Raw genomic sequence first — 45,009 nt, 5'->3', positions numbered from 1 at the left:
ATTTGGCTACGTAGCTCAGCTGGTTAGAGCACAGCACTCATAATGCTGGGGTCACAGGTTCGATTCCCGTCGTAGCCACCATCTTAAAATTGGGGTATCGCCAAGCGGTAAGGCAGCGGATTCTGATTCCGCCATCCCGAGGTTCGAATCCTCGTACCCCAGCCATACAGAAAAGCCCGTGAAAACGGGCTTTTTCTTTTTTACCAGTCATTCAGTCTGTTATCGCGCATCCAGCATTTGCATCAATAACCGGTACAGCGCTGGCGTCAGTACCGGATTCACAATTTAGTGCGCTACGGAATTGGAAAACAGATTAATCACCGCCACGCCGGCAATAATTAGTGCCATTCCCAATACCGCCGGCCAGTCCAATCGTTGATCGTAAAAAATCCAGCTTATCGCCGCGATCAACACAATCCCGGCTCCCGACCAAATGGCGTAAATCACGCCGGTCGGCAACACCCGCATGGAAATAGTCAGACAGTAAAATGCGATAGCGTAGAACACCAGTGTCACGATACTTGGCACCGGCCGGGTAAAACTCTCCGACAATTTCAGCGCCGTTGTCGCCACCACCTCTGACACAATCGCCAGACAAAGAAATAAATAGGTCATCAGTTTCACTACTCAAAGATAAAAAATCGCGGTGCCGCAGGATAACGCCTTAATGCAGGCCGTCTCTTCACCGACAGAGCGGTATCAATGTAGCGACACGGCATGAAAACGGTATGACGGCGAAGAAATAATCATCACGCCCCGCAGCGGTCACAGGCAGCGGGGTTTACAATCCCAACGCGTAGCGCAGCGCCTGCTGTTTCAGTTTTCCGGCGCGTTGCGCCGCCATCAACGCCAGATTGCGGGCAAACTCAAGCGGCGGCAGCCGGTTACTGAATGCACCGTAAAACAGATCCATGCCGCTTTGCATCAGCAGATTGTCAGGCTTGCGCTGCCGCTGATAACGCCGCAGCACCGGCTCGCCGTACCAGACCGCGCCTTCATCACGCGCCCGGATTACCACGTCAAGCAGCGTGGAAACATCGCGATACCCAAGGTTAACGCCCTGCCCCGCCAGCGGATTGATGGTATGCGCAGCGTCACCAATCAGGGCCAGCCCCGGTAACACATACTGCTGCGCATGGCGCCGCACCAGCGGAAACGCGCCGGCCGCCACCGCATTGACCGCACCCAGCCGCGCAGGAAACGTCTCGGCGATGGCCTTGTTCAGTTGGGGAAGCGACATCGCCTGCAACTGGCGGATACGCGACGGGCTGTCGTACCACACCAGCGAGCACCAGCCGTCAAACAGCGGCAAAAACGCGCGCGGCCCGGACGGCGTAAAGCGCTGCCAGGTCACATCCTGTTGCGGGCCGGTCATTTCGGCGCTGATCAGCATGCAGGACTGACGATATTGCCAGCCCGTAATACCAATGCCCGCCCACTGGCGAATTTTCGAATTAGCGCCATCAGCGCCAATCACCAGCGACGCGGACAGGCTGTCGCCCCGCTCGCTAATCAGCACCCATTGCTCGCCCTCGCGACGCATGCCCTGCAATTGCCATGGGCACAGCAGCGTCACGCCGGGCGCCCTCTCCAGCACCTGCCATAACGCCAGTTGCAGAATACGGTTCTCCACCATAAACCCCAGTTCGGATAACCCAAGGTCGGCCGCATCAAACACCACATGCGCATTGTCCCATTCCCAGGTTTCGAGTCGTCGGTAAGGCGCGCTGCGCATCAGCCCGACGCCCTGCCAGGCTCCCAACCGTTCCAGCAGCCTGACCGACGCCTGACCAATCGCCGATACCCGCACGTCCGGCGCGCTGTCCGCAACAAACGGCAACGGCGTTTCCTGCTCCAACACCGCCACCTGAAAACCGCTCTGCGCCAGCCCCAACGCAGCGGCGGCGCCCACCATGCCTCCGCCTACAATCACCGCATCATAGTGCATACCTGCCCCACTGTTTCTATTGCGCATATCAAAAGACTCATGCGCCAGAAAGACAAAAGATGGCGATAGTTTACTGGATTTCGGCAACGTTTTTCAGAAAAGCGACGAGCCGCTCGCTCTGGTCACAACGACGGCAAAAGATTACAATACGCGCCCGCATGTACGCGCCCCATTGAAGGTAAGCGTGTTTACCCGCACTGAGTAATGGCTAGTCGATGACGATGACAAAGAAACTGCATATCAAAACCTGGGGCTGTCAGATGAATGAATACGATTCATCGAAGATAGCCGACCTCCTGGAAAGTACGCACGGTTACCAGCTGACCGAGGTCGCGGAAGAAGCCGACATTCTGCTGCTGAATACCTGTTCGATCCGTGAAAAGGCGCAGGAAAAAGTGTTTCATCAGCTCGGCCGCTGGAAAACGCTCAAAGACGTCAACCCGAATCTGATTATCGGCGTGGGCGGCTGCGTGGCGTCGCAGGAAGGTGAACACATTCGCGACCGCGCGCACTACGTGGACGTCATCTTCGGGCCGCAGACTTTGCATCGCCTGCCGGAAATGATTAACCACGTGCAGGGTACCCGCAGCCCGATCGTGGACATCAGTTTCCCGGAAGTGGAAAAATTTGACCGCCTGCCGGAACCGCGCGCCGAAGGGCCGACCGCATTCGTGTCCATCATGGAAGGCTGCAACAAGTATTGCACCTTCTGCGTGGTGCCTTATACCCGCGGCGAAGAAGTCAGCCGCCCGGTTGACGACGTTCTGTTTGAAATCGCCCAACTGGCGGCTCAGGGCGTACGCGAAGTCAACCTGCTGGGCCAGAACGTAAACGCTTACCGCGGTGCCATGCACAATGACGACATCTGCAGTTTTGCCGAACTGCTGCGTCTGGTGGCGACGATTGACGGTATCGACCGCATCCGCTTCATCACCAGCCATCCTATCGAATTCACCGACGATATCATCAGCGTGTACGAAGATACGCCGGAGTTGGTGAGCTTCCTGCACCTGCCGGTTCAGAGCGGTTCCGACCGCGTACTGACCATGATGAAGCGCCGCCACACCGCGCTGGAATACAAGGCCATCATCCGCAAACTGCGTAAAGCGCGCCCGGCGATTCAGATCAGTTCCGACTTTATCGTCGGTTTCCCGGGCGAAACGCAGGAGGATTTCGAGCAGACCATGAAGCTGATCGCCGATGTCGATTTCGACATGAGTTTCAGCTTTATCTACTCGCCTCGCCCCGGTACTCCGGCCGCCGACATGGTGGACGACGTGACCGAAGCAGAGAAGAAGCAGCGCCTGTACATTCTGCAGGAACGCATCAATCAGCAGGCCATGCAGTACAGCCGCCGAATGATGGGCTCGGTGCAGCGTATTCTGGTGGAGGGCACCTCGCGTAAAAGCGTGATGGAGCTGTCCGGCCGTACTGAAAATAACCGTGTAGTGAACTTCGAAGGAACGCCCGACATGATCGGCAAATTCGTCGACGTGGAAATTGTCGACGTTTATCCGAACTCGCTGCGTGGCGTGGTTGTCCGTACCGAAGATCAAATGGATCTGCGCGTTAGCGAGTCGCCGACGTCGGTTATCGCTCGTACCCGCAAAGAGAACGAACTCGGCGTTGGTATCTATCAGCCGTAATACGCGGATGATCGTTTTCAGGCGGGCCGTCAAACGGCCCGCTTTTTCTTTGCAGCGACACCCGGAGCGGATTCATATCCCCTGCCGCCTTTATGCCGAATGTGACTTGCGCCCTGCGGGGTTCACGATAAATAATCAGGGTAATCTCTGCGCCGCATTCGGGCAGACATCACTGCCTGCGGCACAGCGTCATTGCTCATTCTGCTTAAACCCAAGAGGAATAGTTTGAACGTAACGATAAAAGAAATTGCCCTCGAACCTGCGGACAACAAACGCCTGCTCAGTCTGTGCGGCCCGTTTGACGACAACATCAAACAGCTGGAACGCCGCCTCGGCATAGAGATCAATCATCGCGACAATAACTTCAAGCTGGTGGGTAAAGACCTCTGCATCGACGCCGCAGCCGACATCTTGCGTCATCTTTATGTGGATACCGCTCCGGTGCGCGGCGTTATTCCGGATATCGAGCCGGAACAGATTCATCTGGCCATCAAGGAATCCCGGGTACTGGAGCAGACCGCCGATAGCGTGCCGGAATACGGCAAAGCGGTGAATATCCGCACCAAACGCGGCGTGATCAAACCGCGTACGCCCAATCAGGCGCAGTACATCGCTCATATCCTCGATCACGACATCACCTTCGGTATCGGCCCAGCCGGCACCGGGAAAACTTACCTGGCGGTGGCAGCCGCGGTGGATGCGCTGGAGCGTCAGGAGATCCGCCGCATTCTGCTGACCCGTCCGGCGGTGGAGGCCGGCGAAAAACTGGGCTTCCTGCCGGGCGATCTGAGCCAGAAGGTGGACCCGTACCTGCGCCCGCTCTACGACGCGCTGTTTGAAATGCTGGGCTTCGAGCGGGTGGAAAAGCTGATCGAGCGTAACGTGATTGAAGTCGCGCCGCTGGCCTACATGCGCGGCCGCACGCTTAACGACGCCTTCATCATTCTGGACGAAAGCCAGAACACCACTATCGAACAGATGAAGATGTTCCTGACCCGTATCGGGTTTAACTCGAAAGCGGTCATCACCGGCGACGTCACCCAGATCGACCTGCCGCGCAATCAAAAATCCGGTTTGCGTCATGCCATTGAGGTGCTGTCGGAGGTCGAAGAAATCAGTTTCAACTTCTTCCACAGCGAAGACGTGGTGCGCCACCCGGTGGTCGCCCGCATCGTCAACGCCTATGAAGCGTGGGAAAGCGCCGATCAGAAACGCCGGGACGAACTGGCGGAGCAACGTAAACGCGAAGCGCAGGCCGCCGCGCAGGAGCAGAAATGAGTCAGGTTATTCTTGATTTGCAAATCGCCAGCGAAAATAACAGCGGGCTGCCGTCGGAAACCGACTTTCAGCGCTGGCTGGAAGCGGTGTTGCCGCAGTTTCAGGAGGTGGCGGAAGTCACCATCCGGGTGGTGGATGAAGAGGAAAGCCACCACCTGAACCTGACCTATCGCGGCAAAGACAAACCGACCAACGTGCTGTCGTTCCCGTTCGAGGCGCCGCCGGAAGTGGAACTGCCGCTACTGGGTGACCTCATCATCTGCCGGCAGGTGGTCGAGCAGGAAGCGGTCGAACAGGGGAAAAGCGCGGAGGAACATTGGGCGCACATGGTTGTCCATGGCAGCCTGCATCTGTTAGGTTATGATCATATCGAAGACAGTGAAGCCGAAGAAATGGAAGCACTGGAAACGGAAATCATGCAAAGTATGGGTTATGCCGACCCGTATCTGGCAGAGAAAGAAGATTTTACCGACAAGCCTTAAATTCGATATTGTAAGGACCAGACGCCAGCGGCGATACGCCACCGACGACATTCACCGCTGGTCATCATTTCTTAACAAGAGTGATATTAACTGACGCCATGAGCGACGACCATTCTCCCAACAGCGATACCCCCAGTCCCAAAAAGGGATTTTTTTCTCTTTTTCTCAATCAGATTTTTCACGGCGAATCCAAAGATCACGACGATCTGCTGGCATTAATCCGTGATTCGGAACAAATTGATCCGGAAATCCGCGACATGCTGGAAGGGGTGATGGATATCGCCGAACAGCGGGTGCGCGACATCATGATCCCGCGTTCGCAGATGATTACGCTCAAGCATAACCAGACGCTGGAAGAGTGCCTGGACGTGATCATCGAATCGGCCCATTCCCGTTTCCCGGTCATCAGCGAAGACAAGGACCACATCGAAGGCATCCTGATGGCCAAGGATCTGCTGCCGTTCATGCGCAGCAACTCCGAACCGTTCAGCATGGATAAAGTGCTGCGGCCTGCCGTGGTGGTGCCGGAAAGCAAGCGGGTGGACCGCATGCTCAACGAATTCCGCTCCCTGCGTTACCACATGGCCATCGTCATCGACGAATTCGGCGGCGTCTCCGGGCTGGTGACGATTGAAGACATTCTGGAGCTGATCGTCGGCGAAATCGAAGATGAATACGATGACGAGGAAGACCGCGACATCCGCCAGCTAAACCGCCAGACTTATACGGTGCGCGCCCTTACGCCTATCGAGGACTTCAACGAGACCTTCTCCACCCGATTCAGCGACGAGGAAGTGGACACCATCGGCGGTCTGGTGATGCAATCTTTCGGTCACCTGCCGGCACGCGGTGAAACCATCGACATCAACGGTTACCTGTTCAAAGTTGCCATGGCAGACAGCCGCCGTATTATTCAGGTCCATGTCAGAATTCCTGACGACGTTCCGCAACCGCAACTGGAAGACTAATTCATTCATGGCTGTCGCTTCGTTATTGCAACGCCAGCAGGTTCGCCTCCTGCTGGCGCTTTTATTCGGTGCCTGCGGCACACTGGCGTTCTCTCCTTATGATTTCTGGCCTGCCGCCATTCTCTCATTGATGGGGCTGCAAGGCCTGACGCTGAACCGCCGGACTCGTCAGGCGGCGGCGATCGGTTTCAGTTGGGGGTTCGGTCTGTTCGGCACCGGCATCCACTGGGTTTACTACAGCATCGCCGATTTCGGCGGTATGCCTGGCCCGGTGAATGTCGGGCTGGTGGTGCTGCTGGCACTTTATTTGTCGCTCTATCCGATGCTGTTCGCCGGGCTGCTGGCACGCCTGTGGCCGCAGACGACCGTATGGCGCGTGGCGCTGGCAGCACCGGCGCTGTGGCAAGTCACCGAGCTGCTGCGCGGTTGGGTGCTGACCGGCTTTCCCTGGTTGCAGTTCGGCTACAGCCAGCTTGATGGCCCGTTGAAAGGCATTGCGCCGATCGCGGGGGTCGACACCCTCACCTTCCTGTTGATGATTATCAGCGGGCTGCTGATGCTGGGGCTGACGCGGCGACGCTGGCAGCCCGTGCTGATCGCCGCTGCGCTATTGGTATTGCCGTGGCCGCTGCGCTCGCTCGACTGGTACAAATTGCAGCCGGAGCGCGCGGTCAACGTGGCGATAGTACAAGGCAACATTCCGCAGGCGTTGAAGTGGGACCCGAACGAATTGCTCAACACGCTGAAGGTCTATTTCGACAACACCTTGCCCGTGATGGACAAAGCGCCGCTGGTAATTTGGCCGGAATCCGCCATTCCGGATGTCGAAACCCGTCAGCAGGATTACCTGACGCAACTGGACGCCATCCTGCGTGAGCACCACAGTAGCCTGATCACCGGCATCGTCGACGCGCGCCGGGAAAACAACCGCACCGATTTCTATAACAGCATCATCGTTCTGGGCGATCAGCAACCGTATCGCTACCCTACCGCCAACCGCTACAGCAAGCATCATCTGGTGCCGTTTGGCGAATTTGTACCACTGGAGACGCTGCTGCGCCCGCTGGCGCCGTTCTTCGATCTGCCGATGTCCGCGTTTAGCCGCGGCGACTATCGCCAGCCGCAACTGATCGTCAACGGTTACCGCCTCACCGCCACCATCTGTTATGAGGTCATTCTGGGGCAACAGGTACGCGATAATTTCCGTGCCGACACCGACATGCTGCTGACCATTTCCAACGATGCCTGGTTCGGCAACTCCATCGGTCCCTGGCAGCATTTCCAGATGGCGCGGATGCGGGCGCTGGAGCTGGGCCGCCCGCTGTTGCGCTCTACCAACAATGGCGTAACGGCCGTTATCGCGCCTGACGGCAGCATCAGCGCCAGCCTCCCGCAATTCACCCGCAACGTGCTGGAAACGCGTGTAACACCAGCAACCGGCCTGACGCCTTACGCCCGTTTTGGTTCCTGGCCGCTGTGGCTGCTGGAAGCGTTACTGGGCCTCGCCGCACTGGCTTATCGCTTCCGTTCGCGTTAATTTCGCCTTCCCCGCATAACAAGACATGTCCGGACATGTCTTGTTTCATTTTTGGCACATTACTTGCTACTCATTGATATGAAACGTCATGCGTTGCACGTTTGCGGCCATCCTCGCCCTGCGATAGCACAATATCAGGGCATCAACTGCACCAAATTAGTGCCATAAGTTTTTATTGCAGCAGTTTGGTGCGTAGCGCCTCGCAAAAAACAAACATTCTCGTTTCAATATGTTTACAATCCGCTATTTTTAAACATGACAGCGTTTTATTCGCTCTTTAGCGGTGCACAACATGTGGCCGGCATATACCCAACAGAATTTGCACCACCACAACAGCAAAGGAGTTAGAGCATGCAATTGCGTAAACTGGCACTGTCAGTAATGCTGATCAGCACAACAGCCACTATGGCTTATGCAGAAGAACAGGCAGCCTCGGCCCCAAAAGAAGACAAATCGGTCCCCACGCTGAAAAAAGTCAAAGACAGTGGGGTTATCGTCATTGGCCATCGCGAATCTTCCGTGCCGTTTTCCTACTACGACAATCAGCAAAAAGTCGTAGGCTATTCACAGGCTTACTCCGACAAGATTGTTGAGGCCGTCAAAAAAGCGGTCGGCGCGCCCAATCTGCAGGTGAAATTGCTCCCGATCACCTCTCAGAACCGTATCCCGCTACTGCAAAACGGTACGTTCGACCTGGAGTGCGGCTCCACCACCAACAACCTGGAACGCCAGCAGCAGGCGGCTTTCTCCAATACCATCTTTGTGATCGGCACGCGTCTGCTGACCAAAAAAGATTCCGGTATCAAGGACTTCACCGATCTGAACGGCAAAGCGGTGGTCGTTACCTCCGGCACCACGTCCGAAGTGTTGCTGAATAAGATGAATGAAGAGAAGAAAATGAACCTGCGCATCATCAGCGCCAAGGATCACGGCGACTCCTTCCGTACTCTGGAGAGCGGCCGCGCGGTAGCCTTCATGATGGACGATGCCCTGCTGGCGGGCGAACGCGCCAAAGCCAAAAATCCGGATGAGTGGGTTATCGTCGGTACGCCGCAATCTCACGAAGCCTACGGCTGTATGCTGCGTAAGAACGACCCTGAATTCAAGAAACTGGTGGACGACACCATCGCTCAGGTACAAACCTCCGGCGAAGCCGTCAAATGGTACGAGCGCTGGTTTACCCAACCAATCCCGCCCAAAGATCTTAACCTGAACTATGTCCTGTCCGACGACATGAAGGCACTGTTCAAGGCACCGAATGATAAGGCGCTGTAACCGAATTAATAATGACAATAAAGGGCAGTAATTCTGCCTTCCGATTGCTGATTCGTGGCAAGACAGACAGGCGCAGGGCGGTCGTTCCCCATCCTGCGAATCCACAAGCCACTCATCAATCTTCGGGGTAGCGAACGCTACCCCTTTTTTACCGGAGTTCGTTATGTCAATAGATTGGAACTGGGGCATTTTCCTGCAATCCGCTCCGTTCGGAAATACGACCTATTTAGGGTGGATTATTTCCGGCCTGCAGGTCACCGTAACACTTTCCTTGTGCGCCTGGGTCATCGCCTTCCTGCTGGGCTCACTGCTGGGTATTCTGCGTACCGTCCCTAACCGCCTGTTAGCCGGTATCGGCACCTGCTATGTGGAACTGTTTCGCAACGTGCCGCTGATTGTTCAGTTCTTCAGTTGGTATCTGGTGGTGCCAGAGTTACTGCCAACTAAAATCGGCATGTGGTTTAAAGCCGAGCTGGACCCCAATATCCAGTTCTTCTTATCTTCCATGTTTTGTCTGGGGATGTTCACCGCCGCGCGCGTATGCGAACAGGTGCGGGCGGGCATTCAGTCGCTGCCGCGTGGACAGAAGGCCGCCGGTCTGGCCATCGGCCTGACTCTTCCCCAGACCTACCGCTATGTATTGCTGCCCAACGCCTACCGGGTGGTGGTGCCGCCGCTGACCTCGGAAATGCTCAATCTGGTGAAAAACTCCGCCATCGCTTCCACTATCGGTCTGGTGGATATGGCGGCGCAGGCCGGCAAGCTGTTGGATTATTCTGCTCACGCCTATGAATCTTTCAGCGCGATCACGCTGGCTTATATCGGCATCAACGCCATCATCATGCTGATCATGCAGATTGTGGAGCATAAGACCCGTCTGCCGGGCAATCTGGGGAGCAAATAAATGTACAACTTTGACTGGAGTTCCATTCCACCCAGCCTGCCTTATCTCATCAAGGGGATGGGCGTCACGCTGGAAATCACCCTGACCGCGGTGGTGGTGGGAATTGTCTGGGGTACCGTGCTGGCGGTGATGCGCTTGTCGCCCATCAAACCCATCAGTTGGTTTGCGAAGCTGTACGTCAACCTGTTCCGCTCGGTGCCGCTGGTGATGGTGCTGCTGTGGTTCTATCTGATCGTGCCGAGCTTATTACAAAATGTGCTTGGCCTTTCTCCGAAAACCGATATTCGGCTGGTATCAGCTATGGTAGCCTTTTCGCTGTTTGAGGCGGCCTATTATTCCGAGATTATTCGCGCCGGTATCCAAAGTATTTCCCGCGGGCAGGCCTCCGCCGCGCTGGCGCTGGGGATGACCCACTGGCAATCCATGCGGCTGGTGATTCTGCCTCAGGCGTTCCGGGCCATGATTCCCCTACTGCTGACTCAGGGTATCGTGCTGTTTCAGGATACCTCGCTGGTGTATGTGCTCAGTCTGGCGGACTTCTTCCGTACCGCATCCACCATCGGCGAACGTGACGGCACCCAGGTGGAAATGATCCTGTTCGCCGGGTTTGTGTATTTTGTTATCAGCCTCTCGGCGTCGATGCTGGTCAATTATTTGAAGAGAAGGACGGTTTGATGATTTTCCTGAAAAATGTTTCTAAATGGTATGGTCAATTTCAGGTGCTGACCGACTGCTCCACCGAAGTGAAAAAAGGTGAAGTGGTGGTGGTTTGCGGACCTTCCGGCTCCGGGAAATCGACCCTAATCAAAACCGTTAACGGCCTGGAGCCGATCCAGCAAGGTCAGATCGATGTTAACGGCATCACTGTCAGTGACAAACGCACCAATCTGGCGCAATTACGCGCCAAAGTCGGGATGGTGTTCCAGCACTTTGAGCTGTTTCCTCACTTGTCCATCGTCGACAACCTGACGCTGGCGCAGGTCAAAGTACTCAAACGCGATAAAGAAACCGCCCGCGAAAAAGGGCTGAAGCTGCTGGCGCGCGTCGGTCTGTCGGCCCATGCCAACAAGTTCCCCGGCCAGCTGTCCGGCGGCCAGCAACAGCGTGTGGCCATCGCCCGCGCCCTGTGTATGGATCCGGTGGCGATGCTGTTTGACGAACCGACTTCGGCGCTCGACCCGGAAATGATCAATGAAGTGCTGGACGTGATGGTGGAGCTGGCGCAAGAAGGCATGACCATGATGGTGGTAACCCACGAGATGGGATTCGCCCGCAAGGTGGCGCACCGCGTTATCTTCATGGATGAAGGCAAGATCATTGAAGACACTCGCAAAGAGGACTTCTTCAGCAATCCGCAATCCGACCGCGCTAAAGACTTTCTGGCGAAAATCCTGCATTAATCCGCGGCGTACCGTCCTATCGCAAGGGTGCTTCGGCACCCTTGTTTTTTTCCGCACGCTTCAGGTCAGGGCGAAAACGGCTGGCGATGAAACTGGTCGTGGCCGCATTTCGGGCACAGCGGCAAGACTTCCGGGGTATAAAACGCAATGTGATGATGGCACTGTTCACACACCAGATTGCCTAGCCCCACCACCTCGCCGCTGTGATACACGCCGTGATGGCTGACATCCTTAAACACTTCGCGCCATTCCAGTTGCGTCTTATCGGTGATGTCAGCCAGGTTTTGCCATAGACTTTCGCGGATCACGCGGACGAACACGCTGTCGGCAAAGGCATTCTGGCTCTCCTCATAGCTGAGGGAGAAGGCTTCCAGATCACGCTGGAGCGCCAGTATTACCTGTTCAATCTCCTTTTGCGTCAGTTCATTGGTTTCCTGCAACTGGCGCCGGGCATCCGACATCAGCTTATCCATGTCCCGCTCGCCGCGGCTTAGCCACTCGGTAACGGCGGACATCAGTTCCCGGTAATACTGAACGACTTTGCTCATCGTGACTCCTTAGCGTGAAACCGCTTATCGACGGGCCTACACAGCCTAGTGTAGATGATTTTTCCGACACAACCGGGAGCCGCTTCCCAATCCGCGGGTTTAACCTTCGTCTTCGCTACCAGCACCGCATAAATCAGCCCCGGACCGCCTCAAGCGGTTGTTGAGCCAGTCGCTTATCAGCTATGCTATGCGGATCTTTTGAAATGAAACAGAACATGCTACCGAGGTAGCGATTTTCACTAAGGACCACTGGCAGCCATGCAAGAGCAATACCGCCCAGAAGAGATCGAAGCGCACGTCCAGCTTCACTGGCAAGAGAAACAAACTTTCAAAGTGACCGAAGAACCCGGCAAGGAAAAATACTATTGCCTTTCCATGCTGCCTTATCCTTCTGGCCGTCTACACATGGGTCATGTCCGCAACTACACCATCGGCGACGTGATCTCCCGCTATCAGCGCATGTTGGGCAAGAACGTGCTGCAGCCGATCGGCTGGGACGCCTTTGGCCTGCCGGCGGAAGGTGCGGCGGTAAAAAACAATACCGCGCCGGCCCCCTGGACCTACGCCAATATTGAATACATGAAAAACCAGCTGAAACTGCTGGGTTTCGGCTACGACTGGGATCGCGAAGTGGCGACCTGCAAGCCGGATTACTACCGCTGGGAACAGTGGTTCTTCACCAAACTGTACGAGAAAGGCCTGGTTTATAAAAAAACCTCAGCGGTGAACTGGTGCCCGAACGACCAGACCGTACTGGCCAACGAGCAGGTGATCGACGGGTGCTGCTGGCGTTGCGATACCAAGGTGGAACGCAAAGAAATCCCACAGTGGTTCATCAAAATCACCGCTTACGCCGACGAACTGCTCAACGATCTGGATACGCTGGAAAGCTGGCCTGAGCAGGTCAAAACCATGCAGCGCAACTGGATCGGCCGTTCCGAAGGGGTGGAAATCACCTTTGACGTGGCAGACAGTGAAGAGAAGCTGAGTGTTTATACCACCCGCCCGGACACCTTCATGGGCGTGACCTACGTCGCCGTGGCGGCCGGTCACCCGCTGGCGCAGAAAGCGGCGGAAAATAATCCGGCGCTGCAGGACTTTATCGCCGAATGTGGCAACACTAAAATGGCGGAAGCCGACATGGCGACCATGGAGAAAAAAGGCATCGCCACCGGTTTGTTCGCCATTCACCCGCTGACTGGCGAAAATGTGCCGGTGTGGGCCGCCAACTTCGTGCTGATGGAATACGGCACCGGCGCTGTGATGGCGGTACCGGGCCATGACCAGCGCGACTGGGAATTCGCCCACAAATACAACCTGCCGGTGAAACCGGTTATTCTGATGGCTGACGGCAGCGAGCCGGATCTGTCCGCGCAGGCGCAGACGGAAAAAGGCCGTCTGTTCAACTCCGGCGAGTTCAATGGGCTGGATTTCGACGCCGCGTTCAATGCCATTGCCGATAAACTGGTATCGCAGGGCGTCGGTCAGCGTAAGGTCAATTACCGCCTGCGCGACTGGGGCGTATCCCGCCAGCGTTACTGGGGCGCGCCGATTCCGATGATGACGCTGGAAGACGGCACCGTAGTCCCCATCCCGGAAGACCAACTGCCGGTAATTCTGCCGGAAGACGTGGTGATGGACGGCATTACCAGCCCGATCAAAGCCGATCCCGAGTGGGCCAAAACCACGTTCAACGGCCAGCCGGCGCTGCGTGAAACCGACACCTTCGATACCTTCATGGAGTCGTCCTGGTACTACGCGCGTTATACCTGCCCACAGTACGATCAGGGTATGCTGGATCCCGCCGCCGCCAACTACTGGCTGCCGGTAGACCAGTATGTCGGCGGCATCGAACATGCCATCCTGCACCTGATGTACTTCCGCTTTTTCCACAAACTGATGCGCGACGCCGGTTTGGTGAACTCTAACGAGCCGGCCAAACGTCTGCTGTGTCAGGGGATGGTGCTGGCCGACGCCTTCTACCATGCCGGCAACAACGGCGAGCGAATCTGGGTATCGCCGAGCGACGTGACGCTGGAACGCGACGACAAAGGCCGCATCACCAAGGCGTTCGATAAAGACGGTCGCGAGCTGGTTTACGCCGGCATGAGCAAAATGTCGAAATCGAAAAACAACGGTATCGACCCGCAGGTCATGGTTGAACGCTACGGTGCCGACACCGTACGTCTGTTTATGATGTTCGCATCCCCGGCGGAAATGACGCTGGAATGGCAGGAATCCGGCGTGGAAGGGGCGAACCGTTTCCTGAAACGCGTGTGGAAACAGGTTTACGACCACACCGGAAAAGGCGCTGCCCAGCCGCTGGATACCGCGGCATTGACAGAAGACCAGAAGGTGCTGCGCCGCGACCTGCACAAAACCATCGCCAAAGTAACGGATGATATCGGCCGTCGTCAGACCTTCAACACCGCCATCGCGGCGATCATGGAGCTGATGAACAAGCTGGCCAAAGCGTCGCAGGAGTCGGAACAGGATCGCGCGCTGACACAGGAAACGCTGCTGGCAGTGGTGCGGATGCTCTACCCGTTCACCCCGCATGCCTGTTTCGTGCTGTGGCGCGAGCTGCAAGGCGAAGGCGACATCGATCTGGCGCCGTGGCCGGTAGCGGACGAACAGGCGATGGTGGAAGACTCCCGTCTGGTGGTGGTGCAGGTCAACGGTAAAGTTCGCGGCAAGATCACCGTGGCGGCCGATGCCACCGAGCAACAAGTTCGCGATCGTGCGGCACAGGAGCCGCTGGTAGCCAAATATCTGGATGGCGTGACCGTTCGCAAAGTGATTTTCGTTCCGGGCAAACTGCTTAACCTGGTTGTGGGTTAAGGCAAGGAGGTACTGTGCGACACCCGTTTTTAACGCTGGTGCTGGGGCTGGTGGTCTTGATGACCGCCGGCTGCGGCTTTCATCTGCGCGGCACCACTCAGATGCCGGAGCAACTGCATAATCTGATTCTGGACAGCGGCGACCCCTACGGCCCGATGACGCGAGCCATCCGTGAACAGTTGCGTCTCAATAACGTCAACATCATGGAAAACACCGAACGGAAGGATCTGCCGTCCTTCCGCTTTATGGGAGACCATCTGGTCCGCAACACCGTATCGATTTTCCAGGATGGGAAAACAGCCGAATACCAGTTGGTACTGGAAGTGAAGGCGCAGGTGCTGATTCCGGGTGATGACATTTATCCGCTCAGCGTGACGATTTTCCGCTCCTTCTTCGATAACCCGCTTGCCGCTCTGGCTAAAGACGCCGAGCAGGATCTCGTGTTGCGTGAAATGCGTGACCAGGCAGCCCAGCAGTTGGTACGAAAACTACTGACGATCAAAGGAAGTCAGAACGCGAAAATCAAGCAGAAGGCGCAGGCCGCTACATCCGCACCGGCACGCCCATGATTCGGATCTATCCGGAACAACTGACCGCGCAGCTCCATGAGGGGCTGCGCGGCTGTTATCTGCTGTTCGGCAATGAACCCTTATTGCTGCAGGAGAGTCAGGATCAGATCCGCACTATCGCCCGTCAGCAGGATTTTCTGGAACATTTCAGTTTCACGCTGGATAACAACACCGACTGGGACACCATTTTTTCCACCTGTCAGGCGCTCAGCCTGTTCGCCTCCCGTCAAACCCTGCTGCTGATTCTGCCGGACGCCGGTCCCGGCGCCCCCGGCGGCGAGCAACTGGTCAAACTCTCCACCTTGCTGCATCCCGACATTTTGTTGATGGTCAGGGGCAACAAACTCACCAAAGCGCAGGAAAACAGCGCCTGGTTCAAAGCGTTGTCGCAACAGGGCGTGTACGTTCCCTGCATGACGCCCGAACAGGAACAACTCCCCCGCTGGGTAGCGCACCGGGCTAAAAACATGAAGCTGGAACTGGATGACGCCGCCAGCCAGTTGATTTGCTATTGCTATGAAGGGAATCTGCTGGCGTTGGTGCAAGCGCTGGAACGGCTGTCGCTGCTGTATCCGGACGGCAAGCTGACGCTGCCGCGGGTCGAGCAGGCGGTCAACGATGCCGCGCATTTCACGCCGTTCCACTGGCTGGATGCGCTGCTGGGCGGCAAAAGCAAACGCGCGTGGCACATTTTGCAGCAGTTGCGGCTGGAAGAGTGCGAGCCGGTCATCCTGCTGCGCACCGTACAGCGGGAATTGCTGCTGCTGCTACAGTTAAAACGACGTATGGCGACCACGCCGCTGCGCACCCTGCTTGACCAGCACAAAGTGTGGCAAAACCGGCGCCCGCTGTTGACGCAGGCGTTGCAACGCCTGTCGCTGACGCAGTTGCAGCAGGCTATTACCCTGCTGAGCCGGTTGGAGATCACCCTGAAACAGAATTACGGACAACCGGTCTGGGCCGAACTGGAAACGCTGTCGATGATTCTGTGCGGTAAAGCGCTGCCTGACGGCCTGCTTGAGGTATAGCGATTTGTCGACACCCCCGGTCACCCAGCCCCTGACCGCCTACTTTGGCGGCACCTTTGACCCGATTCACTACGGGCATTTGCGCCCGGTCGCCGCGCTGGCGCAGGACATCGGGCTGCAACGGGTCATTCTGCTGCCCAACAACGTCCCGCCGCACCGTGAGCAGCCGGAAGCCAGCGCCAGCCAGCGCAAGACCATGGTTGAGCTGGCGGTACGCGACAATCCGCTGTTTCACATCGACGATCGTGAGCTGCAGCGCGCCACGCCGTCCTACACCATTGAAACGCTGGAAGCGCTACGTGCCGAGAAAGGCGCCGACGCGCCGCTGGCGTTCATTATCGGGCAAGACTCGCTGTTGACGCTGCATCGCTGGCATCGCTGGCAGGAAATTCTGGATTACTGCCATCTGCTGGTCTGCGCTCGCCCCGGTTACCATCAGCAGTTGGATACCGCCGAGCTGGAAGCCTGGCTGACGGCGCACCAGACCCACGATGTCGCCACGTTGCACCGCCGCTGTCACGGGCTGATTTACCTCGCCCATACCCCTCTGCTGCCGATTTCCGCCACCGATATCCGCCATCGCCGGCAACAAGGCCTCGATTGTCACGATCTGCTGCCCGAAAGTGTGCTGAAGTATATTGACACACACGGACTCTATCGATAGTCATGCGTTGATACCACTCATTATAAGGCCGTGATATACTCCGCCGCTGGTTTCGGCTACGGGAAAACCACTTGCCGTCACGGTGAAACGGCGAATTCACCGACGCCAGCCCAGCCCACATAACCGACAGATTAACCATTCATCAAAGGGGGAACCTTTGCAAGGCCAAGCACTCCAAGATTTCGTTATTGATAAACTTGACGATTTGAAAGGTCAGGATATCGTTGCCCTCAATGTAAAAGGGAAATCCAGTATCACTGACTGCATGATTATTTGTACCGGCACATCCAGCCGTCATGTCACCTCCATCGCCGATCACGTTGTGCAGGAATCCCGCGCCGCCGGGCTGATGCCGTTGGGCGTTGAAGGGGAAAACGACGCCGACTGGGTCGTGGTCGATCTCGGCGACGTGATCGTCCATGTGATGCAGGAAGAGAGCCGTCACCTGTACGAACTGGAAAAACTCTGGGGCTGATATGAAGCTGCAACTGGTCGCCGTTGGCACCAAAATGCCCGACTGGGTGCAGACCGGCTTTACCGACTACCTTCGCCGTTTCCCCAAAGATATGCCGTTTGAACTGGTGGAAATTCCGGCGGGTAAGCGCGGCAAGAACGCCGATATCAAACGGATTTTGGAACGAGAAGGCGAACTGATGCTGGCCGCCGTAGGCAAAGGCAACCGGATCGTGACGCTGGATATTCCCGGTTCGCGTTGGGAAACGCCGCAGCTGGCGCAGCAACTGGAACGCTGGAAACAGGACGGACGCGATATCAGCCTGCTGATTGGCGGCCCGGAAGGGCTGGCGCCGCAATGCAAAGCCGCGGCGGAGCAAAGCTGGTCGCTGTCGCCGCTGACGCTGCCGCACCCGCTGGTGCGCGTGCTGGTGGCGGAGAGTCTGTACCGTGCCTGGAGTATTACCACCAATCATCCTTACCATCGGGAGTAAGGCGAACGATGAACCCTGTGAAGTAGCAATCGCTGGATGAATATAGAACGTAAACCCTTTCGTGACTATACGGCTGAGGCAGCCCTGTTCGTACGCCGGGCGCTGGTCGCGTTCCTGGGCATTTTGCTGCTGAGCGGTATTCTGGTGGCCAATCTATACCACCTGCAGGTTTCACGTTTTGACGATTATCGTACCCGTTCGAATGAAAACCGCATCAAACTGGTGCCGATTGCCCCGAGCCGCGGCATCATTTATGACCGCAACGGCACCCCGCTGGCGCTCAACCGCACGATTTACCAGTTGGAACTGATTCCCGAAAAGGTCAACAATCTGGAAGAGACGCTGCAGGCTCTCAAATCGATCATTGACCTGACCGATGAAGACATTGATAACTTCAGAAAAGAGCGTAAGCGCTCGCGTCGCTTCACGTCCATCCCGGTCAAAACCGGCTTGAACGAAGTACAGGTAGCCAGCTTCGCCGTCAATCAGTACCGTTTTCCCGGCGTGGAAGTCAAAGGCTACCAGCGCCGTTACTATCCGTATGGCGCCGCGCTGACCCACGTCATTGGCTATGTCTCCAAAATCAACGACAAAGATCTGGAAAGACTGGACCAGGAAGGCAAGCTGCCGGACTACGCGGCAACCCACGATATCGGCAAGCTCGGCATTGAGCGCTATTACGAAGATGTGCTGCACGGCAAACCGGGCTACGAGGAAGTGGAAGTCAATAACCGCGGGCGCGTGATTCGCCAATTGCATGAACAACCGCCGCAAGCCGGCAAAGATATCTATCTGACGCTGGACCTCAACCTCCAGCTCTATATCGAAAAACTGCTGGCCGGCAGCCGCGCCGCCGTGGTGGTGACCGACCCGAAAGACGCCTCCATTCTGGCGATGGTTTCCACCCCCAGCTACGACCCGAACCTGTTTGTGGACGGCATTTCCAGTAAGACGTACCACGCTTTGCTGAATGACCCCAATCGGCCGTTAATCAACCGCGCGACGCAAGGGGTTTACCCGCCTGCGTCCACCGTCAAACCTTATATTGCGGTTTCCGCGCTGAGTGCCAATGTCATTACTCCTTATACCTCGCTGTTCGACCCTGGCTGGTGGCAGTTGCCCGGTTCGGAGAAACGCTTTCGCGACTGGAAAAAATGGGGACATGGCCGCCTGAATCTAACCAAATCGCTGGAAGAATCCGCGGATACCTTCTTCTATCAGGTCGCCTATGATATGGGGATTGACCGCCTGTCTGAGTGGATGGGTAAGTTCGGTTACGGGCACCGGACAGGCATCGATTTGTCCGACAAGGAAGAGAGTCCGGGCATCATGCCGACGCGGGAATGGAAAATGAAGCGCTATAAAAAGCCGTGGTATCAGGGGGATACCATTCCTGTCGGCATCGGTCAGGGTTACTGGACCGCCACGCCGATTCAGATGCTGAAAGCGCTGACCACCTTGATCAACGATGGTCAGGTAAAAGCACCTCACCTGCTGAGCAGTACGCAGGAAAACAATACTCAGGTGCCGTACCGCCAGCAGGAACACCAGCAGATCGGCGATATTCGCTCCGGTTACTGGGGGATCGTCAAAGACGGTATGTACGGCGTCGCCAACCGCCAGAACGGTACCGCCCACAAATTCTTTGCCGACGCGCCGTATAAGATTGCGGCCAAGTCAGGGACGGCACAGGTATTCGGCCTGAAGGAAAACGAAACCTATAACGCCAACCGGATTGCCGAACGGCTGCGCGACCACAAACTGATGACCGCCTTCGCGCCTTATAACAACCCGAAAGTCGCCATGTCCATCATTCTGGAAAACGGCGGCGCCGGGCCGGCCGTCGGGAGCATTGTGCGGCAGATACTCGACCACATCATACTGGGCGACAATAATACCAACCTGCCGGACGCGCCGCCGTCGCCGCCGGGCAGTGAAACCGAGTAGAGGCACCATGACAGACAGTCAACAAAAAGGCTCAATCTGGACCAAGATGCACATTGATCTGCCTTTCCTTCTGTGTGTAATGGCGTTACTGGGCTATAGCATGTTCGTCATGTGGAGCGCCAGCGGACAGGACACGGGCATGATGGAGCGCAAAATCGCTCAATGCGTGCTGGGATTGATCGTCATGATCGGCATGGCGCAAATCCCGCCGCGGGTCTATGAAGGCTGGGCGCCGTATCTGTACATTTTCTGTTTTATCCTGCTGGTCATGGTGGATGTATTCGGCCAGATCAGTAAAGGCGCGCAGCGCTGGCTCGATTTGGGCGTGGTGCGCTTCCAGCCGTCGGAAATCGCCAAAATCGCGGTGCCGCTGATGGTGGCCCGCTATATCAACCGCGATATGTGCCCGCCATCGCTGAAAAACACCGGCATCGCGCTGGTGCTGACGTTCGCCCCCACCCTACTGGTGGCTGCTCAGCCGGACCTTGGCACCGCCATCCTGATTTGCGCTTCCGGCCTGTTCGTGCTGTTCCTCGCCGGTATGAGCTGGCGGCTGATCGCCATTGCCGCCATTCTGCTAGCGGCGTTCATTCCCGTCTTGTGGTTCTTCCTGATGCATGACTACCAGCGCGACAGGGTAATGATGCTGCTCGACCCGGAAACCGATCCGCTCGGCGCCGGTTATCATATTATCCAGTCGAAAATCGCCATCGGCTCCGGCGGCCTGACTGGCAAAGGCTGGTTACAGGGCACGCAGTCTCAATTGGAGTTCCTGCCGGAACGCCATACCGACTTTATCTTCGCGGTGCTGGCTGAAGAACTGGGGCTGATCGGCGTGCTGATCCTGCTGGCGCTATACCTGTTCCTGATCATGCGCGGCCTGGTGATCGCCGCCAATGCGCAAACCTCGTTCGGTCGGGTGATGGTCGGCGGCTTGATGCTAATCTTTTTCGTGTATGTGTTTGTTAACATCGGCATGGTGAGTGGTATCCTGCCGGTGGTCGGGGTGCCGCTGCCGTTGGTCAGCTATGGCGGCTCGGCGCTGGTCGTCTTGATGGCGGGATTCGGTATCGTCATGTCGATACACACTCACCGCAAAATGTTATCCAAGAATTTATAGGGGTAGGCAATGCGTAAGGATTGGGTTTGGATTGGCGCGATCGGCCTGGCGCTGGCAGGCTGCGCGGTTACGGAACAGCCTCAGTCGCCCTCACCGCAGGCCACGGCATACAATGGCCCGGTGGAAGAAATCGGCGGCGCGGAACCGCGCTACGAACCGTACAAACCCGCCAACATGCAGGATTACAGCATGAACGGCAAAACCTACCGTATTGTCAAAAACCCGGAGAATTTCAGTGAAAGCGGGTTTGCCGCCTGGCACGATCGGGAATCGGTCGGTAACCGCACGGCGACGGGTGAAGAATTCGACGTCAACGCCATGGCCGCCGCCCACCCCGCGCTGCCGATTCCCAGCTATGTGCGGGTCACCAACCTCAGCAACGGTCGCCGTCTGGTGGTGCGCGTCAACGATCGCGGGCCTTATACGCCGGGCAGAATCATCGATCTGACCAAAGGCGCGGCAGACCGCCTTAATCTGTCCAACAATACCAAGGTGAAGGTGGACTTTATCAGCGTGGCGCCGGATGGCTCGCTCTCCGGCCCCGGCACCATCGGCACCCGTGTCGCCAAACAGAGCTTTGCCCTGCCGTCGCGCCCGACGCTGGGCTCCAGCGGGCTGGGAACGCCGGTGATGGAAAGCGCACCGGCGACTGCCGCCGCGGTGCGGCCGATCAGCAATGCCACGTTGACGCCGACGGCAGGTGATGGTGCCGGCAATATCGTTAGCGGCAACCCATCTGTCGGCAATGCCGGCACCCCGAGCGGAGGCAGCTTCCTCGGCGCGCCCAAGCCACTGCCCAGCGGAGTGCTGGAAGGCTCGGAACCAACGCCTGCCGCTGCGCCAGTCAGAGCCACCGCGATTGCACCTGCGGTCGCGGCTGCGCCAGGCGCCGTACAGCCATCGCGCACGCTGTCGCAACCGGCTGTGCCTGCCGGTTCCGGCAACATCGTGGTGCAGGTCGGCGCGCTGAGCGATCAGCAGCGAGCACAAACCTGGCTGAAAAGCCTGAACGAGCGCTTCCGCGTGCCTGGCAAAGTCACCCTGAATAACGGTTTATATCGCATCCAGTTGGGGCCGTTCCAGAGCCGTCAGCAAGCTGCCGACCTGCAACAACGCCTTTCCAGCGAAGCGCAACAGCCGTCATTTATCACCACGGTGTCCGGCGCGCAGTAACGTATTCGCTCTCGAAAGAGGGATAAATTCCCTCTTTCCTTATTTGTACGAGCGATAACGATACCGCCCCGGCGATCGGCAAAATCGCGTAACGTATTGTCTGGTGCCGCCCCGATTTTCATCTGTTATAGTGTGGCTCGTTTTTTAACTTATACCCACGGATGTTGTTGTTCCAATCATGAAAACAGTAATCACGTCTTGTTTTACCAAACGTATTGCGCTCGGCACGTTGCTCGCCATCAGTGCATCCACTTTCGCCTACGCAGACGACATTAATCTGAAAACCATGATTCCTGCCGTCCCGGATATTGATGCCGAAGCGTACATCCTGATTGATTACAACTCGGGTAAAGTACTGGCGGAAAAGAACGCCGACGCCCGTCGCAACCCAGCCAGTCTGACCAAGATGATGACCAGTTACGTCATCGGTCAGGCGATTAAATCCGGGAAAATCAGCCCGAACGATGTCGTGACTATCGGCAAAGATGCCTGGGCTACCGGCAACCCCGATTTTCAGGGTTCTTCGCTGATGTTCCTCAAACCGGGCGATCGCGTGCCGGTTTATCTGCTGAATAAAGGGATTATTCTGCAGTCCGGTAACGATGCCTGCGTAGCGATGGCTGACTACGTAGCAGGAAGTCAGGATTCGTTCGTCAACCTGATGAATGGTTACGTTAAAGCGTTGGGATTACAGAACACCAACTTCAAAACGGTTCACGGTCTGGATGCTGACGGGCAATACAGTTCAGCCCGCGATATGGCGCTGATTGGTCAGGCGCTGATTCGCGACGTACCGGACGAGTACGCGACCTACAAAGAAAAAGAATTTACCTTCAACAATATTCGCCAGATGAACCGCAACGGCCTGTTGTGGGATAGCAGCCTGGCCGTTGACGGCATCAAAACCGGCCACACCGCGTCTGCCGGCTATAATTTGGTGGCCTCCGCCACCGAAGGTCAGATGCGCCTGATCTCCGCCGTAATGGGCGGGCGCACCTTCAAAGGCCGTGAAACCGAAAGCAAGAAACTGCTGACCTGGGGCTTCCGCTTCTTTGAAACGGTAGCGCCGTTGAAAACCGGTAAAGAATTCGCATCCGAGCCGGTGTGGTTCGGCGACAACGACCGGGTATCGCTGGGCGTGGATAAAGATGTCTACATCACCATCCCGCGTGGCCGCATGAAAGACCTGAAAGCCAGCTATGTGCTGACCAATACGGAACTGCATGCGCCGCTGGCCAAAAATCAGGTGGTGGGCAGCATCAACTTCCAGTTGGATGGCAAAGTGATCGATCAGCGCCCGCTGGTAGTAATGAACGAAGTCAAAGAAGGCGGTATTTTCGGACGTCTGTTCGACTACATCAAACTGATGTTCCACCGCTGGTTCAGTTGATCCCCCTTGAATCCTGAGCAATAGCCCTCATGTTGCTCACTTAAGGATCGAACGACAGGATTTCGGTCATACTTAACACTCCCGCTACGGCGGGAGTGATAATTTTGTACTAATGAATGACTCTGGAGTCGCCATGAAAACCAAACTCAACGAATTGCTTGAATTCCCCTGCTCATTTACCTACAAAGTCATGGGGTTGGCAAAACCGGAGCTGGTGGATCGGGTTGTGGAAGTGGTTCAGCGCCATGCTCCCGGCGACTATAACCCGCAAATCAAGCCCAGTACCAAAGGCAACTACCATTCGGTATCGATTACCATTATCGCCACCCATATCGAACAGGTGGAAACGCTGTACGAAGAACTGGGTAACATCGATATTGTGCGTGTGGTGTTGTAACGCCCGCCGCTCTCTGACCTTGTCTCCCTAATGCGGAGACAAGCGAGGAAACCGCTATTCGCTGTAGCATCACCCCGCTATAATTGCGCTCATTCCTTCTTCACCCGACGATGACACTCTTGCAACAGGATACGATCATAGTTCGTGATACGATCAGAGTACGTGACACGATCATAGTACGCCAGTTGGGCGTGCAGCCTTACGAGCCGGTGTCGCAGGCTATGCACACCTTCACCGAACAGCGGGACGGCCACAGTTTCGACGAATTGTGGCTGGTGCAGCACCCGCCGGTCTTCACCCAGGGTCAGGCAGGCAAAGCCGAACATGTCCTGATGCCCGGTGACATCCCGGTAATTCAGAGCGATCGCGGCGGTCAGGTGACCTATCATGGCCCCGGCCAGCAGGTGATGTATGTGCTGATCGATATCAAGCGTCGCAAAGTTGGCGTACGTCAGTTGGTGACCGCTATCGAAAATACCGTCGTCAATACGCTGGCGCATTATGCCGTTGACGCTCATGCCCGCCCCGACGCTCCTGGCGTTTACGTCGGCGAACGGAAAATCTGCTCACTGGGTCTGCGCATCCGTCATGGCTGCTCATTTCACGGGCTGGCGCTAAACATTGCCATGGATCTGTCCCCTTTTCTGCGTATCAACCCTTGCGGCTATGCCGGTATGGCGATGACTCAGCTCAGCGAACAGGCTCCTGGCACAACGGTAGCCGAAACCGCGCCAGTAATGGTGAAAGCGTTTATGGATCTGTTGGATTACCAGCAGCAAGAGTGGCTGGAGTGGAACTGGTCGCAACAAGGGGTGCCACACCCGCTGAGCACGGCTGACAAGGCCTGACGTCATTAAATTACATTTTATTTACATTATTTCCGTATTTTGTCCCTCAATGGCTGCTCGCCGACGGGCAAAGATGATATAATTTTGTGAGCTTTTTAAAAAAAAGTTTAACAACTCACGTAATCCAATGAATTTTATATAAATTCATAACAGCGATTCAGAACTGGAAATTACGCAAACATGAGTAAACCGATTCAGATCGAACGTGGCGTCAAATACCGCGATGCAGACAAAATGGCCCTGATCCCGGTACGTACCGTCGTCACTGAGCGTCAGGAAATGCTCCGCAAACCGGAATGGATGAAAATCAAATTACCTGCGGACTCCAGCCGAATTCAGGGCATCAAGGACGCCATGCGCCGTAATGGTCTGCACTCGGTTTGCGAAGAGGCATCCTGCCCTAACCTGGCGGAGTGTTTCAATCATGGCACCGCTACGTTCATGATCCTCGGCGCCATCTGTACCCGCCGCTGCCCATTCTGCGATGTCGCCCACGGCCGCCCGCTGACCCCGGATGCCAACGAGCCGGAAAAACTGGCTCAGACCATTCACGATATGGGGCTGCGCTATGTGGTGATCACCTCGGTTGACCGCGACGACTTGCGCGACGGCGGCGCTCAGCATTTTGCCGACTGCATCAGCGCCATTCGCCGCAAAAGCCCGAACATCCGCATTGAAACACTGGTGCCGGATTTCCGTGGTCGTATGGATCGGGCGTTGGATATTCTGACCGTCACGCCGCCAGACGTATTTAACCATAACCTGGAAAACGTGCCGCGCCTCTACCGTCAGGTACGTCCGGGCGCCAATTACGAATGGTCGCTGAAGCTGCTGGAAAATTTCAAAGACTCGCATCCTAATATCCCGACCAAGTCCGGTCTGATGGTGGGTCTGGGCGAGACCAATGATGAAATTCTGGATGTGATGCGCGATCTGCGCCGCCACGGCGTGACCATGCTGACGCTGGGCCAATATCTGCAACCAAGCCGTCACCATCTGCCGGTGCAACGTTATGTGCCGCCGGAAGAGTTCGAGGAAATGAAGGCGGAAGCGCTGGCAATGGGCTTTACCCACGCCGCCTGTGGTCCGTTCGTCCGTTCATCCTACCACGCCGACCTGCAGGCCAAAGGGATTGAGGTGAAATAACGGGCTACTACCCGCAACATCTCCTTACATAATGACACAGGTAAGACAAAAAGCGGATGGCAAAGCCCTCCGCTTTTTTATTTTGGAGTCTTTCAGCGCTTATGCTTATTCTTTAGGACGATTTTCGCTGATAGCGGCTGGGTGTTCATCCTGAGCGGAAGATTTTGCCGCCGGCTGCTCATCGCTCATGGATTTCTTGAAGCCTTTGATAGCGGCGCCCAGATCGCTGCCCAGACTGCGCAGTTTATTGGTGCCGAACAGCAGAACAATCAAGGCGCCAATCACTAAGAGCTTGGCAATACTGATACCTTCCATACATACCTACCTGATGATGTGAGCTGGAAAAGCCAGCGCGCTTTACATCGCTCTTTTTTAAATCGATACACCGGATAAGGCAATGGTCATCTGTAACAAAGTAAGACGTCCATCGTCAGTCGCTGTTTTTTATCCGGCATGTGATGCCTTGCTGTTATCGTAGTACAGGCGGCTTAAAACGATTGTGATGCAGAACAGGTAACTGGCGACGAACGGCTTGAATACGCTCCAGCTTCAGCTCCGCCAGCAGCAATTCCGGTTGTTCAGCGGCCTGAGCGATGACCACGCCCATCGGGTCCACCACCATGCTATTGCCGATATTCCTGTCGCTACACTCCCCTGTCGCCACCAGATAACAGGTATTCTCCAGCGCTCTGGCTCGGGCCAGCAATTCCCAGTGCGCTTCCTTCTGCGGGCCTTTTACCCAGGCAGCCGGCACCACTAGCACATCGGCGCCGTTCACCGCCAGTTGGCGCGCCATCTCGGCGAAACGGATGTCGTAGCACACCATCAGCCCAACGCGCATTCCCGCCACCTCCACCACCGGCGGCAGCGACGTTCCCGGCGTCACCCGTCGGGACTCCTGTACCGTAAAGGCGTCATACAAGTGCAGCTTGTGATAATGAACCAACACTTCGCCCCGCCGGATAACCAGCAGCGTATTATGCACACGCCCATCCGCCGCCGGCGTATGCAGGGTAAACACCACGCAAATATCCAGCGACTGGCTGGCAATCAGCAACTGGCTGACAAACGGGCCGGTGATCGGCTGGGCGCACCCAACGCCCCATTCCGGATCCGTATTATCTCGCGCCAACACCGCCTCCGGCAGCACCAGCAGGTCAGCTCCGGCCGAGACCGCCTGGGCCATTAATGTTATGCAGATTTGGGCGTTATCCTGCCACAGTCGTTGCACGGCAAACTGACCGAGCGCCACTTTCATATCAGGCTCCTTCATTCCTAACGGGCGGATACATTTGGTAAAACTGCCACGGCTACAAAAAACATCGGCATGCAGGTAAACTTTACTAGCCAGTAACGGAGATGACATTCCTCCATAACCGCCCTTCCGGCTGATGATGTCTGCGAGTCCCTCAATCGGGCGTGCCCTTTCGAGATTAGCCCAACTTACCCTTGAATGAAAAGGTGACTATGTATAGTACGTTACTTGCTGTTTTTATCGGCGGTGGGATTGGCAGTGTCGCACGCTGGCAACTCAGCGTGCGCTTTAATAAGTTATTTCCTCAGATTCCCGCCGGCACACTGCTGGCCAACCTGATCGGTGCCTTCATTATCGGTGCGGCCATGAGTTATTTCATGCGTCAGCCCGACCTCCCGCCACACTGGAAACTGTTGCTCACGACCGGTTTTTGCGGTGGTTTGACGACGTTCTCTACCTTTTCCTACGAAATGGTTGCCTTGCTGCAGAGCGGTGAATGGGCAGCGGCACTGTTTAATTTGCTGCTCAATCTGCTTGGTTCGCTGATTATGACGGCGCTGGCGTTTGCGCTGGTGAGTTGGCTGAGCGCCCACTGAAAGCTGGGAAAGATACAAAATAAAAACCCGCCATCAGGCGGGTTTTTCAGGAAATCGGTATAATTAAATAGCGATAACGTTAGCAGCAGAAGGTCCTTTAGCGCCGCTGGTGATTTCAAACTCTACGCGCTGACCTTCAGCCAGGGTTTTGAAACCGTTGCTCTGGATAGCAGAGAAGTGAACGAATACGTCCTTGCTGCCATCTTCCGGAGTAATGAAACCGAATCCTTTGGACTCATTAAACCACTTAACGCTACCTTTAATCTTAGACATCAAACTTACCTTTACATGAATGAACGACACAAAATCTGTGTCAAATACAGTACAGCAAGTAGCAGCGCATTTGTCCAGCCGAACATCACCAAAAAGTGATAAAACATGATAAAAAAGCGAACTGACTCCATTCACCCCGCATATTTATAAGCCACAACCACATTCTTTGGCATCTTACACGCAGTTAGCCACTTTTTTTGGTTATCCGAAACAACAATGCAGAAATGCCTGGGGTTATCTGGCGGCATGGGCTGGGAATCAAGCCTGCCTTACCCACTGCAGTATCAATCAATGAAGTATCAATCAATAGTGTGAAAGAACCCCTGGCGGACCGTGACGAAATCCCGTCAGGCTTTCTGCCGCATCATTGCCGAGCCACGGCAAACAGTACACAGGGAGTACAGATATAGAGAAGGCAAATAATAGCCTCTTTTATTTACTCAGGCTTCCCCATTTAGTCACCGCCATCCCCGGCAGCGGACCGAAAAACATGAGCGAAAAATTGAGAGACTCATCACAAAAATGAGAAGAAAAAAACGCGGTAAAACGGGGGAGTTTATGAATAACACACGCACCTTAAGCGAAAATTAATTTTTAAAAATCAGTCCATTAAAACCCGCACCAATCACATAAAAAAAGCAGCAACCCGTGGGTTGCTGCTTTGGTGACACTCAATAAGGTACCTGGTGACTAATGACAGTAAATAAAATTGTACTAGTCTAAATACATCAGCAATTACTTACGCAGCATTGCGTCGATGAAGCTTTTCCAGTTGTTGAGTTCGACTTCGATCATGATGGTAGCTCCTTAGGGATTTTGTTGTCTTACGGGGTTATTATACGCTTCTTTTTTGACCTAGATAAAGACTTTGGGGCGCAAAAATGTGCTCTCTTTCGCATTTCCGCAACATAGTCACCCAACTCAACCCCATGATTTCTTAAGATAATTTTAATACTCTGCCGCATCCAGTGTTTATGCGGTATGCTTTTTCCCTTATGACATGAAAAATAACGGATTTTAAACATATGGCCATCATCCTGTACGGCATTAAGAACTGCGACACCATAAAAAAGGCCCGTCGTTGGCTGGAAAACCATCAGATTGACTACCGTTTTCATGACTACCGGGTCGACGGGCTGGAAGGGGAACGCCTGCAATTCTTTATCGACCGCATGGGCTGGCAACCGCTGCTGAATACCCGTGGCACCACCTGGCGTAAGCTGGAAGAAGCGTACCGTAACACCCTCGTCAACGAAGCGGCGGCAAAAGCTGTTATGCTGGAACAACCCGCGTTGATCAAACGCCCGTTGCTGGTAGCCGATGACGGAAAAATCCTGCTCGGTTTCAGCGAAGACAGCTATCAGTACTTTTTTACGGAGAACACCTCACATGTCTTGCCCGGTAATTGAACTGGCCCAGCAGCTCATCAAACGCCCGTCCCTCAGCCCGGATGACGCCGGCTGCCAGGCGCTCATGATCGAACGCCTGCAGGCCATCGGCTTCATCGTCGAAAAGCTGGATGTCGACGATACCCAAAATTTCTGGGCCTGCCGCGGTCAGGGAAAGACACTGGCGTTTGCCGGTCACACCGATGTCGTTCCTGTTGGTAATGAAAGCCAATGGCAGACCCCGCCGTTCGAACCTGCGATTCGAGACGGTATGTTGTACGGCCGCGGCGCGGCGGACATGAAAGGCTCGCTGGCGGCGATGGTGGTGGCGGCGGAGCGTTTTGTCGCCGCGCACCCCAATCATCAAGGACGACTGGCGTTTCTAATCACCTCCGACGAAGAGTCCAGCGCCGTCAACGGCACCGTCAAAGTGGTGGAAACACTGATGGCGCGCCAGGAACGACTGGACTACTGTCTGGTCGGCGAACCGTCCAGTACCGATCGGGTCGGTGATGTAGTGAAAAACGGCCGGCGCGGTTCTATCACCGCTAATTTGCGGATTCACGGCGTTCAGGGTCACGTTGCTTACCCGCATCTGGCGGACAACCCGGTGCATCGGGCCATACCGGCGCTGAATGAACTGGTGGCGACCGTCTGGGACCAGGGCAATGAATTCTTCCCACCCACCAGCATGCAGATAGCCAACATCAATGCCGGTACCGGCAGCAACAACGTCATACCCGGCGATCTGGACGTGCAATTCAATTTCCGCTTCAGCACTGAGTTGACCGATGAGCTAATTAAACAGCAAGTCAAAGCTCTGCTTGATCGCCACCAGCTTAACTACACGCTGGAATGGCGGCTGTCCGGTCATCCGTTCCTGACCAGCCGCGGCGAACTGGTGGACGCGGTGGTCAACGCCGTTGAACACTACAGTGAAATCACGCCACAGCTCCTGACTACCGGTGGAACCTCGGATGGCCGCTTTATTGCCCGCATGGGCGCACAGGTGGTGGAACTGGGGCCGGTTAACGCGACTATCCATAAAGTGAACGAGTGCGTCAGCGCCGCCGACCTGCAACTGCTGAGCCGTATGTATCAACGCATTATGGAGCAATTGATCGCATGATCGCTTCCGCCTGTCTGACCGGCAAAAGCGACCGCCATCTGGTGACGCTCAGCGGGTCGCACCGCCTGCAACCCGAGGCAGTTGAGGCGTTTACAGCCATGCAGCAGGCGGCACGGCAGCATGGATTCAATCTGCAACCGGCCAGTACATTTCGGGATTTTGAGCGCCAACGGCAAATCTGGAACGGCAAGTTTACCGGCCAGCGCCCGCTGCTAGATCAACACAGCCAGCCGCTAGACGCGCTCGCGCTGGATGAAGGCGCTCGTTGCGAGGCGATCCTACGCTGGTCGGCGCTGCCGGGCGGTAGCCGTCATCACTGGGGCAGCGATCTGGATATTTACGATCCCGACCGCTTACCCGCCGGCCAAAAACTGCAACTAGAGCCGTGGGAATATCAGCCAGGCGGCTACTTTGCCGACCTCAGCGACTGGCTGGCGCAACACATGGCCGCCTTCGGCTTTTACCGGCCGTTTGCACAGGATAGTGGCGGTGTGGCTATTGAACCCTGGCATCTCAGCTATGCGCCGCTGGCCCGTCTCGCTATGGCTCAGCTAACGCCGGAACACATTCTGCAAGCCTGGCAGGGTGAAGACATAGCCGGCCGGAGCTGGCTGGAGTCGAATCTGCCGATGTTGTTCCAGCGCTTTATACTGTCTGTTGAGGCACAATAACCCCGTTGACATGGGACATCTATATTATGAGGAACAACCATGGGATGGCTGGCTGATTACTGGTGGGTAATACTGCTGGTGTTGCTGGGAATGTTGATCAACGGCATCAAGGAACTGAGCCGCCTTGACCATAAACGTTTTCTGCATGACAAACCGCCGTTGCCGCCGCACCGCGACAATAATGCGCAGTGGGACGACGAAGACGACTGGCCGCAGAAAAAGCCCTGACCCCGCACACGCTGAAAACCATGAGGCCGGGCCACCCAATGGCGACCCGGCCTTCTTGTTATAGCGACCTTCTCTGACGACGGTAAACGCACTAAATCGGCTAGCGCAATGCCAGCCGGTTAACGAAATGCCACCAGTTCGCCGCGCGCGCCCATCACAGCCTCATCCCAGAAGCGTTTCGGGATGTAATGATGCAGCCGATCCAGCGCGTTATCCATCATGCGATCGTCAATGGCATGCCCCAATTGCGGCACCAGATCCAACGTGAAATCCGATCCCTGGGCACGCAGACTCTGCGCGGCCTGACGAGCGTGATCCGCCGTAATCACCGGGTCTTCCTCGCCATGAATCAGGTGAACGACGACATCATGCAGCGGCTGCTCCGGCAAAGCGGCAAAGCGACCACTAAACGCTACAGCCCGCCCGGCCAGATTTTTCTCCGCTTTCAATGCCTCAAGGATCATAATCGACCCTTGAGAGAAACCGATCAGTGCGGTGTGGGAATAATCGATTCCGGTGGTTTCCTGCCAGTAACGAACGGTTTCGACAAACCGCGGCATAATGGCGTTCACGCGACGGACGCGATTCTCCTCAGTGACGCCTTGTACCGAAAACCACTGGCGCCCTTCGCCCAGACTAATCGCTTCCGGACCGCCAATGCTGATAACCTGCGCCATGGGGAACGCCTCGGCAAAATAACGGCCGATCTGCCCCATGGAAACCGGATTGTCGCCCACGCCATGAAATAGCAAAAACAACTGCTTAGGTGAAGGTGGATTTTGCACCACAAAATAGTCATGCTTCATATCGCCTCTCCTGCGGTTACCTTCAGGGGAAACCGTCTGTTCAAAAAATTTCAGTTGTCACTATACGCCCCTCGATAGCGGGTCAATATTGAGGTTTATTGAACAAGTCATTCCATTATCCTGTATCAGGATCAGTGTATATGAACGCAGGAAACCGGCTGGCTGGATCGCCATGCAAGTTGCAAAATTGTGATCGCTACCACTTGAAATGAATTTGGAAAAGGAAACCACTTCTTTCGATATGACGCATTCTCGTTGTAAAACGATTCTCGACCAAAAAACTCTCAATATAAAACAATATCATGCCAGCGCTGCCATTCGGCTTCGTCCAGTTGGCGCAGCGCCTGAGCTGTTTCCGCCCGCCAGCGCTGAATCAGCGCCTTTCTGCCCGCCAGTTGAAGCAGATGAACGCACTCCGCCACGCTCCGCCCTTGCTCAAGCCATAGCCTCAAGGCGGTTAATGCCATCGGCGAACGTATCATCAGGCGTGACAGCGCTCCCTGGCAGGCTTCTGGTGGACGGTGAGCTCTGGCAAACCCAATCAGATTACGCCAGTCCTCCGTCGTAAGCGTCTGATCCTCCACCAGCGGCAAATTCAGCGCCAGTGGGATATCACGCCGCAGCCAGAACCAGTCCCGCAGTAGTTCATGGTGTGCTGACGCCGTCAGCGCGCTACCCGCTTCGCTGAGAGGAAGCAACGCCATCGCGCTGTAACACCCGCTGCTGGCGTCGATATGGCTACCGATACGCACCAGTTGAAACCCGCAACGCTGCCAGAACCGCCACAACGCCGGCTGGAAACCAAAGCTGACCGACAGAAAATCCAGCTGTTCCTGTTGCGCCCGTTGCTGTTGTTCCCGAACCAGCGTCTGCCCGATCCCTTGACCACGCTGCGCCGCCAGTACCGCAATGCGGCTGATGCGTCGTGACCACAATACCGGTGCCTGCCACTGGTTGCCGTGCGCCGCCAGCGACTGCGCCACCAGATTTCCTCGCGGCCGACGTCGCCCGGCCCAGACGTCCCGCGCCAGTGTTTGCGGCAGCCCGCCTTCATCCACCAGCCAGATAACGCCGCCAACCTGCTCTTCGACACAGGCGCTGGCGATATGCATGCCGGGCGCATCCAGCAGACGGCGTAAATCCAGCGGCGAGGTGCGATAATGGGCGCTGCATAACAACCCATAGCATCCGGCAAGGCGTTCAGGCTGACTCAGCCAGTCGTCGCGCCGTTCCAGCCGAATCGCCGGTGACCCCGGCAGCCGTTCCGGCACCTGTTTTTCGGCGTCAAACAGCATCATCCGATCGACGATATTCTCCAGCGGGTCCTGCTCTGCCCAGCGCAGCGGCGCCGTCAGTTCAATAGACTGCCAGTCCGGCAGCGACGCACAAAATTTCAGTAGAAAACCGCGCCCCGTCCCTTCATATCCTTGTACCGTGGTCGTCATTACTACCCGGCGGAAAAACGGCAACAGCGCCTGCAGTACCGGAGCCGGAATCGCCGCCGCCTCATCGATTAATAGCCATTCAACCGGCGGTGCGCCATGCTGCCGGCAGAACGCCAACAGTGCGTCCGGCGCCCAGAACGTTGCCACGTTCCCGGCCTGACGCAGCAGGATTTCGCTGGCGTCGCGTGATGGCGCGCTCACCCAGCAGGCGCCCTGACACTGACGCGCCAACATGCCGGCCAGCGTCGACTTGCCGCGACCACGCGGCGCGGTAATCACCGACACCGCACAGGAAGTGTGCAGCAATTGCTGCAAAATAGCCTGCTGACAGGGGGTTGCTTCGCCGGTGGCGGGCTGCCAGTCCGAACGTCGATGGGGAAGCGCTATCACCGGCTCGGCGTCCTGCTGGCGCCACAGGACAACCTCGTCATCGCTCAACAGCTGATGCTGCACGTGCCGGATAAATCGGGGGGTGGCAATCGGCTCCGATTGTTCGCTCCAGCGCAGGCTGTCCGTATCCGGACAATCGGGCCAGCGATCCCACTCCGGAACCAACAGCAGTAGCCAGCTACCGGCCCTGAGCGCGCCAGCCAGCATCGCCAGCGCTTCCGCATCCAGACCGTCGCGGGCATCAAACACCGCGTGCAGAAACTCCCTGCCCAGCACGCCGCGCACGTTGCGGGGCGGTATCGCCGTAACCTCCTCAGGCGCTGACGCGCTGACCCACAGCCAGTCGCCGGGCAACAAAGCGCTCAGACGCCGCGCCTGAGTGCAACACCAATCAGACCGGCCGCTCAGTACCAATAGGCGGCGAATGCCGTAACGCTGCTGGTACTGCTGACTGACAACAAAAGACTCCACGACACGCCCCGCAGAAAACTTAGCCTTTACCGACCAACAGCGACAGCAACCCCGCCGCAATCAACGGCCCTACCGGCACGCCGCGAAATAACGCCACACCCATCACGGTACCGACCAACAGGCCGGCCACCACCGACGGCTGGTTGCTCATCAGCGTCACCCCTCGCCCACCCAGCCAGGATACGGCCACGCCGATCGCCACGGCCAGCAGCGACTTCCAGTGCAAAAAAGAGTAGAACACGTCGCTGGCGGAAATCTTACCGCTGGCAATCGGCGCCATCACCCCGATGGTCAGCACCAGCACCCCGAACGACAGGCCATATTTTTCCACCCACGGAAAATAGTGATTCAGCGGCGTAATGCGCACCACGACCAGAAACAGAATAGCCAGCGTAACGGTCATGTTCTGGCTGATAATGCCGAGAGCGGCCAGCGCCAGTAAAATAAGCAGAGTCGGGTCAAAAAAGGCCATGAAACATCCTTGCCGGAATCAGTCAATACGTAGGCGGGAGATAATAACACTCATTGAACAGCGACAGCATAAAGACTGTGGCCAACCGGGGAGAGGCCGCTGACGGATGCGGGGGAAATGCGTGGCCTGACGTCATCAGAACACAGGCTCGTTCTGGCAACCGGAAACAACGGCCGCCTGCCAGAACGTAAACGATTGCGCTGTTAGTCCAGCTTAACGCCCAAACGGTGTGCGACTTCCTCGTAGGCTTCAATCAGGCCGCCCAGGCTCTGACGGAAACGGTCTTTATCCATCTTGTTGAGGGTTTCTTTATCCCACAGACGGCTGCCATCCGGCGAGAACTCATCACCCAGCACCACTTCGCCCTTGAACAGGCCGAACTCCAGCTTGAAGTCCACCAGAATCAGACCGGCGTCGCCAAACAGCTTGCTCAGCACTTCATTGGCTTTGTAGCTGAGTTCTTTCATCCGTGCCAGATTCTCTTCGTTTACCCAACCGAAGGTCTTGCAGTAGGACTCATTCACCATCGGATCGTGCATGGCGTCGTTTTTCAGGAACAAATCGAACAACGGCGGATTGAGGATTTCACCTTCCGTGATGCCCAGACGTTTAACCAGCGAACCTGCCGCACGGTTACGCACCACGCACTCGACCGGCACCATCTCCAGCTTCTTCACCAGCACTTCGGTGTCAGACAGCAGGCTCACCATCTGGGTCGGGATCCCGGCCTCTTCCAGCTTGGTCATGATGAAGTGGTTGAACTTGTTGTTCACCATCCCTTTACGATCAAACTGCTCAATGCGAGCACCATCCCCTGCTGACGTATCATTGCGGAACTCCAGCACCAGCAGATCCGGATCTTCCGTGGTGTAGACCGTTTTCGCTTTTCCGCGATACAACTCAGCTAGCTTTTGCATCTTTCATTACTCCACACAAGTAAGGGCCATCCGCACCGGGCCCGTTAATTGAACGTGTTGATAAATCCATCACGTTGATGACCAAATGAAGAAGGGCCGGAGAACCCGACCCTTATACCCGTCATACTTCAAGTTGCATGTGCGTTGGCTTTCCTCGCTCACCCCAGTCACTTACTTAAGTAAGCTCCTGGGGATTCGCTGCGTCGCCGCCTTCCTGCAACTCGAATTATTTAGGGTATATATTCTTGCGTTTTACGACTTACTGAACGCGGCCTGGAACACGGCGACCAGCGCGTCATTTTGCGACTGGCTTAGCGTATGCCCTTTCGAATCGATGAATTGCAGCGTGCTGCGGTTACCCAAATCGCCGACCTGCAGTTTGTAATCCCCGTTCGACAATTCCGGGTCATGCGCGCCCAGTTCATTCCACGTGCCGCTGCCCGGCGCCTTGTAACTGACAGACACCGAACCCTGCGGACGGCTGCGATCGTTGACGGTCATACCAACCTTCTCCAACGCCTTCGGCAGACGGTCCCATACCTGATTGTAGGAACCGCGCACCACCAGCAACGGTAGGCCGGAATCATCGGCGCCGCTCTGGACATTCAACTGCTGGCTGTTACGGTTGGCTTGCGCGCTGTCGTTATCGTTCAGACGCTTGTCTAGTTCGTCGGACAGCGTGTTGAGCATCAGCGCGGTATAACGCTGAATTTCGCTGCGCTCCGTCACCGGGCTGGTGTTCTGCTGCAGATCCAGCAGTTTCACGGTCAGCGCCAGCTGATAGCCCTGCGTCTGCAGGCTTATCTGATAACGCGCCTGATGCGCCACATCCTCGTCTTCACGCTTCCAGTTGACCCAATCGGTCGTCAGCGTCCGGCTGGCGTCCTGACGGCTGGCAATCGTGTAGCCTTTCGACTGGAGAACCTGCGTCAGCACCGCCCACAGGCTGCTGTTGCGCGCATTGTTTTCCAGCAGCAGCGTGGCGCTATTGCCGGAAACCTGACCGCGGGAACCATTCAACAAAGCCAATGGCTGCATCGGCGGACGAATATCCAGCGCCTTGCCTACCAGCCCATTCTGGTTGACCGGAGGAACCTCGTAATCCCCATTCTGCACCGGCAGAATCAGACCGGACGGCACATCCAGCGCCCGGTGCTCGGGGGTTTTCAGATAGGATTCATCGCCGTTGACCTGACGCTTATAGCGTTGATCGCTGGTACAGGCGGCCAGCAACATGATCAGCGAAACACCGACAACTTTTGCCACCATCGACTTTTGCAATGAAGAACTCATCAAATCTCCCTAACGGTTACAGCAGACCCGCCTGCTTCATGGCCTGCTCCATCACGTCGCGACCGGCATCGGTCAGCGGCGTCATCGGCAGACGAAGCGTGTCGGTCGCCATCAATCCCAATGCCTTACAGGCCCATTTCACCGGAATCGGATTGGGTTCAACAAACAGTTTCTGATGCAGCGGCATCAGACGCTGATTCAGACGGCGGGCTTCAACGAAATTCCCTTGCGCCGCCAGCTCGCACAGCACCGCCATTTCGCGGGCCGCGATGTTGGCTGTCACGGAAATCACGCCGTCGCCACCCAGTTGCATGAAGTCCAGCGAGCTGGCGTCGTCGCCGCTCAGCAAAATGAAATCTTCATGAACCAGCTCTTGGATCTGACTGACCCGGCTTAAGTTCCCGGTCGCTTCCTTGATTGCGACAATATTTTTGATTTCCGACAGACGGGCGACGGTTTCCGGCAACATGTCGCAACCGGTACGGGACGGCACGTTGTAGAGGATTTGCGGCAGGTCGGTGTGCTCGGCAATCGCCTTGAAGTGCAGGAACAAGCCGTTCTGGGTCGGCTTATTGTAATACGGCGTCACGGTCAGGCACCCGGCCACGCCCGTGCCGTTGAAACGCTGGGTGAGGGAAATCGCCTCAGCGGTCGAATTGGCGCCGGTGCCGGCGATGACCGGGATGCGGCCATCACTCAATTCCAGCGTCAGCATCACCACGTCGCCATGCTCATCGTGACTCAAGGTGGCGGATTCGCCGGTGGTGCCCACCGACACAATCGCGGAAGTTCCACTAGCGACATGATAATCAATCAGTTTTTTCAAGCTCGCGCGATCAACGGCACCTTTGTCGTCCATCGGCGTAACCAGAGCAACAATACTACCCGTAAACATTGGCCATCCCCTCCACAAACAAGTGCTTCATGGTACTTTTGACTTCTATGCAAAAGCAAGCTTGCAACCGCGGTTGTCAGCGCTTGGCAGGTGGTTTTTTTTATGTTTACCATGTTACTCCCAACATTTTGTACAGGAAGCACTATTTTGCCGCGCCCACAAGAACACTATCTGGTCATTACCGCGTTGGGGACCGACCGTCCCGGTATCGTCAATACGATTACCCGCCACGTCAGCAGTTGTGGCTGCAACATCGAAGATAGCCGACTTGCGATGCTGGGCACGGAGTTCACCTTTATCATGCTGCTGTCCGGCAGTTGGAACGCGATTACGCTGATTGAATCCACCCTGCCGCTCAAGGGCGCCGAGCTGGAGTTGCTGATCGTGATGAAACGCACCGAATCACAGTCCCGCCCGCCGATGCCGGCCACCGTATGGGTCAAGGTGGATGTCGCTGACTCACCACACATCATTGAACGCTTTACCGATCTGTTCGATTCGCATCAAATGAATATCGCTGAGCTGGTGTCCAAAACCCGCCCCGCCGACGGCGATATGCCGCCGCAACTGTACATCCAGATTACGGCGCACAGCCCGGCCGCGTTGGCCGGTTCAATTATTGAGCCGGCCTTTCATCAGCTATGTACAGAACTGCACGCGCAAGGCAGTATTAGCGTTGTGAACTATCCACAGCACGAAGAGAAAGATGGAGAGTAGTGATGACCACACTGAAAGCCGGTGATATCGCACCGAAATTTAGCTTGCCCGATCAGGATGGCGAACAAGTTAATTTGGCCGACTTCCAGGGACAGCGGGTATTGGTGTATTTCTATCCCAAGGCCATGACGCCAGGTTGCACCGTGCAAGCCTGTGGGCTTCGCGATAACATGGACGAACTGAAAACGTTCGGCGTTGAAGTTCTTGGCATCAGCACCGACAAACCGGAAAAATTGTCCCGTTTTACTGAAAAAGAGCTGCTGAACTTTACCCTGCTGGCCGATGAGGATCACCAGGTAGCGGAGCAGTTCGGCGTCTGGGGTGAAAAAACCTTCATGGGGAAAACCTATGACGGTATTCACCGGGTCAGTTTTCTGATCAATGCCGAGGGCAACATCGAAAAAGTATTCAATGATTTCAAAACCAGTAACCACCACGACATCGTGCTGGATTACCTGAAAGGCGCCTGAGCCTTTTCCTTCCCGATTATTGCCGGTGCAGCGTCTGATGCGCCGGCAAACTGACTCCCGCGCCGCATTTTCCGTTTTTACCCCCGTCTTTTTCCCCTGCCCGTGTTTCATTGTCTGTCGCCGCTGGCTAAGATAATGACAATTCTTTCAGGCTGTTCAGAAGGTTGTATCCGTTATGTCCTATCGGCTCAAACAGACGGTCATCGCCATGCTGGCAGGTGTGTTGCTGAGCGCAAGCCCGCAGGGTTTCCCGGCCGGCACGCAGGAAAACCTGCCGGACATCGGCACCACCGCCGGCGGAACGCTCAGCATCAATCAGGAACTGGTGATGGGGGACTTTTACCTGCGCCAGTTGCGCGCCGGCGCGCCGCTGATTAACGACCCGCTACTGATGCAGTACATCAACCAACTGGGCGGGCGGCTGGTCAAATCAGCCGATTCCGTGCGTACGCCGTTCCATTTCTTTCTGGTCAATAACGACGAAATCAACGCCTTCGCCTTTTTCGGCGGCAATGTGGTGCTGCACTCCGGGCTGTTCCGCTACGTAGAGAATGAAAGCGAGCTGGCCTCGGTGCTGGCGCACGAAATCTCCCACGTGACTCAGCGTCATCTGGCGCGCGCGATGGAAGCCCAGAAAGCCAACGCGCCGCTGGCCTGGGCCGGCGCTTTCGGTTCGCTGCTGCTGGCGATGGCGAATCCGCAGGCCGGGTTCGCCGCGCTGAGCGGCACGCTAGCCGGCGCGCAGCAAAGCGTCATCAGCTTTACCCAGTCCAACGAACAGGAAGCGGACCGCATCGGGATTCAGGTGCTGCAACGCGCCGGATTTGACCCGCAGGCGATGCCCAATTTCCTGCAACGGCTGGCGGATACCTCCCGCTACGCCACCAAACCGCCGGAAATGCTGCTGACGCACCCGTTGCCGGAAAGCCGGTTGTCGGACGCCCGTAACCGCGCCAACCAGATGAAATCGGTCCCGATGCACTCCTCGCAGGATTTCCTGTTCGCCAAGGCTCGCGTGCTGGGCATGTACGGCTCGCAGGACAACCCGTATGGCGCCGCGTTGCTGGACAACTGGGCCAAAGGCAACGCGCGCGAGCAGCAGGCCGCCCAATATGGCCGCGCGATCCGCGCCTATCAAACCAAGAAATACGATGATGCGCGCGCCACGCTGCAACCGCTGCTGGACAAGTCGCCGTCAAACCCCTGGTTTCTTGATCTGATGACCGATATTGATATCGGCCAGCAGCGAGCCGATCAGGCAGTCGTCCGCCTGCAGAAAGTGCCGGATGTGCAAGACAACCCGGTGCTGCAACTCAACCTGGCCAACGCGATGGTGGAAAGCCGCAAATCTGCCGACGCCATCCGCATTCTGCGCAAATACACTTACGCCCACCCGGACGATCCGAACGGCTGGGACTTACTGGCGCAAGCTTCCGCCGCGCAAAACATGCGTGGAGAAGAATTGTCATCCCGGGCGGAAAGTCTGGCGCTGAACGGCAAGCTGGACCAGGCTATCCGCCTGCTGAGCAACGCCAGCTCACAAAGCAAACTCGGCAGCCTGGATCAGGCGCGCTACGACGCGCGCATCGATCAGTTGCGCGCGTTGCAGCAACGCTTCCGCCCTTACGAGAAATCCTGAAAAAGGTGAGTTAAATGAGTAAACCGGTGACCATTTATCATAATCCGCGCTGCTCCAAAAGCCGCGAAACCCTGGCCTTGTTGCAGCAACAAGGCATCGAACCGGAAGTGGTGCTGTATCTGGAGACGCCGCCGGATGCCGCCACGCTGGGTAAGCTTCTCAAACAACTGGGATTCGCCAGCGCGCGCGAACTGATGCGCCGTAAAGAAGATCTGTACCGAGAACTGAATCTGGCCGGCGACAGCCTGACGGAAGCGCAACTGATTCAGGCGATGGTAACCCACCCAAAGCTGATTGAACGCCCGATTGTGATCGCCAACGGCAAGGCTAAGCTCGGCCGCCCGCCGGAGCAGGTGTTGGATATTCTGTGACGGGCAGCGTCACAACCCGAGGATCTCTTTGACGAAAGGAATCGTCAGCTTACGCTGGGCGGTGATGGAAGCGTGATCCAACTGATCCAGCGTCATGAACAGAGTACGCATTTCCCGATCCAGCCGTTTAAGCAGAAAACGGCTGACATCTTCCGGCAGTTCAAAACCACGCAGTCGGGCGCGCAACTGCAACGCTTCGCCTTTCTCTTCATCCGACAGCGGCTGCAGCCGGTAAATCTGCCCCCAGTCGAGACGTGACGCCAGATCCGCCAGTTGCAGATTGATTTGACGCGGCGGCCGATCGCCGGTGATCAGCAGCCGGGTGCGCCCGCCTTCCTGAATACGGTTGTACAGATTGAACAGCGCCATTTCCCACGCTTCATCGCCGGCAATCGACTCGATATTGTCGATGCACACCAGCGCCAGTTGCTCCATTCCTTCCAGCACCTCCGGGACAAAGTAGGCGCGTTTATCCAGCGGCACATAGCCGACCGCACTGCCGAGACGAGATAGTTCAGCGCAGGCGGCATGCAGCAAGTGGCTACGCCCGCCGCCTTCGCGCGACCAAAAATAGATGTAGCTGCCATGTTCCTGATTCAGCGTCGTGTGGATAGCGGCCAGCAGAGACGTGTTTTCTCCCGGATAGAAACTGGCAAAGGTTTCGTCATCGGGTAAATAGAGTGGCAATGATAACTGTGCCGGAGTGTTCAGAAGCACCTCAAACCAAACGGGCAGGAAAACGGATCAAGTTTAGCATAGAAACCTTTTGCGATTGAACCGTCAACCGGCCGCTTCGCCGCATGGCCCGCCAGCGCACCGGCGGGCCATAAGATTACCGAGCGGAAGCCTGATCGTCCGCCTCGTCAATCACCTCTTCTTCTTTACGGAACAGGCTGATGACACGGAACAGCAGGCTCAGGAACACACCGACCACCGTCGCCAGCGCCATGCCTTTCAGCTCCACGGCGCCCAGATGGATTTTCGCGCCGCTGACGCCGATGATCAGGATAACCGAGGTCAGGATCAGATTCTGCGCCTTGTTATAATCCACTTTGGATTCGATCAGCACCCGGATACCGGACGCGCCGATAACCCCGTACAGCAGCAGCGACACGCCGCCCATCACCGGCACCGGCACCGCCTGAATCGCGGCGGCCAGTTTACCCACGCAGGAAAGCAGAATCGCCAGCACCGCCGCCCCGCCGATCACCCAGGTGCTGTAAACCTTGGTGATCGCCAGCACGCCGATGTTCTCGCCATAGGTGGTATTCGGGGTGGAGCCAAAGAAACCAGACAGTATGGTGGACACGCCGTTGGCGAACAGAGAACGGTGCAGACCTGGATCGCGCATCAGATCTTTTTTCACGATATTGGCGGTCACCACCAGATGACCAATGTGCTCGGCAATCACCACCAGCGCGGCAGGCAGCACCGTCAGCATCGCCACCCACTCAAAACGCGGCGTGTAGAACGTCGGCAGTGCGAACCAGGACGCCTGGGCGATCGGCGCCAGATCCACCACGCCCATGACGAAGGAGAGCGCATACCCCGCCAGTACGCCGATCAGGATCGGGATAATGGCCAGAAAACCGCGAAACAACACGGAACCCAGTATCGTTACCGCCAGCGTCACCAGCGAAATGGTGACGGTTTTACCGTCCACGTCCGTGCCGGCGGCAGGCAACAAGCCCGCCATGTTCGCCGCCACACCCGCCAGTTCCAGGCCGATCACCGCGACGATCGCGCCCATCGCCGCCGGTGGGAAAATCACATTCAGCCAGCCGATTCCGGCCTTTTTCACCAGCAGCGCCACCAGGCAAAACAGCACGCCGCACAGAATGAAACCGCCCAACGCCACTTCATAGCCCAGCGGCAACAGCAACAATACCGGAGAAATAAACGCAAAGCTGGAACCGAGATAGGCCGGAATCTTGCCTCGACAGATAAACAGATAAAGCAGCGTGCCGATGCCATTGAACAGCAGTACGGTCGCCGGGTTGACCTTGAACAGAATCGGCACCAGCACGGTGGCGCCAAACATGGCGAACAGATGCTGGAAACTCAACGGTATGGTTTGCAGGAGCGGGGGGCGTTCACTGACGCCGATGGCGCGACGAGTCATCTTGTTTTCCTCTGTGTCTCAGACTGAAAAATACCGGGGAACCCGGCAGAAAGTTCAGCGCCGGCACACACCGGCGCAGAAAAAATGTCGCCATCCGTGGTATGCGCAGAACCACCCCGTCACGTCAGGAGCGGGCTGTGTCGTACGCAAAAAAAAGCCGACTCTGCAGTCGGCTGGCTATCATTTGGTACCAAACAGTTTATCGCCCGCATCGCCCAGGCCCGGCATGATGTAGCCGTGTTCGTTGAGGCCTTTGTCTATCGAGGCGGTGTAGAGTTCTACATCTGGGTGCGCTTTCTCCAGCGCGGCGATCCCTTCCGGCGCCGCCACCAGCACCAGCACTTTGATGCTGCGGCAGCCGGCTTTTTTCAGCAGATCGATAGTGGCGATCATCGAGCCGCCGGTCGCCAGCATCGGGTCCACCACCAGCGCCATACGCTCATCGATATTGGAAGCCAGTTTCTGAAAATAGGGTACCGGCTCCAGCGTCTGTTCGTCGCGGTACATCCCTACCACGCTGATGCGCGCGCTGGGTACGTTTTCCAGCACCCCTTCCATCATGCCGAGGCCGGCGCGCAGAATGGGGACGACGGTAATTTTCTTGCCTTTGATTTGATCGACTTCGACCGGGCCGCACCAGCCTTCGATGGTCACCTTTTCCGTCGCCAGATCGGCGGTGGCTTCGTAGGTCAGCAAGCTGCCGACTTCAGACGCCAGTTCGCGGAAACGCTTGGTACTGACATCGTGTTCGCGCATCAGACCCAGTTTATGTTTGACGAGCGGGTGTTTCACCTCGACGATTTTCATTACTCTTTCTCCCCATCGGCAGTGTACGGCCAAAAAAATCGCGGGATTATACCGCTTTTTCTCATGTACGCCATAGATTCAAGTCTGATCCAAATCAAGCCGAAACGGAAATTACCGCGCGCCACTCCGTACGTCGGCCGACGGTGGCCGTCATACCGGTTTGCCGAAACCGCTACACCGCAAACACACCGCTCGCAAACGTTTGCTTACGCTGTTAGAATTAGCGCGCTCCATTTTTTAAACCAATCGTAACCTCCGTGGGGACTTCCGCAGTGACCGATAAAACCTCTCTCAGCTATAAAGACGCAGGCGTGGATATTGATGCTGGCAATGCATTGGTAGACCGTATCAAAGGTGTAGTGAAACAGACCCGCCGCCCGGAAGTCATGGGTGGACTGGGCGGTTTCGGTGCCCTGTGCGCCTTACCGCAAAAATACCGCGAACCGGTACTGGTTTCCGGTACGGACGGTGTCGGCACCAAGCTGCGTCTGGCGATGGACCTGCAACGTCATGATACGATTGGTATCGATCTGGTGGCGATGTGCGTTAACGATCTGGTGGTACAGGGCGCCGAGCCGCTGTTCTTCCTGGATTATTA

The 45,009-nt window shown here is 56.4% G+C and carries 48 protein-coding genes, 2 tRNA genes and 1 riboswitch (1 of these 51 cut by a window edge); of the genes, 34 read left to right on the top strand and 16 right to left on the bottom strand.

What is annotated here, in order from left to right; translation table 11 throughout:
• The first annotated feature begins 4 nt into the window (after positions 1-4).
• Together DDA898_RS06430 and DDA898_RS06425 are read left to right on the top strand one after the other, a co-directional pair.
• A tRNA-Met gene (locus tag DDA898_RS06430) sits at positions 5-81 on the top strand.
• 9 nt (positions 82-90) lie between these two features.
• A tRNA-Gln gene (locus DDA898_RS06425) sits at positions 91-165 on the top strand.
• A gap of 120 nt (positions 166-285) precedes the next feature.
• Here the strand turns inward: DDA898_RS06425 and DDA898_RS06420 are convergent.
• Complete coding sequence (locus DDA898_RS06420; RefSeq protein ID WP_013316984.1) at positions 286-615, bottom strand: DMT family transporter; 330 nt, start codon at positions 613-615, stop codon at positions 286-288.
• 166 nt (positions 616-781) lie between these two features.
• Positions 782-1,948, bottom strand: a complete 1,167-nt coding sequence (gene ubiF, locus DDA898_RS06415; protein ID WP_038910596.1) for a 3-demethoxyubiquinol 3-hydroxylase — start codon at positions 1,946-1,948, stop codon at positions 782-784.
• Positions 1,949-2,169: 221 nt separating this feature from the next.
• Here ubiF and miaB point away from each other — a divergent pair, with 221 nt between their 5' ends.
• The 9 genes from miaB (at position 2,170) to DDA898_RS06370 (ending at position 11,438) form a co-directional block, all read left to right on the top strand.
• The gene (gene miaB / locus DDA898_RS06410) at positions 2,170-3,594 is read left to right on the top strand and encodes a tRNA (N6-isopentenyl adenosine(37)-C2)-methylthiotransferase MiaB (protein ID WP_038912457.1); all 1,425 of its coding nucleotides are present in this window, start codon (positions 2,170-2,172) and stop codon (positions 3,592-3,594) included.
• A 225-nt stretch (positions 3,595-3,819) separates the two neighbouring features.
• Complete coding sequence (locus DDA898_RS06405) at positions 3,820-4,872, top strand: PhoH family protein (protein WP_013316981.1); 1,053 nt, start codon at positions 3,820-3,822, stop codon at positions 4,870-4,872.
• Positions 4,869-5,354, top strand: a complete 486-nt coding sequence (gene ybeY / locus DDA898_RS06400) for an rRNA maturation RNase YbeY (RefSeq protein WP_038910595.1) — start codon at positions 4,869-4,871, stop codon at positions 5,352-5,354. Before DDA898_RS06405 ends, ybeY begins: the two co-directional genes overlap by 4 nt.
• A 98-nt stretch (positions 5,355-5,452) precedes the next feature.
• A complete protein-coding gene (gene corC / locus DDA898_RS06395; protein ID WP_013316979.1) occupies positions 5,453-6,322 on the top strand; it encodes a CNNM family magnesium/cobalt transport protein CorC in 870 nt (289 codons plus the stop codon).
• Between the two features lie 7 nt (positions 6,323-6,329).
• The gene (gene lnt / locus DDA898_RS06390; protein ID WP_038910594.1) at positions 6,330-7,859 is read left to right on the top strand and encodes an apolipoprotein N-acyltransferase; all 1,530 of its coding nucleotides are present in this window, start codon (positions 6,330-6,332) and stop codon (positions 7,857-7,859) included.
• A 351-nt stretch (positions 7,860-8,210) separates the two neighbouring features.
• Entirely contained in the window at positions 8,211-9,134 is a 924-nt protein-coding gene (locus DDA898_RS06385; RefSeq protein ID WP_013316977.1) for a glutamate/aspartate ABC transporter substrate-binding protein, read from the top strand.
• A 163-nt stretch (positions 9,135-9,297) separates the two neighbouring features.
• A complete protein-coding gene (locus tag DDA898_RS06380) occupies positions 9,298-10,038 on the top strand; it encodes an amino acid ABC transporter permease (protein ID WP_013316976.1) in 741 nt (246 codons plus the stop codon).
• Positions 10,039-10,713, top strand: a complete 675-nt coding sequence (gene gltK, locus DDA898_RS06375) for a glutamate/aspartate ABC transporter permease GltK (RefSeq protein ID WP_038900622.1) — start codon at positions 10,039-10,041, stop codon at positions 10,711-10,713.
• Positions 10,713-11,438: an amino acid ABC transporter ATP-binding protein gene (locus tag DDA898_RS06370; RefSeq protein WP_013316974.1), complete on the top strand. Its 726-nt coding sequence runs from the start codon at positions 10,713-10,715 to the stop codon at positions 11,436-11,438. The genes gltK and DDA898_RS06370 overlap by 1 nt, the downstream gene beginning before the upstream one ends.
• Positions 11,439-11,503: 65 nt before the next feature.
• On the opposite strand, the gene DDA898_RS06365 is transcribed toward DDA898_RS06370, so the two are convergent.
• Positions 11,504-11,986, bottom strand: coding sequence for a zinc ribbon-containing protein (locus tag DDA898_RS06365; protein ID WP_013316973.1), 483 nt, complete (start codon positions 11,984-11,986; stop codon positions 11,504-11,506).
• A 258-nt stretch (positions 11,987-12,244) separates the two neighbouring features.
• Between DDA898_RS06365 and leuS the strand changes: the two genes are divergently transcribed.
• From leuS to lipA, 13 genes are all read left to right on the top strand, one after another.
• A complete protein-coding gene (gene leuS / locus DDA898_RS06360) occupies positions 12,245-14,827 on the top strand; it encodes a leucine--tRNA ligase (protein WP_038910593.1) in 2,583 nt (860 codons plus the stop codon).
• Between the two features lie 14 nt (positions 14,828-14,841).
• Positions 14,842-15,396, top strand: a complete 555-nt coding sequence (lptE, locus tag DDA898_RS06355; RefSeq protein WP_038900620.1) for an LPS assembly lipoprotein LptE — start codon at positions 14,842-14,844, stop codon at positions 15,394-15,396.
• Positions 15,393-16,424, top strand: a complete 1,032-nt coding sequence (gene holA, locus DDA898_RS06350; protein ID WP_038910591.1) for a DNA polymerase III subunit delta — start codon at positions 15,393-15,395, stop codon at positions 16,422-16,424. The genes lptE and holA overlap by 4 nt, the downstream gene beginning before the upstream one ends.
• Positions 16,414-17,088 carry a nicotinate-nucleotide adenylyltransferase gene (gene nadD, locus DDA898_RS06345; RefSeq protein WP_038910590.1) on the top strand — a complete coding sequence of 225 codons (675 nt, stop codon included), beginning with the start codon at positions 16,414-16,416 and terminating at the stop codon, positions 17,086-17,088. Before holA ends, nadD begins: the two co-directional genes overlap by 11 nt.
• 157 nt (positions 17,089-17,245) lie before the next feature.
• Positions 17,246-17,563, top strand: coding sequence for a ribosome silencing factor (rsfS, locus tag DDA898_RS06340; RefSeq protein WP_013316968.1), 318 nt, complete (start codon positions 17,246-17,248; stop codon positions 17,561-17,563).
• Position 17,564: 1 nt separating this feature from the next.
• Positions 17,565-18,035: a 23S rRNA (pseudouridine(1915)-N(3))-methyltransferase RlmH gene (gene rlmH / locus DDA898_RS06335; protein WP_012883860.1), complete on the top strand. Its 471-nt coding sequence runs from the start codon at positions 17,565-17,567 to the stop codon at positions 18,033-18,035.
• 36 nt (positions 18,036-18,071) lie between these two features.
• Positions 18,072-19,982, top strand: coding sequence for a peptidoglycan DD-transpeptidase MrdA (gene mrdA / locus DDA898_RS06330; protein WP_038910589.1), 1,911 nt, complete (start codon positions 18,072-18,074; stop codon positions 19,980-19,982).
• Between the two features lie 7 nt (positions 19,983-19,989).
• Positions 19,990-21,102, top strand: coding sequence for a peptidoglycan glycosyltransferase MrdB (gene mrdB / locus DDA898_RS06325; protein ID WP_013316966.1), 1,113 nt, complete (start codon positions 19,990-19,992; stop codon positions 21,100-21,102).
• Positions 21,103-21,111: 9 nt separating this feature from the next.
• Entirely contained in the window at positions 21,112-22,275 is a 1,164-nt protein-coding gene (gene rlpA / locus DDA898_RS06320) for an endolytic peptidoglycan transglycosylase RlpA (RefSeq protein ID WP_038910588.1), read from the top strand.
• Between the two features lie 178 nt (positions 22,276-22,453).
• Complete coding sequence (gene dacA / locus DDA898_RS06315) at positions 22,454-23,665, top strand: D-alanyl-D-alanine carboxypeptidase DacA (protein WP_013316964.1); 1,212 nt, start codon at positions 22,454-22,456, stop codon at positions 23,663-23,665.
• A 133-nt stretch (positions 23,666-23,798) separates the two neighbouring features.
• Entirely contained in the window at positions 23,799-24,062 is a 264-nt protein-coding gene (ybeD, locus tag DDA898_RS06310) for a DUF493 family protein YbeD (RefSeq protein ID WP_013316963.1), read from the top strand.
• Between the two features lie 110 nt (positions 24,063-24,172).
• A complete protein-coding gene (lipB, locus tag DDA898_RS06305) occupies positions 24,173-24,910 on the top strand; it encodes a lipoyl(octanoyl) transferase LipB (protein WP_050570212.1) in 738 nt (245 codons plus the stop codon).
• Positions 24,911-25,090: 180 nt separating this feature from the next.
• Positions 25,091-26,056, top strand: coding sequence for a lipoyl synthase (gene lipA / locus DDA898_RS06300; RefSeq protein ID WP_038910587.1), 966 nt, complete (start codon positions 25,091-25,093; stop codon positions 26,054-26,056).
• Between the two features lie 105 nt (positions 26,057-26,161).
• On the opposite strand, the gene tatE is transcribed toward lipA, so the two are convergent.
• Positions 26,162-26,371 (bottom strand): twin-arginine translocase subunit TatE, encoded by a 210-nt coding sequence (tatE, locus tag DDA898_RS06295; protein ID WP_013316960.1) that lies wholly within the window; start codon positions 26,369-26,371, stop codon positions 26,162-26,164.
• A gap of 154 nt (positions 26,372-26,525) precedes the next feature.
• Positions 26,526-27,314: a deaminated glutathione amidase gene (locus DDA898_RS06290; RefSeq protein WP_038910586.1), complete on the bottom strand. Its 789-nt coding sequence runs from the start codon at positions 27,312-27,314 to the stop codon at positions 26,526-26,528.
• Positions 27,315-27,402: 88 nt separating this feature from the next.
• A riboswitch (Fluoride riboswitch) is annotated at positions 27,403-27,464 on the top strand.
• A gap of 59 nt (positions 27,465-27,523) precedes the next feature.
• On the opposite strand from DDA898_RS06290, the gene crcB reads away from it, so the two are divergent.
• Positions 27,524-27,907 carry a fluoride efflux transporter CrcB gene (crcB, locus tag DDA898_RS06285; RefSeq protein ID WP_038900616.1) on the top strand — a complete coding sequence of 128 codons (384 nt, stop codon included), beginning with the start codon at positions 27,524-27,526 and terminating at the stop codon, positions 27,905-27,907.
• Positions 27,908-27,970: 63 nt separating this feature from the next.
• On the opposite strand, the gene cspE is transcribed toward crcB, so the two are convergent.
• Positions 27,971-28,180 carry a transcription antiterminator/RNA stability regulator CspE gene (cspE, locus tag DDA898_RS06280; RefSeq protein WP_009113827.1) on the bottom strand — a complete coding sequence of 70 codons (210 nt, stop codon included), beginning with the start codon at positions 28,178-28,180 and terminating at the stop codon, positions 27,971-27,973.
• A 735-nt stretch (positions 28,181-28,915) separates the two neighbouring features.
• The gene (gene ypfM / locus DDA898_RS23890; RefSeq protein ID WP_139348332.1) at positions 28,916-28,975 is read right to left on the bottom strand and encodes a protein YpfM; all 60 of its coding nucleotides are present in this window, start codon (positions 28,973-28,975) and stop codon (positions 28,916-28,918) included.
• Positions 28,976-29,205: 230 nt separating this feature from the next.
• Between ypfM and DDA898_RS06275 the strand changes: the two genes are divergently transcribed.
• Genes DDA898_RS06275 through DDA898_RS06260 form a run of 4 tightly spaced genes read left to right on the top strand, consistent with a single transcriptional unit; the run spans position 29,206 to position 31,596 of the window.
• Complete coding sequence (locus tag DDA898_RS06275) at positions 29,206-29,589, top strand: ArsC family reductase (RefSeq protein ID WP_038910584.1); 384 nt, start codon at positions 29,206-29,208, stop codon at positions 29,587-29,589.
• A complete protein-coding gene (gene dapE, locus DDA898_RS06270) occupies positions 29,570-30,697 on the top strand; it encodes a succinyl-diaminopimelate desuccinylase (RefSeq protein WP_038910582.1) in 1,128 nt (375 codons plus the stop codon). Before DDA898_RS06275 ends, dapE begins: the two co-directional genes overlap by 20 nt.
• Positions 30,694-31,368 carry a M15 family metallopeptidase gene (locus DDA898_RS06265; RefSeq protein ID WP_038910581.1) on the top strand — a complete coding sequence of 225 codons (675 nt, stop codon included), beginning with the start codon at positions 30,694-30,696 and terminating at the stop codon, positions 31,366-31,368. Before dapE ends, DDA898_RS06265 begins: the two co-directional genes overlap by 4 nt.
• Before the next feature lie 39 nt (positions 31,369-31,407).
• Positions 31,408-31,596 (top strand): YpfN family protein, encoded by a 189-nt coding sequence (locus DDA898_RS06260; protein ID WP_013316949.1) that lies wholly within the window; start codon positions 31,408-31,410, stop codon positions 31,594-31,596.
• 119 nt (positions 31,597-31,715) lie between these two features.
• On the opposite strand, the gene ypfH is transcribed toward DDA898_RS06260, so the two are convergent.
• The 6 genes from ypfH to dapA form a co-directional block, all read right to left on the bottom strand.
• Positions 31,716-32,402: an esterase gene (gene ypfH / locus DDA898_RS06255; RefSeq protein ID WP_038910580.1), complete on the bottom strand. Its 687-nt coding sequence runs from the start codon at positions 32,400-32,402 to the stop codon at positions 31,716-31,718.
• Positions 32,403-32,686: 284 nt separating this feature from the next.
• Entirely contained in the window at positions 32,687-34,708 is a 2,022-nt protein-coding gene (locus DDA898_RS06250; protein ID WP_038910579.1) for a tRNA(Met) cytidine acetyltransferase TmcA, read from the bottom strand.
• Positions 34,709-34,727: 19 nt separating this feature from the next.
• Complete coding sequence (locus DDA898_RS06245; RefSeq protein ID WP_038910578.1) at positions 34,728-35,180, bottom strand: DUF441 domain-containing protein; 453 nt, start codon at positions 35,178-35,180, stop codon at positions 34,728-34,730.
• 203 nt (positions 35,181-35,383) lie between these two features.
• A complete protein-coding gene (purC, locus tag DDA898_RS06240) occupies positions 35,384-36,097 on the bottom strand; it encodes a phosphoribosylaminoimidazolesuccinocarboxamide synthase (protein WP_013316945.1) in 714 nt (237 codons plus the stop codon).
• Between the two features lie 252 nt (positions 36,098-36,349).
• Positions 36,350-37,390 carry an outer membrane protein assembly factor BamC gene (gene bamC / locus DDA898_RS06235; RefSeq protein ID WP_033111700.1) on the bottom strand — a complete coding sequence of 347 codons (1,041 nt, stop codon included), beginning with the start codon at positions 37,388-37,390 and terminating at the stop codon, positions 36,350-36,352.
• A 16-nt stretch (positions 37,391-37,406) separates the two neighbouring features.
• Positions 37,407-38,285 (bottom strand): 4-hydroxy-tetrahydrodipicolinate synthase, encoded by an 879-nt coding sequence (dapA, locus tag DDA898_RS06230; protein ID WP_038910577.1) that lies wholly within the window; start codon positions 38,283-38,285, stop codon positions 37,407-37,409.
• Positions 38,286-38,396: 111 nt separating this feature from the next.
• On the opposite strand from dapA, the gene DDA898_RS06225 reads away from it, so the two are divergent.
• The 4 genes from DDA898_RS06225 to arsC all read left to right on the top strand — a co-directional run bounded on the left by DDA898_RS06225 (position 38,397) and on the right by arsC (position 41,482).
• The gene (locus DDA898_RS06225; RefSeq protein ID WP_201765897.1) at positions 38,397-39,002 is read left to right on the top strand and encodes a glycine cleavage system transcriptional repressor; all 606 of its coding nucleotides are present in this window, start codon (positions 38,397-38,399) and stop codon (positions 39,000-39,002) included.
• Between the two features lie 2 nt (positions 39,003-39,004).
• The gene (gene bcp / locus DDA898_RS06220; RefSeq protein ID WP_013316941.1) at positions 39,005-39,472 is read left to right on the top strand and encodes a thioredoxin-dependent thiol peroxidase; all 468 of its coding nucleotides are present in this window, start codon (positions 39,005-39,007) and stop codon (positions 39,470-39,472) included.
• A 175-nt stretch (positions 39,473-39,647) separates the two neighbouring features.
• Positions 39,648-41,111 (top strand): beta-barrel assembly-enhancing protease, encoded by a 1,464-nt coding sequence (gene bepA, locus DDA898_RS06215; protein ID WP_038900609.1) that lies wholly within the window; start codon positions 39,648-39,650, stop codon positions 41,109-41,111.
• A gap of 14 nt (positions 41,112-41,125) precedes the next feature.
• The gene (gene arsC / locus DDA898_RS06210) at positions 41,126-41,482 is read left to right on the top strand and encodes an arsenate reductase (glutaredoxin) (protein ID WP_038910574.1); all 357 of its coding nucleotides are present in this window, start codon (positions 41,126-41,128) and stop codon (positions 41,480-41,482) included.
• A gap of 9 nt (positions 41,483-41,491) precedes the next feature.
• On the opposite strand, the gene hda is transcribed toward arsC, so the two are convergent.
• The 3 genes from hda to upp form a co-directional block, all read right to left on the bottom strand.
• Positions 41,492-42,199: a DnaA inactivator Hda gene (hda, locus tag DDA898_RS06205; protein WP_038900607.1), complete on the bottom strand. Its 708-nt coding sequence runs from the start codon at positions 42,197-42,199 to the stop codon at positions 41,492-41,494.
• A 115-nt stretch (positions 42,200-42,314) separates the two neighbouring features.
• On the bottom strand, positions 42,315-43,604 hold the full coding sequence (gene uraA / locus DDA898_RS06200) for a uracil permease (RefSeq protein ID WP_038900606.1): 1,290 nt from the start codon (positions 43,602-43,604) through the stop codon (positions 42,315-42,317).
• A gap of 180 nt (positions 43,605-43,784) precedes the next feature.
• Positions 43,785-44,411, bottom strand: a complete 627-nt coding sequence (upp, locus tag DDA898_RS06195; protein WP_013316936.1) for a uracil phosphoribosyltransferase — start codon at positions 44,409-44,411, stop codon at positions 43,785-43,787.
• 272 nt (positions 44,412-44,683) lie between these two features.
• Here upp and purM point away from each other — a divergent pair, with 272 nt between their 5' ends.
• A protein-coding gene (purM, locus tag DDA898_RS06190; RefSeq protein ID WP_038910573.1) for a phosphoribosylformylglycinamidine cyclo-ligase crosses the window boundary here: on the top strand, positions 44,684-45,009 show its 5' portion. Its footprint extends 712 nt past the window's final position; the window shows 326 of its 1,038 coding nt (coding positions 1-326); the start codon lies at positions 44,684-44,686; its stop codon lies beyond the right edge, outside the window.

The sequence above is a fragment of the Dickeya dadantii NCPPB 898 genome (assembly GCF_000406145.1).
In the GTDB taxonomy this organism is placed as follows: domain Bacteria; phylum Pseudomonadota; class Gammaproteobacteria; order Enterobacterales; family Enterobacteriaceae; genus Dickeya; species Dickeya dadantii.
The sequence above is the reverse complement of the archived record's forward strand: the minus strand, read 5'-3'. Positions and strand labels throughout refer to the sequence as shown.

Bases quoted from the DNA above. Each gene is read 5' to 3' on its own strand.
- DDA898_RS06420 (WP_013316984.1), bottom strand. From the start codon at position 615: ATGACCTATTTATTTCTTTGTCTGGCGATTGTGTCAGAGGTGGTGGCG.
- ubiF (WP_038910596.1), bottom strand. From the start codon at position 1,948: ATGCACTATGATGCGGTGATTGTAGGCGGAGGCATGGTGGGCGCCGCC.
- miaB (WP_038912457.1), top strand. From the start codon at position 2,170: ATGACAAAGAAACTGCATATCAAAACCTGGGGCTGTCAGATGAATGAA.
- ybeY (WP_038910595.1), top strand. From the start codon at position 4,869: ATGAGTCAGGTTATTCTTGATTTGCAAATCGCCAGCGAAAATAACAGC.
- corC (WP_013316979.1), top strand. From the start codon at position 5,453: ATGAGCGACGACCATTCTCCCAACAGCGATACCCCCAGTCCCAAAAAG.
- lnt (WP_038910594.1), top strand. From the start codon at position 6,330: ATGGCTGTCGCTTCGTTATTGCAACGCCAGCAGGTTCGCCTCCTGCTG.
- DDA898_RS06385 (WP_013316977.1), top strand. From the start codon at position 8,211: ATGCAATTGCGTAAACTGGCACTGTCAGTAATGCTGATCAGCACAACA.
- DDA898_RS06380 (WP_013316976.1), top strand. From the start codon at position 9,298: ATGTCAATAGATTGGAACTGGGGCATTTTCCTGCAATCCGCTCCGTTC.
- gltK (WP_038900622.1), top strand. From the start codon at position 10,039: ATGTACAACTTTGACTGGAGTTCCATTCCACCCAGCCTGCCTTATCTC.
- DDA898_RS06370 (WP_013316974.1), top strand. From the start codon at position 10,713: ATGATTTTCCTGAAAAATGTTTCTAAATGGTATGGTCAATTTCAGGTG.
- DDA898_RS06365 (WP_013316973.1), bottom strand. From the start codon at position 11,986: ATGAGCAAAGTCGTTCAGTATTACCGGGAACTGATGTCCGCCGTTACC.
- leuS (WP_038910593.1), top strand. From the start codon at position 12,245: ATGCAAGAGCAATACCGCCCAGAAGAGATCGAAGCGCACGTCCAGCTT.
- holA (WP_038910591.1), top strand. From the start codon at position 15,393: ATGATTCGGATCTATCCGGAACAACTGACCGCGCAGCTCCATGAGGGG.
- rlmH (WP_012883860.1), top strand. From the start codon at position 17,565: ATGAAGCTGCAACTGGTCGCCGTTGGCACCAAAATGCCCGACTGGGTG.
- mrdA (WP_038910589.1), top strand. From the start codon at position 18,072: ATGAATATAGAACGTAAACCCTTTCGTGACTATACGGCTGAGGCAGCC.
- mrdB (WP_013316966.1), top strand. From the start codon at position 19,990: ATGACAGACAGTCAACAAAAAGGCTCAATCTGGACCAAGATGCACATT.
- rlpA (WP_038910588.1), top strand. From the start codon at position 21,112: ATGCGTAAGGATTGGGTTTGGATTGGCGCGATCGGCCTGGCGCTGGCA.
- dacA (WP_013316964.1), top strand. From the start codon at position 22,454: ATGAAAACAGTAATCACGTCTTGTTTTACCAAACGTATTGCGCTCGGC.
- ybeD (WP_013316963.1), top strand. From the start codon at position 23,799: ATGAAAACCAAACTCAACGAATTGCTTGAATTCCCCTGCTCATTTACC.
- lipB (WP_050570212.1), top strand. From the start codon at position 24,173: ATGACACTCTTGCAACAGGATACGATCATAGTTCGTGATACGATCAGA.
- lipA (WP_038910587.1), top strand. From the start codon at position 25,091: ATGAGTAAACCGATTCAGATCGAACGTGGCGTCAAATACCGCGATGCA.
- tatE (WP_013316960.1), bottom strand. From the start codon at position 26,371: ATGGAAGGTATCAGTATTGCCAAGCTCTTAGTGATTGGCGCCTTGATT.
- DDA898_RS06290 (WP_038910586.1), bottom strand. From the start codon at position 27,314: ATGAAAGTGGCGCTCGGTCAGTTTGCCGTGCAACGACTGTGGCAGGAT.
- crcB (WP_038900616.1), top strand. From the start codon at position 27,524: ATGTATAGTACGTTACTTGCTGTTTTTATCGGCGGTGGGATTGGCAGT.
- cspE (WP_009113827.1), bottom strand. From the start codon at position 28,180: ATGTCTAAGATTAAAGGTAGCGTTAAGTGGTTTAATGAGTCCAAAGGA.
- DDA898_RS06275 (WP_038910584.1), top strand. From the start codon at position 29,206: ATGGCCATCATCCTGTACGGCATTAAGAACTGCGACACCATAAAAAAG.
- dapE (WP_038910582.1), top strand. From the start codon at position 29,570: ATGTCTTGCCCGGTAATTGAACTGGCCCAGCAGCTCATCAAACGCCCG.
- DDA898_RS06265 (WP_038910581.1), top strand. From the start codon at position 30,694: ATGATCGCTTCCGCCTGTCTGACCGGCAAAAGCGACCGCCATCTGGTG.
- DDA898_RS06260 (WP_013316949.1), top strand. From the start codon at position 31,408: ATGGGATGGCTGGCTGATTACTGGTGGGTAATACTGCTGGTGTTGCTG.
- ypfH (WP_038910580.1), bottom strand. From the start codon at position 32,402: ATGAAGCATGACTATTTTGTGGTGCAAAATCCACCTTCACCTAAGCAG.
- DDA898_RS06245 (WP_038910578.1), bottom strand. From the start codon at position 35,180: ATGGCCTTTTTTGACCCGACTCTGCTTATTTTACTGGCGCTGGCCGCT.
- purC (WP_013316945.1), bottom strand. From the start codon at position 36,097: ATGCAAAAGCTAGCTGAGTTGTATCGCGGAAAAGCGAAAACGGTCTAC.
- bamC (WP_033111700.1), bottom strand. From the start codon at position 37,390: ATGAGTTCTTCATTGCAAAAGTCGATGGTGGCAAAAGTTGTCGGTGTT.
- dapA (WP_038910577.1), bottom strand. From the start codon at position 38,285: ATGTTTACGGGTAGTATTGTTGCTCTGGTTACGCCGATGGACGACAAA.
- DDA898_RS06225 (WP_201765897.1), top strand. From the start codon at position 38,397: ATGTTACTCCCAACATTTTGTACAGGAAGCACTATTTTGCCGCGCCCA.
- bcp (WP_013316941.1), top strand. From the start codon at position 39,005: ATGACCACACTGAAAGCCGGTGATATCGCACCGAAATTTAGCTTGCCC.
- bepA (WP_038900609.1), top strand. From the start codon at position 39,648: ATGTCCTATCGGCTCAAACAGACGGTCATCGCCATGCTGGCAGGTGTG.
- arsC (WP_038910574.1), top strand. From the start codon at position 41,126: ATGAGTAAACCGGTGACCATTTATCATAATCCGCGCTGCTCCAAAAGC.
- uraA (WP_038900606.1), bottom strand. From the start codon at position 43,604: ATGACTCGTCGCGCCATCGGCGTCAGTGAACGCCCCCCGCTCCTGCAA.
- upp (WP_013316936.1), bottom strand. From the start codon at position 44,411: ATGAAAATCGTCGAGGTGAAACACCCGCTCGTCAAACATAAACTGGGT.